Annotated in this window: 32 protein-coding genes (2 of these 32 cut by a window edge); 1 reads left to right on the top strand and 31 read right to left on the bottom strand. The window is 41.7% G+C overall.

The features are described 5' to 3' along the window. From H7U17_RS09980 to H7U17_RS09935, 10 genes are all read right to left on the bottom strand, one after another. Positions 1 to 4780, bottom strand: the 5' portion of a protein-coding gene (locus H7U17_RS09980) for an MBG domain-containing protein (protein ID WP_186756552.1). 4619 nt of this gene lie to the left of the window's left edge; 4780 of the gene's 9399 nt are visible here — the first part of the coding sequence; its start codon is at positions 4778 to 4780; its stop codon lies beyond the left edge, outside the window. 181 nt (positions 4781 to 4961) lie between these two features. Further along, complete coding sequence (locus H7U17_RS09975; protein WP_186756551.1) at positions 4962 to 5111, bottom strand: hypothetical protein; 150 nt, start codon at positions 5109 to 5111, stop codon at positions 4962 to 4964. A gap of 100 nt (positions 5112 to 5211) precedes the next feature. After that, the gene (locus tag H7U17_RS09970) at positions 5212 to 6939 is read right to left on the bottom strand and encodes a tetratricopeptide repeat protein (protein ID WP_186756550.1); all 1728 of its coding nucleotides are present in this window, start codon (positions 6937 to 6939) and stop codon (positions 5212 to 5214) included. 687 nt (positions 6940 to 7626) lie between these two features. Further along, complete coding sequence (locus tag H7U17_RS09965) at positions 7627 to 8082, bottom strand: hypothetical protein (RefSeq protein ID WP_186756549.1); 456 nt, start codon at positions 8080 to 8082, stop codon at positions 7627 to 7629. A 36-nt stretch (positions 8083 to 8118) separates the two neighbouring features. Beyond that, complete coding sequence (locus H7U17_RS09960) at positions 8119 to 8610, bottom strand: SRPBCC family protein (RefSeq protein ID WP_186756548.1); 492 nt, start codon at positions 8608 to 8610, stop codon at positions 8119 to 8121. A gap of 131 nt (positions 8611 to 8741) precedes the next feature. After that, positions 8742 to 9263, bottom strand: coding sequence for a DUF2199 domain-containing protein (locus H7U17_RS09955; protein WP_186756547.1), 522 nt, complete (start codon positions 9261 to 9263; stop codon positions 8742 to 8744). 719 nt (positions 9264 to 9982) lie between these two features. After that, entirely contained in the window at positions 9983 to 11971 is a 1989-nt protein-coding gene (locus H7U17_RS09950) for a sialate O-acetylesterase (protein ID WP_186756546.1), read from the bottom strand. A gap of 5 nt (positions 11972 to 11976) precedes the next feature. After that, positions 11977 to 14853, bottom strand: coding sequence for a glycosyl hydrolase 115 family protein (locus H7U17_RS09945; RefSeq protein ID WP_186756545.1), 2877 nt, complete (start codon positions 14851 to 14853; stop codon positions 11977 to 11979). Between the two features lie 329 nt (positions 14854 to 15182). Then, positions 15183 to 16286, bottom strand: coding sequence for a glycoside hydrolase family 43 protein (locus H7U17_RS09940; protein WP_186756544.1), 1104 nt, complete (start codon positions 16284 to 16286; stop codon positions 15183 to 15185). A gap of 61 nt (positions 16287 to 16347) precedes the next feature. Then, positions 16348 to 17490, bottom strand: a complete 1143-nt coding sequence (locus tag H7U17_RS09935) for an endo-1,4-beta-xylanase (RefSeq protein ID WP_186756543.1) — start codon at positions 17488 to 17490, stop codon at positions 16348 to 16350. A 477-nt stretch (positions 17491 to 17967) separates the two neighbouring features. Here H7U17_RS09935 and H7U17_RS09930 point away from each other — a divergent pair, with 477 nt between their 5' ends. After that, the gene (locus tag H7U17_RS09930; protein WP_186756542.1) at positions 17968 to 19875 is read left to right on the top strand and encodes a 7TM-DISM domain-containing protein; all 1908 of its coding nucleotides are present in this window, start codon (positions 17968 to 17970) and stop codon (positions 19873 to 19875) included. Positions 19876 to 20213: 338 nt separating this feature from the next. Here the strand turns inward: H7U17_RS09930 and H7U17_RS09925 are convergent, their stop codons facing one another. From H7U17_RS09925 to H7U17_RS09825, 21 genes are all read right to left on the bottom strand, one after another. Next, the gene (locus tag H7U17_RS09925; RefSeq protein ID WP_230981352.1) at positions 20214 to 22937 is read right to left on the bottom strand and encodes a glycoside hydrolase family 3 protein; all 2724 of its coding nucleotides are present in this window, start codon (positions 22935 to 22937) and stop codon (positions 20214 to 20216) included. Positions 22938 to 23087: 150 nt separating this feature from the next. After that, positions 23088 to 24236 (bottom strand): endo-1,4-beta-xylanase, encoded by a 1149-nt coding sequence (locus H7U17_RS09920; protein WP_186756541.1) that lies wholly within the window; start codon positions 24234 to 24236, stop codon positions 23088 to 23090. A 357-nt stretch (positions 24237 to 24593) separates the two neighbouring features. Continuing rightward, on the bottom strand, positions 24594 to 25520 hold the full coding sequence (locus H7U17_RS09915; protein WP_230981351.1) for an alpha/beta hydrolase: 927 nt from the start codon (positions 25518 to 25520) through the stop codon (positions 24594 to 24596). Between the two features lie 244 nt (positions 25521 to 25764). Next, the gene (locus H7U17_RS09910) at positions 25765 to 27507 is read right to left on the bottom strand and encodes a glycoside hydrolase family 43 protein (RefSeq protein WP_186756540.1); all 1743 of its coding nucleotides are present in this window, start codon (positions 27505 to 27507) and stop codon (positions 25765 to 25767) included. A 68-nt stretch (positions 27508 to 27575) separates the two neighbouring features. Continuing rightward, a complete protein-coding gene (locus H7U17_RS09905) occupies positions 27576 to 28946 on the bottom strand; it encodes a glycoside hydrolase family 43 protein (protein ID WP_186756539.1) in 1371 nt (456 codons plus the stop codon). Between the two features lie 197 nt (positions 28947 to 29143). Then, on the bottom strand, positions 29144 to 30505 hold the full coding sequence (locus H7U17_RS09900) for a glycoside hydrolase family 43 protein (RefSeq protein ID WP_186756538.1): 1362 nt from the start codon (positions 30503 to 30505) through the stop codon (positions 29144 to 29146). 11 nt (positions 30506 to 30516) lie between these two features. Next, on the bottom strand, positions 30517 to 32463 hold the full coding sequence (locus H7U17_RS09895) for a glycoside hydrolase family 97 protein (protein WP_186756537.1): 1947 nt from the start codon (positions 32461 to 32463) through the stop codon (positions 30517 to 30519). A 158-nt stretch (positions 32464 to 32621) separates the two neighbouring features. Beyond that, on the bottom strand, positions 32622 to 34541 hold the full coding sequence (locus tag H7U17_RS09890; RefSeq protein WP_186756536.1) for an alpha/beta hydrolase-fold protein: 1920 nt from the start codon (positions 34539 to 34541) through the stop codon (positions 32622 to 32624). Positions 34542 to 34554: 13 nt separating this feature from the next. After that, positions 34555 to 35391 carry a sialate O-acetylesterase gene (locus tag H7U17_RS09885; protein ID WP_230981350.1) on the bottom strand — a complete coding sequence of 279 codons (837 nt, stop codon included), beginning with the start codon at positions 35389 to 35391 and terminating at the stop codon, positions 34555 to 34557. 23 nt (positions 35392 to 35414) lie between these two features. Then, positions 35415 to 36380: a glycoside hydrolase family 43 protein gene (locus tag H7U17_RS09880; RefSeq protein WP_230981349.1), complete on the bottom strand. Its 966-nt coding sequence runs from the start codon at positions 36378 to 36380 to the stop codon at positions 35415 to 35417. A 43-nt stretch (positions 36381 to 36423) separates the two neighbouring features. Further along, the gene (locus H7U17_RS09875; RefSeq protein WP_186756534.1) at positions 36424 to 38907 is read right to left on the bottom strand and encodes a glycoside hydrolase family 95 protein; all 2484 of its coding nucleotides are present in this window, start codon (positions 38905 to 38907) and stop codon (positions 36424 to 36426) included. A gap of 373 nt (positions 38908 to 39280) precedes the next feature. Continuing rightward, on the bottom strand, positions 39281 to 40666 hold the full coding sequence (locus H7U17_RS09870) for a family 43 glycosylhydrolase (protein ID WP_186756533.1): 1386 nt from the start codon (positions 40664 to 40666) through the stop codon (positions 39281 to 39283). Positions 40667 to 40680: 14 nt separating this feature from the next. Continuing rightward, the gene (locus H7U17_RS09865) at positions 40681 to 42210 is read right to left on the bottom strand and encodes a glycoside hydrolase family 43 protein (protein ID WP_186756579.1); all 1530 of its coding nucleotides are present in this window, start codon (positions 42208 to 42210) and stop codon (positions 40681 to 40683) included. 321 nt (positions 42211 to 42531) lie between these two features. Then, a complete protein-coding gene (locus tag H7U17_RS09860) occupies positions 42532 to 43689 on the bottom strand; it encodes an endo-1,4-beta-xylanase (RefSeq protein WP_186756532.1) in 1158 nt (385 codons plus the stop codon). A 27-nt stretch (positions 43690 to 43716) separates the two neighbouring features. Continuing rightward, the gene (locus tag H7U17_RS09855; RefSeq protein WP_222439173.1) at positions 43717 to 44973 is read right to left on the bottom strand and encodes a glycoside hydrolase family 5 protein; all 1257 of its coding nucleotides are present in this window, start codon (positions 44971 to 44973) and stop codon (positions 43717 to 43719) included. A 77-nt stretch (positions 44974 to 45050) separates the two neighbouring features. Continuing rightward, positions 45051 to 47189, bottom strand: a complete 2139-nt coding sequence (locus H7U17_RS09850; RefSeq protein ID WP_186756531.1) for an endo-1,4-beta-xylanase — start codon at positions 47187 to 47189, stop codon at positions 45051 to 45053. A 28-nt stretch (positions 47190 to 47217) separates the two neighbouring features. After that, complete coding sequence (locus H7U17_RS09845) at positions 47218 to 48243, bottom strand: DUF5627 domain-containing protein (protein WP_186756530.1); 1026 nt, start codon at positions 48241 to 48243, stop codon at positions 47218 to 47220. Positions 48244 to 48295: 52 nt separating this feature from the next. Continuing rightward, positions 48296 to 50071: a RagB/SusD family nutrient uptake outer membrane protein gene (locus H7U17_RS09840; RefSeq protein ID WP_186756529.1), complete on the bottom strand. Its 1776-nt coding sequence runs from the start codon at positions 50069 to 50071 to the stop codon at positions 48296 to 48298. 17 nt (positions 50072 to 50088) lie between these two features. Beyond that, on the bottom strand, positions 50089 to 53109 hold the full coding sequence (locus H7U17_RS09835; protein ID WP_230981348.1) for a SusC/RagA family TonB-linked outer membrane protein: 3021 nt from the start codon (positions 53107 to 53109) through the stop codon (positions 50089 to 50091). 37 nt (positions 53110 to 53146) lie between these two features. Then, entirely contained in the window at positions 53147 to 55045 is a 1899-nt protein-coding gene (locus tag H7U17_RS09830; RefSeq protein ID WP_186756528.1) for a RagB/SusD family nutrient uptake outer membrane protein, read from the bottom strand. 13 nt (positions 55046 to 55058) lie between these two features. Further along, on the bottom strand, positions 55059 to 57671 hold the 3' portion of the coding sequence (locus H7U17_RS09825; RefSeq protein ID WP_230981347.1) for a SusC/RagA family TonB-linked outer membrane protein. Its footprint extends 639 nt past the window's final position; the window shows 2613 of its 3252 coding nt (coding positions 640–3252); the start codon falls outside the window, past its right edge — the gene reads right to left on this strand; its stop codon occupies positions 55059 to 55061.

Genomic DNA, 57671 nt, shown 5'->3' with positions numbered 1-57671 from the left:
TTCCAATACCTCCAATACTTAAGCTTACCATTGAACCTGGTTCTGAAGTACCACCAAATATCAGTGTATTATCGGAGGTGATATTGTCTGTATTACTGACTCCGGTATCATCTGTTATACCACCTTTGATTGGACTATCTGGAGACATGGTATCAATCGTTACACTCAAAGCAGAGGAAGCTATCCCTGTATTTCCAGCTAAATCAGTAACTATTGCAGTGATGTCATAAGTGCCATCGGCAATAGCACTTGCAGGGGTAAAAGTCCAGTGCCCCGCTCCGTCAGAGGTAGCTGAACCTAATTCTGTTGCATTGGCATAAAAAGTGACCGTAGCGTTTGGTTCTGTGAACCCGGTAAATGTCGGGGTATTGTCAGCGGTAATATTATCCGAATCGCTCAACCCAGTATCACTTGCTGGAGTCAAATCAGGAGCACTTGGTGCTGAAGGCGGGTTTTTATCCAAAACAGCAGAATTATCAGAGGTATTATTCCCATTATTTCCACCTGCATCCTGAAGATAAACTTCTACAGTCAAGAGTCCATCAACCAAAGAACTCACATCAACATTGACAACTTCGTTAAGATCAACTACTGCTTTACTACCGGTAACAGTGGCAGTATTGCCATCTCCACTACTGGAAATGGAATAAAATAAAGTGGTGCCTATTTCTGCATTAGAGACTGTAAAGAATGTATTTAAGGCCTCAGTAGAATTGATCAAATTATCATCCCAAGCCACTGTATATCCCGAAGGAGGGAAATCATCATTCAAAATCGTGACTGTAGCAATATCTGAAATATCCACAGCCAGACTGGTACCGGCTAAATTGGATTGAGAAACAGTTAAAGTTTCATCCACTTCCTGTACTAAATCAAGGGTTGGCGTCACAGTAAAGGTCTGGATTTCACCTGAGGTACCTGCAAAGGTTAAGGTTTGACCGGTCACGGCAGTGTAGTCATTGTCGGCAACAGTGGCCGTACCATCAGCAGTGCTTACATCTATTGTAAATCCACCTTGGACAGCATTGTCTAATGTGGCCGTTAAGGTTATTGCTCCATCATCTTCATTTCCGCTCACTTCTGCTATAGTAACTGCGGCTGCATCATCATTCAGAATTGTTCCTTCACCAGTAAAATCTCCAATTACTATTCCTGTCCCCGTCGGGTTAGACAGGGTAAGCGTAAGCGTCTCATCTAGCTCCACTGTTTCATCACCTGAAATACTTATATCTACAGTTTTACTCGTTTCTCCTTCTGCAAAACTTAGTGTGCCATTTGTTGCTGTATAATCAGATCCGGCTATCGCTGATCCATTGGATGTGGCATAATCAACTGTTGCGCCGCCTGCCGATGCAGGATTATCCAGACTTACAGTAAAGGTTAAGGTAGTATTCCCTGAATTTCCTTCTGCTATGCTTGCGTCGTCTACAGAGACAGAAACCTCAATTTCCTCGGTACTCAGTGCAATTCCATAAACGCCACCTGAGGAAGCATAAGGTATTATTTCCGCTTTACTAGTTCCGTCCAAATTTGCCATTCGGATTCCTGCTGCTCCATGATATACTTTACCTGCTTCCAAATCAAGATCCATTCCTAGCGAAGTTCCATAATTATATAGAATTTCAATGTTGGATCCATCCATATCGGCTCTTCCTAACTCATCATTATCCGTAAAATATAGTTTACCATTTAAAGCATCTGCCTGAACTGACCATGGAAAGCCTGTTTTCGAGACCACAACTTCTATATTCGTACCATCTAAATTTGATCTGAAAAATTTATCTGAATAATAACCACCCCAATATATTTTGTTGGTGTAATTGTCAACCCATACCCCAGTAGGAGCATCAGCTGATGCAACTACATCTTCCACATTGGAACCATCCAGGCTGGCTCTTGCAATTTTATGATTATTATATTGTGTCCAGTATATTTTGTTATTAACCAAATCTAATGCAATTCCAGTTGCTTCAGCTCCGGAAACGATGGTTTCTACATTGGATCCATCCAGATCCGCTTTCAAAATATCACCGCTGAGCTCATTGAAATATAGCTTCTGATTTTCGTGATCAATACGAATTCCAAAGTATGGACCTGTTGCAATTGTTTGTATATCCGAACCATCTAGCTTAGCAGATTGAATCTTTTCACGATTAGCCCAATAGATCCTGGTCGCTTTTTTGAAATCGTCATTGAAAATCAATCCTGTTCCTGTAGCATCTCCAAGCGCAATTCCTGTTCCGCTAGGATTGCTAAGAGTCAATGTAAATATTTCACTGGCCTCGACTTCAGCGTCTCCAGAAACAGGCACATCAATCGTCTTACTGGTTTCTCCAATTGCAAAATTCAAGGTTCCACTAACATCGGTATAATCCGATCCGGCTATCGCAGATCCATTGGAAGTGGCATAGTCAATTGTCGCACCTCCTGCTGGAGCCGGAGCATTTAAAGAAACTGTAAATTGAAGGTTGGTAGTGCCGGCATCACCTTCAGCCACCGAAACATCATCGACTGAAATTGAAATCTGCGGCTCTACATCTATGTTAATTGTACCAAGTGCCCCTCCTACTAGTCCATCAGACCCTGTTAAGTCAATACTTCCGGCATTATCTCCAATTACCCCTGGATTGCTGGTAAACTTAATAGAGGCTGGATCACTCAGGTAGGTATTTAAGTCTGAAATAGTACCTGATGTTTTCCATGATCCAGGAACAGTCTGGTTGACTGTGATACCAACTCCAGGATTAAATGAAAGGGTGCCTCCCAAAGCCAAATAGGAAATATCCAAAATATCATCAACTGCCGCATCTGGATCCCCAAAAGTAGTTCCTGACAGATCTATATTGCTTGCTACTCCCTCAACCACAGCAATATCCGTCGGAAGCCCTGTCATGAAAGGAGGATCACTAGCCAATTTACTTGCAGTAACCTCGACTGTAGCACCAGTATTATTGTAGATATCTGTCAGATCAACAGAAAGTGTAATTGTGCCATCGTTCATTCCACTCAGATCAATATTGGAAATGGTTTGATTGGCTGAAATTATCGTTCCTGATCCCGAAACACTACTTCCTCCAGCGGAGGACACAAATTGATAATTATAAGTCGTACCGATTTCGGCATTGGTGAAACTGAAACTGACATTGGATGAAGTGGATGGAGTAATCGGATCCTGATTAATTTCTACGGTATAATCCTTCGGTGCAGCCAAATCTTCATCCTTGATGGTCAAAGTCACCTGATCCGGGCTGCCTTTAATTCCATTGGTCGGAGCACCCATATCAATAATAATGGTCTCATCTCCTTCTTCTATTCCATCCAAAAGGGATTTCACCCGAATACTGTCCATGGTTTGTCCTGGAGATAGGGTAATCGTGGCACCAGTAGTTTCATAATCGGTTCCTTCAACCGCCGTTCCTGAAAAGCTTAAAGGGATAGTTATTGACGTTCCTACTACTGCATCAATTTTCCCCCTAACAAAAGCATAACCGCCACTTTCATCAGTAATAGGATTCCAATAATCCACTACTTCGAGCGAAACAGTTGGTGCGGTATCATCGTCAATAATTGTAAATGTTTGCTGTTGAACCCCATTTTCAACCCCATTCGTCACAGAATTAATATCAATGATGATGGTTTCATTCCCTTCATACACGGCATCTGGAAGATTGGTTAGATTTATGACGCCAGTAGTATTCCCGGGATTGATGGTAATTGAAGTTCCAGATACCGAATAATCCAACCCAGACCCAATTGCTGTACCGCTGAAACCTAAGTTCACCGTTACTGGAGCTCCAAAAATATTGGAAAGGGTGGCTTTGATTTCGGTTGTCGTGGTAATGGCTTCATTTTTTGACGTTGGAGTAAGGGAAAGTGTCACTGTTGGAACCGGATTGACATTTAGATTCGCAACATAATTCCCTGAACTATTAACCGTTCCATCATTCACCTCAAATTGAAATGAAGTATTGGTAGAGCCATTTTGAATGTATTGAAGATTCCCAGCATCCAGGTCGGCTTTACTGATTTGGTCATTGACACTGACTTCCTCTCCTGAATCATTTTTATTATTGTCATTAAGATCCAAAAACAAAATCCCTGAAGCAGGCAAAGATTCAATCAAAATATGACCAAGCGGATCACCGTCAAGGTCTGAATATCCAAACATTGATGTTGAAAAAGCATAAGTCAAATTCTCATAAGGGCCATTGGCAGCTGTAAAGCTGGAAGCAGTAGGCGGAGTATTTGTGATGATTTCTCCCCTAAATGCATCAATAAAAGTACCGAAGAAGTCATTCGAAGTAATACTAACTTCAGTGACTATAATGTTTGAAAAATTTAAGGTTGCAGATTCTGCCCAGCCTACAATTTGGGGAGAGCCAACCGCATTTGCTCCATGATATCCTTGGACTGTAACAGGATTACCTGTTTCATTATTTATAAAAATACTAGTGAAAATAAAAGGATTCCCATCTTGCCTTTTAATGATTACTCTTTCAGTCTTATCATCTACATTACTGGAATAAAGGTCAACCGATGGGGAATCCGCTTCTCCATTTCGGCCCGACCAATCGAAAACCCCTCCATCCCTATCCCCCCCAATAAAAATAAAATCAAACTGAACATCAGCTAGTTTTTTGGTGAAATTTGAAGAACGGACAATATTATTATCGTTAAAATTTTCTTCAAAAGACTGACCCAATAAAGATGGTATTGAAAACAGGAAAATTAATAAAGTGGAAATCCATTTTAAATGGTGATAAGAGTAAAATTTTTTCATGGAATTTAAATGTAAAATCAATAAGACGTCAGTTTTTTTGGACGCAGCCATATTCTGTGGAAGCCTATTTCAGCGCTTTTGGTAGTTTTACTGCAACACCATGGAAACCGCATGAAATAGCTTTTTGAAAGCTGAACCCAGCGTGGAATAACTCCATTTTTTTAACAAAAAATTGGAGAGCTTATTCGGAATTGAATCCATCAGTTTTTTCTAATTGTTGAATGTTTTCTTCTATCTCTCTTTCCTTTTTCTCAAAAAAACAGTAGACCAAAAATCCAACTACCACCAACAGTAAAATTGCCCACCAAAGGATTGATTTGCGTTTTGACATTTGAGAACAAGTTGAACTAAAGGGTTAAACATAGTTCCAAGCTTCCAAAAAATGACATTCTGGGGCGTTACAAAAGCGTTACAAACGAAAAAACAGGCCTTCAGGACTCAGAAACGAACTTTTCGAAAAATTGGGAAGCTGAAAAATCTTTGGGCAAATCCAGCTTTTTTCGGATTCTATACCAGGTCACACGAAGAGATGCCGGAGAAACCCCCAAGGCATTTGCGATTTGGCCTTTTGGAATTTCCAATTTGGTAAGAAGCAAAAAACGAAGTTCGGCTGGTGAAAGAGAAGGATATTTTTTTTGCATGTCTGCAATCAAACCAGGAAAAACTTTGGCAAATTGCTTCTGAAATGAGTCCCAGTCTACCTCTGTCAAAATAGTACTTTTCTTAAGCTCATCCAGTAATTTCTGCTGCACAGCTGTAGGCTGTGATTTTTCCAGCGACTGAATAATTCTAGAATTATCATTGATTTTATTGAGGTAGGTTTTCAGCTGGCTTCTGGCATTTTCCAATTGCAGATGCGTCTGCTCCAGCTCAACGGTCTTCAGCTTTCGTTCTGCTTTGTTTCGTCCATCCTGAATTTGATATACCACCAAAAAGACAACCAACAATAATATCAAGCCTCCAATAATAAAATTCCGGGTCATTTTATTTCTTTTCGCCTCGTCTTGTAGTTTTAGAATTTCCCTTTCCCTTTTGCTAGCCATTACTTCTTGATTTGCCCTCATTAGCTTGAGAGCACTGAATTTCTCACTAATTCTTTTTTGGAAAATAAGGGCAGAATCCAGGTAGGCAGTTGCCAGCTGGGGATGATTCATGGCTGCTTCCCATTTGCTCATGACAGGATATAGCTTTGCGAACCTATCCGTTTCTCCTGAGCGGTGGATATAATCTTCGGCCTTTGCAATATAACCCTTGGCTTTGGATAGATTTCCCTGCTGTACATAGAGGTCTGCCAAAGGAATACATGAGCCCACTGCCAAACCAAAATCTTTAAATTGTTCTGCTATCCGGATGTCGGTTTCTAAATAGGGAATTGCAGCATCAAATTCCCCTCTGATAAAATGGTTAAATCCCAAATTTCCGGAGGCTATCCCTACCCACTGTTCAGAAGTGGAATCTGCATGCACCAACAAGCGTTCAAAATAATAGTCTGAACTATCCAAATTGCCGATTTCACGGTAAGAAAGCCCCAGGTTATTGAATGAATGTCGATAAGCGTAGATATAAAATTCATCCAATGGTAGCTCCGCCACTCTTCGAAAATAGGAAATTGACTTATTATAATCTCCGAAAAAAAAGAAATCATTTCCGATTTGCTGGAGGAAGATGGCTTTGTCAGGAAATTCTTCAATGGTCATTTTACTGATCAGCTCATCTAGGAGAAGGTGCCAATGAATGGATTTTTGAAATTCCATATCCCCCCAATAAAATCCTGCGATGGCATTGGCAGCTCTACTGGCAATATATTGAAACCCTTTTGCTTTACTTTCCTTTTGAACCTGTATCAACAGATCCACCGTTCCCAATCCATTAGAGACTTTATAAAAAGCTTCCAACAGATCTGCTTCCATCAACAAGTTAGGATCCTTTTCTTTTATTGCTAGTTCACGCATCCCTGCTATTGTGTCAGCAAAAGCTTTGAAAGGAAGACCGCCGTCACTGGCACTAAGATATAAATCAGATAATATCTCCTTTTGCTCAATATGTGGTTTATGAAGCAACTTGGAATATTGGGCCTTGCCCTGAGTAGAAATCAGTACCAATAAAAGGGATACCAAAACAAAACCCTTCAATTGGGTTGATCGGATGAAAAACGCCAAAATTATTCTTTTAAAAATCCAACTCTTTATGAAAGGTGCAAGAAAATAAAAAATCCCGAATTTCCCTCACTTTTGCAATGGGTGCAATTGATTATTTTAATCCAAATTTCCGGCTCCACCTTTTCCACCCCCACTTCCCCCCTCAATGTTGTTAAGTTAGACACATATGGACACAGATAAACATGGATAATATTAGTAATAAAGATTTTCCTTATTACACCAGTAAACTCATTTCTCACAGCCTGTCCAGATTTATCGGGAGATTCCACAGATCTATCTGGCTGAAGACAGGTTTGCACGAAATAAAATATCGTTTCTTTGGATTTTCATGTTCTTACTGAAAGAATACCTTATTTACAATAAGCTACTGGTGTCTTTGCGGATATACAGATAAATCATTTATCTGCGGTTAATTTCTCTCTTAACTTAATAGCATTGCTGCCCCCCTTCTCCCTTACATCTTTCTACCATATACCTAGGGGATGTCTTGGGGATACGTTGCCTTCGGGTAAATTAATTCTTGGAAATGTTATATATTTCAACAATCTAACGACAACGATAAAATCCGTAAATGGGAATTGCAAATTCCCAGGATATTTAGGTGAAGTGATATACTTTGCCCAGTCGGAGGACTTCAATTTATGAGAGGTCCATACAATCATCAGTTATTCTCTTCCCATTAATAAATCATGGAACATAACTTTCTTTAGTTTTTCTTTCTGCGACTATCAACTTAATTCCATTTATAATTATAGTGTCCTTGGTTAAATCAAGATCCGTGTGTATTCCCCCTAATCCATAAATTTCATTTAGGTCATATACCACCTTCAAATTATGATTATCCACCCAATTAACAACTACCATTTCTGGTGGTACATTGAATGTCGTAAGTTCGTCATCATAATCCTCTTCTCTGAGGATAGATTTATACTGTCTGTAACCTCTAGCACCCACATCTAATGTATAATATACGACTGCAATTGAACTATCGGGTGAATACAATTTCTTGTTAATCTTTATCGCATTATTGTCTAGGTAATGAGGATTCCAATCAAAACGGCAACCTCTGGTTATTAAAACCCCTAAGATCATTAAAATCAAAGCCGTAAAGACAAAAGTCTTAATTTTAGCCTTTAAGTCCATATAATCCGTACCTAAAAAGGCCAATCTAAAAATTTGTTACCATATCTCTCTTTTCTTATTTAAAATCTCTTGCCATTTGTTTGATTCTGCGAATTCCCTAATTATGTTGTTTCGCCTTATTAAAAGGTCGGTCATGTACTTTTTTATTATAATTTTGTCTGCAAATACTCCTAAAATGCCTAGTGGAGATTTATAATCAAAACGGTCTGTCATTAAAGTTCCTTCATCTGTAGTTTTAAAAAAATGTTCATGTTTGAAGTATCTGAATATTCCATTTTCTTGCTCATCAATAAAGAAAGTTGGTCTTTCGAATTGCGATACTTTCGATGTAAGCGTTTGATAGATACCAAAATGTTTTGCTCTCCATGTTACCATTTCATTTAATTCAATTAACCCTGCAGTTCTTCCGGCAATTGCTTCCTCATTAGTATGTTCAGTCGATATTTTATGAAGATCAATACTTCTGGATAGATCAAAAACAATTTCAATGTCAGCTTTTATGTGGGTTTCAAGATTTATAACTGGCATGGAAATTTTATTTTTAATTTAAGATACGCTTAGGGCATTTTTTACCAATAGATAAACACATTACTGTCGGCAATAAACAAATCTAATGGACCATCCCTATCCTATCGCTTGGTCTTCAACCTATGTAATCCTTATCCCACACTTTTTATCAATTTTTCTATCCGCTGTCGAGCTTCCTGAATTGTCAGACCATGTTCCCATTCTTTGATTAGTTGGTGGTCAGCTTGATGAGGAATAATTTCAGGTCTGATTCCATTGCTTTTTGTTACAACATTAACATGAAGTCCAAGTGTACTTTCATTGTAATCCTCTATTTCATTGCTTATCATTCCAAAATATAATTTTCCCCCAATATTATCTTTAAATTCTGATTTGTAATCATTAAAACTCTTTTCGCTCAATGAAACCCAAATGCCATAATCTAAATCTTCACAAGCGTCATTGATTTGTATCCTTAGGTTTGTCCTAATAAACCGATCTACTTGTTCAGGGTGATTAATTATACAAAAGTCATCATTTATTTCTGCCAACTCTTGCTTGTCTTGCTCGCTTAGAATATTGTAATAATAGGGAAAGGGAAACCCAAAAGCAGGTAATTCCTGATGGACTATTCCGCAAATTGGACATTTAATATTTTTCTTTTTCCAGAGCATCTTAGATTACAATTGCGGATTATTAGTTTTATATGACCTTCATTTAGGAGAAAAAAGTTAATGTATTTGAATATAGCAATGACCTTAGGAATTCCGAGTAGACCTAAAGGTTGTCAAATTCGCTGTAATTCCGTTAACAAAAGTTGAGGGCGCATTATTTTTTAAATATACTTAATTGCTACTGCTGTGATACCATGCTCCTCAATGTTTTTTAGGTATAAAAAACAAAAAAGCCTTCAAAACACTCGTTTTAAAGACTTTTGGAGCGAATCACCTCCCTTTTTGTCGGAGTATTGCCCCTTTAACTTTGATAATTACTAATTGCCTAAAGACCTTAATAAATTTATTGAACCTCTATTATAAATTCATCTTTATAAACAGTCTACTTTTTGCTGACCTCAAGCAATTACAGTCCCATAAGCCTAAGCTCCTCTAAGAATTTCCCACCTACAATCCCAACACTAATTGTCTTTATAAAAAAAATTGGGTAAGTACTAGTAGTAAATGGGGAAGTGGTTTTGGGATCAAGAAAACATGAAAAGATATCACAATGCTGCAATCAAATTCAAGCAATTCTATAACATAAACACTAATCCTAAATAAGAGTAACATTAAGAATTTAAATTCCCTGAAACCTTAAAACCACTTACCCCATTATATTTGACATCAATTATTCTCGTTAAAATTAAATTTCTACAATGACTGATTTAATTTACTTTTCAATCCACATACAAGGATTGCCGAGGATCACCTATGACAACTTCAAAGGGAGAGGCAGGCAATCCCCTTTCATTGATCAAATTGGCCTCTGTTGGATTATTTGCCCAGGCATAACAAACCTTATTGGGTTGTATAATACCCGAGCAATCCAAAATAACTTTCTTACTTTCAATCTTAGCATTTACCCACTGGTATTTTTGTCCCTTTCCTGCTACTGCGAACCCTTTGAGTTGTTTACCATCTTTTGTATGTATTCCTTTCCCTATCTCATTGAATCTAAGAATTATTTTACTTCCCTTCACTTTTACCTGTTTTAAAGCAGGGCCCGAAAAGGGACCATCTTTTTCACCATAGGCTACTTTAAAAGCCTGTAAGGCCAATCTTTCCCCTACTGTCTTTTTATCCAATGGATGGATATCATTGGCTTCACCCACATCTATGGTCACTGCCATTCCCGTATGGGGAACCTTTAAGGTCTGTCTTTGGGCTTCCCTCAGCTCAGGCCAGTTTCCTGAATGTGGGTCATCCGTAGGAGCCATAAAATTAGGAAGTTGTACAAACAGAAAAGGTAAATCTGGTATCCCCCAGGATTTCCTCCAGCCTTCAATCAAAGAAACCATTTGATCCTCATATTTATGAGGCTGACCAGCATTGGATTCCCCTTGGTACCAAAGCACTCCCTTTGCTGTAAATTCTTGTAAAGGAGCTATCATAGCATTATAGAGTCCTAAAGGCTTAAATCTAATAAAAGTCTGTCCTGGCATAGGTGGCATAACTGCCCCTTGCTTGTAGCTCCAGTCATTTTTCAAGTCGATGATCTCCTCTCCCACTTCCAGTTGGTAGGGCTTATCCTTGACAAAGCCTCCTCTGCCCCGCTCATTGATCACTCGGACCACCAAAATATTCTTTCCAGGTTTCAAAACTCCTCTAGGAACCTTATATCTTCTGGGAGGGTACTGATAAGCAGTAGTCCCCACTAATTCGCCATTGATATATGTCGAATCACTGTCCACTATGGTTCCCAAAAGTAACTTTGCCTCTAAATCTCCTACATTTTCCGGCTCCAGAAAAAATTCCTTGCGGAACCAATACACCCCATTTTCGGGACGTTTCCCATTTTCTACCGGAAACATATCCAATCGCTTCATTTCGTTCCACTTTTCTGGATGGTATTTAGCATCAAGCCAAGTCAGGGCCTGATCCGCATACCCCTTATCTTTTTTCCTTACTTCAAGATGCCAATTCCGCATATTGTCCCGGTCCTGAGTTTCTATCTCTTTGATCAGATTTGGGTTTTGAAAACGAACGGCTTCCTCGTAATCCTCAGGAAAACGTTTAAGCTCATTCTCCCTGATCCATGATTGAATCGGTGAGCCTCCCACACTGGCATTGACCAAGCCTATTGGAATCCCATATTTCCGGTGAACTTTTTGTGCAAAAAAGTAAGCCACAGCAGAAAACTGTTTGATATTTTCCTGATCCGCAGCGACCCAATTCCCTCCCTTTAAATCGAGTTGGGGAGTAGAAAAATCATAGGCATCCGGCACATCAAAATAACGTATTTTAGGATTGTTCGCATTTTTTATTTCATCGGGAAACATCGGAGCTACCCTTGCCATGGTCTGCTCCATATTTGATTGCCCTGAGCAAATCCACACATCCCCCAGCCAGATATCCTTCAATGAAATAACACTAGCATTTCCGGAAATTTCCATCACATAGGGCCCTCCTGCCTTCATCGCCGGAAAAACCGCTTCCCATTTTCCATCACCACTAGACGTAACAGCCTTGCTTTTTCCTTCGAAATCCACTTTCACCACCTCTCCGGCATCTGCCCAACCCCAAATACGGATTTCTTGATCCCTTTGTAGGACCATTCCATCACTAATCAAATGTGGCAACTTCACCTCCGCAAATCCCCATTGAACTTTAAGGACCAATATTATAATTAGACAAACAACTGAACTTCTATTCAAACAGATTTTCATCTCCTTTATTGATTAGTTATTCTAAAAAAACTTTCCTCTGGTCCTAAATAACTATCTTTAAGCCCCCCAGTGTCCACCACTATTTTTTGGAACACTACGCCAGGGTCCACCAACCATATCTTTATTTGGTGCTTTCCAGGCTGATTGATATGGTGCTTACTGCTTTTGATATTGATACTCTCGCCGACCCATTTGTCCCAAGTTCCAGGTTTTTCATCCTGATGCATGGAGATGATCTGCGGTTCCTCCCCATCAATGGAAACTCCAAACCTTAGCCCCTCTACTGTATTTTTATAATTCAAGGTTGGCGACAGATAAGTGTGGATAGTAATTTCACCTGAAGATGTAAAATAAGCATCAAATGAAATATGGTGCTTGAGATCATTTGTATTCTGAGTTTCATAGGCCACTGGAAAAGCTGTAACCGCAGAACCGGTTTTACCCAAACCAGGAATAATCTGCCAACTCACCGGCGTGATCTCTTCTTTCGAAGTAAAATGATCTGCTTCCATCGATATATAACCGTTGCTCTCCACAAACCCCGTAAAGTCTTCAGGCACTTCAAAACGGTTAACAGGAACCTGTATTACCACTTTTTCTTTGCCAGACCTGATACTCAACTCTCCTTCCGTTGTTCCATAAGGAAGTTTTTCCCAATCTACCTTTATGGTCAACTTCTCTTGCTCATTAAGGCTACCATTGGCCTTATCCAGTATAAGCCAATTGGGCTTCTTTTGGACCTCAAATTGGATAGGTGATTTACCACGATTAAAAAGCACAATATGATTGTCATTAGTTTGGTAGGGACTCATATCTTCCAACACTAATTTCTTGTCTTGCGGATAAAACATCCTTCCTTCTGATAAAGCGACCCCTAAACCTCCCGATACAGGCAATTCTATGCGTTTTACTTCCGGCATGACATTGGCTTTTGGCTCTTGCCAATAAGTATAGCCAATATGGTTCTGGTCCATCATATGATTCCATTTACCATCCGAAAGTTCCTCGTTATAGTAGCGAGTTAATTCCGCATCGCGAGCAAACAGCTCTTCCACCTTTTTCGCCATATCATTGGTCAGGGCACGGCCCTGTTGAGCATAAAGCTGGTTTTTAGCCACTTCCAAATACATCTCATGTAAATTGGAACAGGCTAGAACTGGAAACAAAACCAATTGATAATAAGCAGGTTTGTATTGTGCTTCCAATTCCTCATAAATAGTGTGAGCTTTACTGACTAAAACCTTATAATCTGCTATTACCCTTTCGGCTTCTTGGTAATGGCTAAGGCTGTAGGTGTACTGATCAAGCATTTCTGGCGTCCTCCTGCCATTGTACTTTGTATATAGGTCCAGAATCCCGGCAATTTCTTTACTGTATTTCTCTCCAAACTGCTTTCTCGCCCATTCCTTGGTATATTCGGGTAGTCTTTCTGCCGGCCACAAGTTGGGATTCCAGGCATAATCCAAAAAGAAGCTAATGGGTAGTTCCATTGGTTTGATATCCCCCACATTGACAATCCATATTTTATCCACTCCATGTTTATAGGTCAGGTGCATTTGTTCCCAAATTCGCGGAATAGGATTGGTATTGAGCCACTTGTAATTCCTGGGGCCGCCTACGTAGTCAAAGTGATAATACATACCATAACCACCGGAATGCTGTTTTTCACCAATTTTCGGCAGCTTCCGGACATTACCCCAGTTATCATCGCAAAGTAACAAGGTCACATCATCTGGTACCCGCATACCCTTGTCATAATATTCCTGTACTTCTTTGTATAAGGCCCAAACCTGAGGTGTCTTATGTGCTGGCTTTCCGGTGACCTCTGCAATGATCTCACGCTGGTCCTCAACTATCTTTTCCAGTAAAGCCACATTACTTTCCTCACTCATCGCCTCGTCACCATCTCCACGCATCCCAATCGTCACCAAACTTTCGAGGCTTCCCATCCGCTCTATACCTTCTTTCCAAAACTGCCTTAATTTCTTATCATTCTTGGTATAATCCCATTCACCTTCTCCATGTTTGGCCCAATCCACATGGGCACGCATCAAAGGCTCATGGTGGGAAGTACCGATAACCACACCATATTTATCTGCGAGTACTGGATTAAGAGGATCATCTTCATATAAGGATCGCCCCCACATGGCCGGCCAAAGAAAATTGCCCTTCAACCTTAAAATCAATTCATAGACCTTTTCGTAGAACCTATGGTTAAATCCACCGAATTTCTCATGGGCCCATCCACTTAAAGCTGGTGCTTCATCGTTGATAAAAATACCTCTGTACTTTACCGCCGGACTTCCCAAACTATACCTTCCCTTTTTGATAAAAATAAACTTGTTTTGCTCTATGTGGACATCTGCCCACCAGTTCCAAGGACTGACACCTATTTGTTGTGACATCTCATAAACACCAAAAATTGTCCCCCGCTTATCACTCCCTGCAATCACCAAAGCTTCCTCTAAGCCCGGAAATGGATCTTGAATGGTCTGAATGACAAAGTTTTCCCATTTACCACCTACATCGCTAATGTCTAATTTATGGCTTTCAATCAATTCATTGATTAAACTACTTTCCCCAATGGTACCGATAATTACAATTCGGGACCGTTCTCCTTCTAATTTATCCAATAATTTTGGAGAGGCTCCGCTAACTGCTTGAATATCTTTTAAAAAATTATCAGTCGCTATTTTCACACCTTCATCAGCTTCACTATCCAACAAAATAGCAGAAGGACCATTTGTACCAACCAATTCAAAACCAAAATCATTTGATTCAAAACTAACTATCTCCTCCAATTGTCTTGCCTTCAAAGAAGGTATGGCAAGTAAAAGTCCAAACCAAATGAACAAAATTGACCTTTTATTAAATACAAGCATATATTTTTATTCAATCATCATTTAAAATCCTGGAAAATGACATGCTATTCATCTTTTCTTGAAGAAAAAATCAGGAGAGAAACTCTCCTGATTTTCTGTTATGTATAACCCTATTTTAACCCAAACCTTTCTATGGTTCAGTGTTAATGTTTTTAATCCAATGGATATTAATTCTTTTTAGTTGCTAATTAAATCACCTATTGCTTAGCTACTAATTCCTTTATTTTTTGTTTCTCTATTCACTGGCTGACCTCATATGGTTTGCAAGTGGCAAACCCCATGTAAAACCTCCCACAAACCATTATGAGGACCCAGTATTTTATGATCCATTATTTTTTAATAGGATCAATCATTTCTATACTACCATCTTCCAAATGACGAAGCGGGCTCATCTTGACATTCCTTAAATAATTCTTATTTGATAGTTCCGTGTCATGATAGAAAATATACCACTGTCCCTCATACTCAACAATGGAATGATGATTGGTCCATCCTTGTACTGGATTCAATATTACCCCTTGGTATGTAAAAGGACCGTATGGATTATTTCCCGTGGCATAAACGATCTTATGTGTATCGCCCGTTGAATAAGAGAAATAGTAAGTTCCTTTATATTTATGCATCCAAGAGGCTTCGAAAAATCTCCTTTCATGATCCCCAGCTGTTATAGGATTTCCTGACTTATCTAAAATGACAATATCTCTCGGAGCCTCATTAAATTGCAACATATCATCGCTTAGCATGGCCACTTTTGGTGCAATAGCAGGCTCATCATCTTCGGGTTCATCATCATATGGACTATCCCCTGTTGAAACATATTCACCAGTTCTCCATTTTTGCAATTGACCGCCCCAAATTCCTCCCCAATAGATATAATATTGACCATCATCATCCTGAAAAACAGACGGGTCCATACTAAAGCTACCCTTCATCGGAGCCTCCTCAGGCAGGAATGGACCTGCTGGATCATCTGAAACAGCAACTCCTAATCTGAATAAATCCTCATGGTCCTTAGCAGGAAAATAGAGGTAATATTTTCCGTCTTTTTCTGCTGCATCCGGTGCCCACATCTGCCTCTTAGCCCACTTCACATCACTGACATCCAAAACCTTACCGTGATTAACCACCTGACCATTCACACTATCCAAGGAAAAGACAAAATAATCCTTCATATTATATTGTGCCCCGGAATCATCTTCCTCCACTTTAGATTCCACATCATGAGAAGGATATATATAAATATCACCATCAAAAACATGAGCTGAAGGATCTGCAGTGTAAATTTCCTTGATCAAGGGCGGGTTTAGAAACTTAACACTTTCCTCAGTCTCTGAAATAAACTCCTTTTTTGTCTCAACTGAATTTCCACTTCCACATCCAGAAACAATGCCTCCTGCAATGACAACAAGCGTGATTAATATTGGATATCTCATGATTCCTTTAATTGGTTTATAGGTTTGATATAATAGTCCGTATTCGATATATTCAAATTGATCAAAGCATTGCTTCATCTTGATCTTTGAGAATTTTAATTTGTTTTATCACTTCCTCCTTTATGGAGTAATCGTTTTCAAATACTAAGGGATAAGCAGTCCTGCCTCTGATGGGCCAATTATTTAACCAGCTATCCTGGTCACGTATTCCCCAGAAGGTCACCCTGGATATTGCCCACCTGTATTTTTGGAACAATTGGAAAAGTTCTAAATAACGTTGGGCCAATTTTTCCTTGATTTCCTCAGGAATCCCATTTTTCAAGGGATCATATTGTGGTTCATAATCAAAATTATCATCGATATCAGCACCACGCCTATTGGTGGGATTAGGCAATACATCAATATCCAACTCAGTAATCATTACTTTTAAGCCCTGATCCGCTATCTTTTTTATGGATGCTTCAATTTGCTCTAATGTTGGGGTTTCAAGCCCATAATGCCCTTGCATTCCTACCCCGTCTATAGGCACACCTTCCGTCTTCATTTGTTTCACTAGGCCTATCACTGCATCTATCTTTCGAGGTTTCCAAAGATTATAATCATTATAGTATAGTTCAGCCTCCGCGTCTACTTCCTTGGTCTTTCTAAAAGCCATTTTGATAAAATCTTTACCAATTGTCTTATACCAATTAGACTTGCGGTATTCTCCATCATCTGTAAAAGCTTCATTCACGACATCCCAGCCATGTATTCTACCCTTATATCTTCCCACTACAGTTTCTATATGCCCTTCCATACGCTTGGCCAGGGCATTCCTGTCCAGCAATTCTCCATCAGAATTTCTAAATACCCATGAAGGCGTTTGATTATGCCAGACCAGTGTATGTCCTACAGTAAACATATTAAGCTGTTCTCCTAACTCAACATATCGATCTGCGGATTCAAAAAAATAATCATTAGGTCTTGGGTGAACTGATTGCCACTTCAATAAATTTTCGGGACTGATACTGTTAAAATGCTTAGACAGTACTTGCTTCACCTTATTATTATCGACATTAATGTTCCGTAAACTCAATGCCGATCCTATATAAAAATCATCTGTAAATACCTCCTTGAAGCCAAGTTGGTCATTTGTGCTAAAGCCACTCAATAAAATAAATATTAAACCGACTAAAGAACTTCTTTTCAATAAAGCACTCATCATATGTAATACACGATTATTATTGGGTTATCATTGATCTATCCAAACAAAACACTTTTTTATCATCTGGATACAAAACAAACTTAAACCAAACAAAATCAATTTAAAAGTATCACAAACACATACAACAAACTGTAAATCAACAGTTTAAATAAAATCACTCGCTTAAATATCAAACAGTTTAAAACTACTGCCCCTTATAAAAACTTAGCTCATATTACCTATAAATGAACTTTTGGTGAAAATTACTAAACAATATAGTTAAGAAGCATTGACATCAATTGCGCTTTAAACAAAACACTGATTATCAACATATTAAAAACAAAATTATACTAAAACCCCATTTATATTTCGCTTAAAGAAAATGATAAGCCTTTAATTACCGACATTAACTGCGCATATTTTTAAAAGCTATGGACCTTTATTTTTTATTTGTATATTCAACACTTTATTACTAACCCAAATAATCTTCATAGTAAAATGAGTCGCTTTTATTTTATTATTAGTCTACTTCTATATCAAATATTTTCTTTTCAAGATTTATATGGGAAGCAAACTGAAAAAGATGATAATATATTCTATATAGAAGAGGCTAAAGACTATGCAAATATCATTGAATACATGGATTATTACGTTGATCCTTCATCGCAACTTGGCATCCAGGATATTTCATCTCCAGAATACATTAATAAGTTTGAGCCAGTTTCTGATATTCATGTTGTTTATGAAGCGCTTGACCAAAACATTTGGTTAAGACTGAAAATCAAGAATTTAGAAAACATCCATAATCATTCATGGTATTTTGAATCTTGGGGTTTTGACATCAACCAATTCACTTATTATTTTCCCAATCCTGACGGTAGTTTTACTGCTAATACCTCAGGATATGATTTTCCATTTTACCAAAGGAATATCAAACACAAAAACTTTAATTACCTCCTTGACATTAGGCCTGGAGAGCAAAAGACATACTATTTTAAGGTAAAGAGAAGCTATCCGCTTGCCTTTAATCTGCATTTGCGTACCAATGAAAAATTCATTGCACACACCCTCAACGAATATTATTTCTTGGGTATATATTATGGTGTATTAACACTCATTTTGGTCTTCAATCTATATCTAGTATACAAGTTAAGAGACACTTTATACCTCTACTTTGCCGGTTTGATACTGGCCTGTATTTGGTTTTCTTTTGGTAGGGATGGCTTAGGCTTTCAATATTTATGGCCAAATCATCCTGAATTTAATTTTCTGACCCAAGGAAATATCACGCAGGTGGCAGTGGTCATAGCCACTTTACTATTTTCCAACAGGTTTGTACAAAAATACAATACAAGTAACTTGATGTTTCGTGCAACCATCATTGCAATTATTCTTAAATGCATCCTATTTTTTGTCCAGGACACACTATTTCATATAGAAGGTCGAACTTATATAGGCCTGACCATATCTATTATGCTGGTCCCCTTTTCTATTGGTCTTACACTTTTATTGAAATCTAAGATCTATTCTTGGTCCTATATTTTCGCCTATGCCTGCTTATTTTTGGTCATCATTAATAGTCATACCATCGCCTTTGCATTATTTGATGACCAAGTGATCAACTGGTATTTTGTACATCCGGTAATATTTCTGGAAGTGGTCCTATTTTCCCTTTCTATTTTCAACCAAATAAAATTTCTTCAGGAACAATACAAAACAGTCAGTGAGGAAAAGACAATGGCTTTGGAGGAGAAAAATCGCCTAGCGGATGAACTCAACAATAAACTCCAGCAAAAGGTAAAAGAAAGGACGGAAAAGATTGAAAATATGGCAAAGGATTTGGCAAGCAAAAATGTACAGCTTCAAACAACCAACCTAAAACTGCAAGAACTCAATACCCATGTCAACCAGATCAACGATTACCTTAGAAAAAACAATGAACAACTTCGGACCAATATGGAGGAAGTCACAAAAAACCTTGCACTGATGAAGGGCTTGGATTTTGAAAGTTTCAAAAATGTTTTTCCTGACAAGGATAGTTGCCTACAGTTTTTGTCTGAACTTAAATGGAAGGATAAATATATTTGTAAAAAATGTGGGTATAATAAATACGCCAAAGCGGCTAACCATGGCAGGAGATGTAAAAACTGCAATTATTTGGAATCACCAACGGTGGAAACCCTATTTCACAAATTAAAATTCCCAATAGAAAAAGCCTTCTATATATTATACCTATCCAACAGAAAGGATGTGGATCTTACCCTCAATGAACTTTCTGAGATCTTGGACCTGCGGAGAGAGACCTGCTGGGCATTCAAGAACAAAATAACCCAAGCTATGGAAAAAGTCGGGCACAATAAAGACCTGAGCGGATGGGAAAACTTAGTATTGGTCCATTTGGAATAAAAAATATTATGATTATCCGTTTTAACACCAGTAAACTTATTTCTCACAGCCTGTCCCGATTTATCGGGAGATTCCACGGATCTACACAGATTTAAATTAGTATTTCTTAGAGATATGTATTCTCTTAATAGGGAATGTTTTGAATGGTAAAACTTACTGGTGCAATTGCGGATATGCATAAAAAATGTTTCTCAAAAGCGCTTAATTTAAAGCCAACCTTTCTCAATTTGAATGAGAAAAACCATTGTCCCTCCTTATTAATGGGACAATGGTTTTTATTTTAACCATAAGGGATCATTCCTACATTGCCTACTGCTAATATCACAAACTTTAAACAATTAAAGATCAACTAGCTCCTGACTTCCCTTGACCTGAAATTCACCTTTTACCACCATGGTAGTTTCTGCATCCAAATCACCCTCAAATCCTGGCTGCTTTCCTCCCACATGCACCGTAAAACGCCCCTCTTCAATGGCCCTTTTAGATTGGGTATTGATCATGGAAAGCTGTCTGGGGGATAAGGTAAAACGCATTTCTTTACTTTCTCCCGGTTTCAGGTGTATCCGTTCAAAAGCTTCCAGTTGCCGAATTGGTCGCAAAGTAGAGGCTTCTTGGTCTGTTAGGTATAACTGGACTACCTCATCACCTGCGCTGTCCCCGGTATTGGTCACTTTCACACTTACGGATACAGTTTCTCCAGCTTTTACATGAGTAGGAATTGTCAGCTCGGTATATTCAAATTGGGTATAACTGAGCCCGTAGCCAAATGGATAAAGCGGAGTACCTTCAAAATAACGGTAGGTCCTGCCTTTCATATCATAATCTTCAAATGGTGGCAAATCCTCCACCGATTGGTAGTAGGTGATTGGCAGCCTGCCCGCAGGATTATAGTCTCCAAAGACCACATCTGCAAGCGCATTACCACCTTCTTCTCCTGGATAACCAGCACTGATAATGGCATCAACATTTTCCTTGGCCCAGTTGATGGCCATGGCACTTCCTGCATTCAGCACCAAAATGACTGGCTTGCCGATGGCTTTTACCGCCTTCAGCAAAGCTTCCTGCTGTGCCGGCAAAGTGATCGCGGTACGGTCTCCTCCATCAAATCCCGGAGTGACCACATCCATGCTTTCCCCTTCCAGCCTTTGGGACAATCCCAGCACCACCACGGCCAAGTCCGCACTTTTGGCCAGTGCAACCGCCTCATCTATCTTGCTTACATCTGGCCTTGCCCACAGCATTTGGGCGATAGCATTGGTCTCATCGCTGAAGAAAGTAACTTCCACCTTATACCTTTTCCCTGCTTCCATGGAAACAATATCGGTGGCATATCTTCCCCGGTGAATGGTACCCGACCCATTGGATATTTCTTTCCCGTCAATACGTATTTTCATACCTCTTTTTGAAAACACACCGAATTCATAACGTCCACTTGCCGGAGGAACCAGATAACCCTCCCATTTTACAGAGAAATTATCGATCAGCTCTTTGGAGATGGGCTGGTGCTCCCAGGAAAAATCAATTTGGTCATCTATCCGCTCCAAGACCGGCTCACCTTCCCAGTTTAGGTTATTATAATAAGATGCTTTAAGCCCCTGACGTCCATCTTCCGTTTCAAAATAAGCAGAAGGTACAGGCTTCAGGTTATAAAACCCTTCTGCAGGATGTACACCTTCTGAATACACTACTTCAGCCTTTGGGCCCACCTTGTGCTTTATTCCCTCCAGAAAAGTGACCGGCTTTTTGGGTATGCCATGATAGTTACCCAAAAGCGATTCTACATTATCTGCATTGGGACCAATTACAGCTATCTTTTTGATCTGATCTACCGAAAGGGGCAGTAAATCATCCTGATTTTTCAGCAGCACCATGCTTTTTTGGGCTGCCTGTCTTGCCAAAGTATTATGGGCCTCGGAGCAGACGATTCCGAAAGGAATTTGGGCAAAAGAAACCGCTTCCTCCGGATCAAACATTCCCAATTTGAACCTGGCCAAAAACAATCGCTTTACCGCAACATCAATCTCTTCCTCGCTTACCAAACCTTGCGCCACGGCATCAGTAAGGTGAACATAATAATTTCCACAATTCAAATCGCAACCACCAGAAACACCAATTGCCGCAGCTTCCGCTGCTGTCGAGGCAATCTTATGGCCTGTATGAATATCTTGGATAGCACCACAGTCCGAAACCACATAACCTTCAAAGCCCCACTGCTCCCTTAACACTTGATTTAATAAAAAGTCATGCCCACTACACGATTCACCCCTAAATCTATTGTACGCCCCCATGATTGAATATACCTTTGCCTCTTTGACCGTTTTGCGGAATGCTGGAAGATAGGTTTCATAGAGGTCCCTATCACTCACATCCACATCGAAAGAATGTCGAAGCGGCTCAGGACCGGAATGGACTGCAAAGTGTTTGGAAGTCGCAATGGTCTTCAAGTATTTCCCATCGTGATCTTGCAAGCCCTCTATAAATTGGGAAGCCAGCTCTCCGGTGAGATAAGGATCTTCGCCGTAAGTTTCATGGCCTCTTCCCCATCTTGGATCCCGAAATATATTGATATTTGGTGACCAAAAATCCAGTCCGGTATAAATCCCCCTTTTGCCATTTCTGATAAACTCGTGGTGCTTGGCCCTGGCCTCATCGGAAATCACTGTGCCTATTTCCTTCATAAGGCCTTTATCAAAAGAAGCCGCAACGGAAATGGACTGGGGGAATACGGTGGCATATCCTGCCCTAGCCACACCATGTAGACATTCATTCCACCAATTGTACTCAGGCACCTTTAGACGGGAAATGGCCGGAGAGGCATTCATCATTTGACTTACCTTCTCCTCCAAGGTCATCTGATCCACCAAAATATCTACCCGCTCTTCGAAGTTTTTATCCGTGTCCAAAAAGGAAAAATCAGGACCACTTTCTTGAGCATGGCTCCCCATATTTCCAGTCATTAAATATAACAGAAAGCCTAGTCCCCAATATTTTAACCCCATGGCACTAAAGCTAAATCCTAATTTGTGTATTGAAGGTATTTCTAAAGATTTTACTTTCATCATTAAGTTATTTTGGTGGTATCAATTATCCTTTTTTTCATCTAATGTAATGCTAAAGCTGAATTGACAATTTCCCTTGTCAAGTGATTTAGAACTATCTTTCTTTGCGCCTTATCGAGAACATTTAACCTGAACTCAGTAACAGGGGGAGCATCAGTAGTTTTGCACCAAGTCCTGCACTTCAAAATACACCGGTTTGGGTTGTAAGTTTTCGTCCAGCAAAAACGGAAAAGCCTTACGCCCCGGTTTGTCCAGCCAGGTCCCATCATCTCCAATTCCCCAAAACGTCACTCCTGAAATGATATCGCTGTAATCCAGCAAGACCTGAAAAATCATTCGGTACGCTTGCTTTTGTCTAATGGAAAATGCTTCCGTGTAGGTCTCAGAGCCAGTCTCGTCTCCTGACAAATATACCGATACGTCCAATTCCGTAATCTGAATTTCAACCCCCAACTGTTTGTACAAATCCAATGTGGTACGGATGTCTTCCTCAGAAGTTCCTACAAACCAGTGCCCTTGCATCCCAATACCATCGATAGGGATATCATTCTCTTTTAGCCTTTTAACCAATTCAAATATCTTGTCCCTTTTCCAGCCAAAAATAGAGTTGTAATCGTTGTAAAACAGTTTGGCATCTGGATCGGCCCTGTGGGCATATACAAAAGCTGAATCAATATACGACTCTCCTATCATTTGATACCAGGGAGAATCTTCCCGGTAAAAGATAAGCCCATCAGGATCCCAATCGTAAAGGGCTTCATTCACCACATCCCAGGCATATACATCTCCTTTGTACCTGGATACTACGGTATTGATATGTTCTTCGAGTTGGTCCAAGGCAATTTCCTTGGGTAAAAGTTCTCCATCTTCATCATAAAACATCCAGTCCGCAGTCTGAGAGTGCCAGGTCAGACAGTGTCCCCTAACCTTAATATTGTGCTCTTTGGCAAACTGCACTATTTTATCGGCATTGTTCCAAGTAAATTCTCCCTTATTTCGCTGCAATTGATCCGGCTTCATAACGTTCTCCGCTGTCACACTGGAAAAATGTTCCAGCAGTGCCTTCCCATGTAACGTATTGGGATCCGCATGCTGAGGTGTGATCGCTGCTCCAATAGGGAAATAGTCTTTGAACAACTCCTTTAGTGGAACAGCCTTTACTTCTTCATTTGGGGGCTCTTTACCGTCATTGGAATCCGGCTTACCGTCCAAGTCCGGTTGCATCTCATCAGAGGGGTTACAACTGAAAATAAATAGACTTAAAGCAATAAAAGCCCAAAAATTTAGTCCAAGTTTTTTCATTAAATAGGTTTGTTTTGAGTTTAGGGTAATAAATTGATATTAAAATGAACTAGAGAAATATGGAATGCTTTTTTTAACCTTTTGCGCAATTCAAAGCTCTTCTCTCTTTTCCAGTCAAAATTAAAATTGTACTCACAGTAAATCAGTTTGGCATCTGAATTAGCCATGAACACATATTTATCTTTCTTACTTTGACATTACTGGAGTTATTTGTTCTTCCAGTTGACCAAAACCAACTTTCTTGTACAATATCACTCCCTCTTCAGCATAAAGCATCCCATCCCGAGTCTAAACATGCCAAATGTCCAATATTAGGGAATTAGGAGTAGCCTTTCTTCCTTCTCCGCTCTCCAGTTCTTACCTGTCATCCCCCACCAGAAACTCATTCACATCTAACCAATGTATAAAAGCCTCAAACCATCGGTTACTGGTACGATCGGGATTGCCCAATCCGAAACCATGACCTCCATTTTGGTAAAGGTGAAACTCTACCGGTATACCAGCTTCGTACCAAGAGCGTATCACCCCAAATTGTCCATGAAAAAGAAAATCATCACTGGCAATTACGTTGAACATAGGAGGTGCATCCTTTGGTACCTCCACTTCTCCCATACCTCCATAAACCGGACCGATAAAGGCCAAATCCATGGTCTCTGAATTGAGTGTACAATGCATGGTAAGTCCAGCACCTGCCGAAAAGCCAATCATGCCTATCCTGTCTGTATCTACTCCCCACTCTTCGGCACGCTCAACAATCATGGCATAGGCGGCTTCTGCATCTTCGAGTTGATCGGACAGGTTCCTGCGAGGTCGTCTAGGGGCTTTTCCTTCTTGTGTCGCTTTGGATGCTTCGTCAAAGGTCCTGTTCATGGAATTGCTAAAATCTTCCAAAGATTCGGGGGTCGGATGCAGCCTGTATTTGAGTACAAATGCCGTGATTCCCTGCTCAGCTAGCGCTTCTGCAACTTCCCAACCCTCGTTACCCATTGAAAGCCATCTAAACCCTCCGCCAGGCGCTACGATCACTGTAGTACCGTTAGCCTTACCGGGTTCTGGGAAGAAAGGGGTCAGGGTAGCGGTACTGATATTTCTGGCCATTGGGTCGCCCCATTGACGAAACCAGGTCTCCGGAGAAGGTTGACCTTCCACACCTCCTGTACCCAGTGGGATGGCATTGGGTTCCTCGGGGTTGTCAATTGGATACATGGTCCCATCCTGTGCCATTGTAGCTTGGGCACAAAAGAATAATACACCTGCAAATGCGGTTTTAGCGAGGGTTTTCATTACATACAACATCATCAAGTTATTTAAATAGGTTAAAGTTAATCGATTGTCTCATTGGACGAGACCTCATATTAGCCACGGTCCTCCAAGTACCATTAGAGCAGAGCTACTTGACCTAATTCTTCGGTATTTTCAACTCAGGATATAGTCATTAAAGAAGTGAGGACATAAAGTCCCCACCTCTTAAGGTTGGTGGTTTAAAAAGGTATTTCATGGTTTGGAGTTAATGGATTTTTAAATCTGTCTACTCCGTTGGATATGCATCATTGGCTTTGGTAGCATAAAGACCAATCAAATTGCCTGTAAACCCACCAGCTACATTCGTGGAAAGGATATCGCCGGACACTGTACCTCCCAGATTTTGGAAATCAGTTCCGTTAGTGGAATAGCTGAACTGAAATTCATCTCCTTTAGCACTTATTCTTAGTGACACAGGATTCTTAAGGTCAATCTCCGTACTCGCCAAGATTTCAGACTTCACCTTACGGTCTCTTCCTCTGCCCTGTGCTTCAGTTCGCTGCAGTACCAGTACATTTTTCTTTCCGGATTTGGTAACTCCAAACACATAATTGAAGGCTTCACTTTGCACACTGGTCAAACCTGCCAAGTCTTTTTCCGACTCAGGTTGGTATTCCATGGTAGTAGTAAAAGAAAAGTTTTTGTGCTGCTGCCTGTGGAAGAGCGTGGAAGTGGGTTTGACCTCTTTGATATTGGTGTCAAAAGGATTGATCTTCAAACCGCCTTTAGTTTTGGAAATAAATGCTTCCCTTGGTCCCCTTAGGCCTATCCAACGATAATCCAATTTCTCGGATGTAAAATCCTCTGTAAAAGTAAAGTTACCATTTGGAAAGAACCCTTCCTGTCCTGTTTTGTTCTTCACGCCTTCGGGCATTTTCAGTTTGGGCTCCATCGGTACCAAACCATTTTCGAAAACCGGAAACTCACCTGACCAATCCACTGGTAGGATAAAGGTTTCCCTGCCTGTATTTACTCGGTTCTTTTCATTGGGTCGAATACCCAAGAAAACGCCATAATACTTATCATCCGGTCCCAATACCAAGTCAGCATGACCCGCCCAGTCTACTTTATTTTGTCTGTTCTGGGATAAATACCGTTGGCTAAGAATCGGATTACTTGGTGCTGGGATATAAGGTCCTTTTGGATTATCGCTCACAAAGACCACTTCACTGTGCCATCCTCCGGTACCACCTTCAGCACACATCAAATAATACTTGCCATCCTTCTTATAGATATGTGGAGCTTCAATCCAAATCGGTTTTTGGGACAGGTCCACTCCCCCATTGACAATCACTTTATCTGTTCCGGCAATAACCTGGTCCTTCTCAAGATCATATTCCCAAACCTTAATCACGCGGTGACCATTATACAATTCCTCTCCCTGCGCTGGTGCATCATTGTGCACCACATAGGCCTTCCCGTCCTCATCAAAGAATATGGCGGGGTCAATCCCCTGAAAGTTCAACTTATAGGGTTCACTCCAACCTTTCATGGGGTCTTTGGTTTTGACCACGAAATTCCCCAAACCTCCTGCAAATGCAGTGGTAATCATATAGAAAGTATCGTTGTGAGGATTATAACGGATATCCGGGGCGTACACTCCTGCACTTATTCCTGTATCATGCACATCTAGCTGAGAGGTTCTATCCAGCACATGACCGATCTGAGTCCAGTTCACCAAATCATTAGAATGGAAAATCGGCACCCCCGGGAACATGGCGAAAGAGGATACTACCATATAATAATCATTACCCTTTCTGGTAATGGCCGGATCAGGATAACATCCTTGAAGAATCGGGTTATAAAATTCATCCTTTTCAAGAGGATTTTCATTATAAACCTGATCATCTCCCTGATAAATGACCTTGGTAAACAGAGGGCTATTGTCTGCCTTTTGTCTTCCTAAAACTTGATTAAAAGCAAAGGTGGCCCATAAAAAAGCCAATAGAATAATAGGTTGTTTTTTCATTTTATTGTTTTTGAATTGATTCAATATATCGATGCTGATTTCAAAATTTAAATAGGAAAAAGACTTAGCTAATCGGAAAAACTCCAATAGTCAAAATACAGGATATTATTGGGTGCTTTTCCTTTGAAAACAAAATACAGGTCATGGACACCTTCCACCTGTTTTACTTCGGTGGACACCAATGACCACCTGTCATCTCCGCCTGTTAGCGGCACATTGACCGTACCCAATAGCACCCCGTCCAAACTGTCTATCCTGATCTCCATACTTACATTGCCATTGTGGACAGTCCCTACCCTTGCCGTAAATTCAGCAGGTCCCTTATCACGAAAATCCACCGCCTTTACCTGGGTATAGGCCTCGTTTTTGGTGGCAATTATAAAATTCCCCACTACCTCATTCTTTTTGGCTTTTACCCCTTCCGACCAAGCAATTGTCTCCGCTTCATTTTTAATATAGGGGTTGATTGTTCCAAAACTTTCTGTGATTCCTGCTGTCATTTTCATGGGGACAATGGTCCCGTCTCCTTTGAAATTCACCTCATCGACACATACTGATCGGGTAAATCCACCCCCTCCGGGCAAGGCACCATTATGGTAAAACAAAAAAGTTTTCCCCTTGAAGTCCACCATTCCCGGATGGTTGGTAAAGCTCCTGCCTTCGGTGGGCATCAATACGCCTTGGTATTTCCATGGGCCAGTTGGACTGGAACTGGTTGAATAGCCAATATGTTCAGGTAACGGACCCGCCGCAAAGAGCAGGTAATACAGGTCATTTCTTTTATACAACCAAGGGCCTTCCTCATAGGTCGTGGGACGACGTGGATCTGCCTTGCCTTCCCGTTTGCCAAAAGCTTCTACCGTATTGGGAAACTGTTCAATTTCTCCATCATAGGTGATCATATCCTCATTTAGTTTCACATAATAACATACCGGGTTTCCCCACATCAAGTAAGCCTGACCATCATCATCCACAAAAACAGTCGGGTCAATATCCGCCATACTATTGCTGATCAAAGGTTTGCCCAATGGATCAATGAAAGGGCCATAAGGGCTGTCAGCTACCGCTACACCAATGCCGTTTTTATTGTTTCTATCAGTTATCGGCACATACATATAGAATTTCCCATTCCGTTCTATACACTGAGGTGCCCAAGCATTCATCTTGCCCCAACTAAATTCCTTATAAGACAAAACTGCCCCATGATCTGTCCAGTTGACCATATCTTCGCTTGTGTACAGTCTCCAGTCATTCATGGTAAACCAGGTTGAATTATCCTCATCATGGGAGGTGTATAAATAGACCTTATCATTGTACACCATAGGCGCGGGATCCGCAGTATAGGAGGTCTGAATGATAGGGTTTTGTGCTTTTGTTTGTAGAATACCCGTGCCTGCAATAAGCACGGATATTGTTAGTATTTTGAAAGGAAATTTCATCTATCTATCTTTTTCTGTTCTACAAATGAGATACTTAGTTATTGTCACGAATTCGTTATCTCAGATGACCGATGCCTATTGGATGTCCGAGCGTTTCAGACCTGTCAGGTTTGTTTAACGGGCAAATACAAACCTGGCAGGTCTATGCCCTTATCCATTGGCGGATCATGCTAGATTTCATAATTTATCCAGGTCTTTTATTTAGTAAATTTCCACCAGTCAAAATTGAACAAGTCCTTTTCCCCTCTAAAAACAAAGAACAGGTCATGTACATCCTTAATATCCCTTACAGGGGAGGTCATGGTCTTCCATATGTCACCCTGACCTTTAGCATCTATGTTAACTGTTCCGATTAAAGGCCCATCAATATTATCGACACGAAGTTCAATTTTCCCTCCATACAATGAAGCAACACTTACCTCAATCGCCTTTGGGCCATCGGAAAAATCCACCCCTTGCACTTTGATATAATCTCCATTATGAATTGAGGTCGCAAACAATCTTTCCGTTATCTTTTTTCCTTTGTCCCAGGAAATGTTTCGTTCCCATTCTGTGGCAAATTCGGTTTTTACTCCTTCACTCCAGGCCATGGTTTCGGCTTCAACACGCTTGTAAGGGTTTAAAGTACTGACTTGTTCTACATTTCTGGACCAGAAAGGGTGTTTCTGAATGGTCCCATCAGCGTTATAGGTCAACTCTTCAACACAAATAGACCGCCTTTCATAATGCTTTGACATGGTTTGTTTCAAAATGTTATAATTGAAGCCAAACACATAGGACTTGCCTTTAAAGTCAATAATTCCTGGATGATTTCCGTTTGAACGTTTGTCCCCGTCCATGATCATCCCCTTGTACTCCCAAGGCCCTGTGGGAGAATTACTCATGGCATAACCGATGCCCTCAGGACAACAGGTTGAGGCATAAGACAGATAAAAATGTCCGTTTCTTTTCCAAACCCAAGGTCCTTCTTGGTAATTATCTGGAGTTGAAGGATCTTGAATGATCTCTCCCGAGTAAGATATCATGTCCTCATTCAGTTTCACATAGTACACCTTGGGATTTCCCCAATAAAGGTAAGCCTGTCCATCATCGTCAATAAACACCGCTGGATCAATGTCATGTTCACTTTTTTTAATTAAAGGTTTTCCAATGGGGTCTTTGAACGGCCCATAAGGACTGTCAGCAACTAAAACACCTATACCTACTCCACCAGGTACAGGACAGTAGAGATAGAATTTCCCATTACGTTCTATACTGTGGGCTGCCCAAGCTCCATTTTCATGCGGAACCCAATCAAAATCTTGTAGCGATGCCACCGCTCCATGCTCGGTCCAATTGACCATATCGGTCGATGTGTAGAGCAACCAGTTGTGCATTTTAAAGCCAAATGCATCATCCTCGTCATGACCGGTATAGAGAAAAACGGTGTCATTATGGACCATCGGAGCGGGATCAGCAGTAAATTTTGTTTGGATGATCGGATTTTGGGCCTTAGCTGACAGAAAAACTGCTCCTATCATAAATACTGATAATGCTAAACCCTTATAGATTCTCTTCATTTCACTGTTTGTTAATGAGTTAACACAAAGCCTCCCCTTGACTGAACCGTAACGGTCAGCTCCCCATTTTTCCCAACTTTCACAGTTTGGAGTGTGGGCTGTCTTTCTTTATCGTCATTGTATAATGAGACCTCCTGTCCTTTGAGCATAGGAAGATTGATTTTCAATGTCTTGGCAGCATTTTCAGCATTGACGCCTGCGATATACCATTTCTTCCCACTTCTTCGTGCCAAGACACTGTATTTGCCCGGATAACCATCAATAAAGACCGTTTCGTCCCAAGTAGTGGGCAGTTCCCTTAAAAACTCCAGTTCAAATTCGGGTACATCAGTTAAGTTATTAGGAGTCAAACCAAACATCTGAACAGGATTTTGGAAAAGTACCCCTGTCGCCAATTGGAAGCTATCCGTGGTCAAGCGCTCTTGACCTCGTTCATTTCCCCTGTTAAGGAATTTATTGAGCAAGACCCCTCCAAACTCCATACTTCCCACTGCATTTCTTATAAACGGATGCAATGAAGCATAAAACGCTTCATTCTCTCGAACACCTTGGGAAAATATGAGCATTTCCGAAGCCAAGACAGCTTCACTTCCCACAAAATTGGGATACATTTTCTCCCAGCCTCTAGGAAGTGTGGTTCCATGGAAAATCACCATTAATCCATGGTCATTGGCATCCACCAAGATATCTTCATAAAGCCGCATGGTCTCCTGCTTGTCCCCACCGAAAAAGTCTACTTTCAATCCTTTCACCCCTGCTTCCTTCAGCCATTTCATTTCCTTCTTTCTGGCAATGGAGGTGTTCATTTTGTTCAATGGAGTCTGGAAAGCATCATTGGCCGTACCGTTGGAATTGTACCAAAGAAATACATCCACATTTTTCGAATTGGCGTACTGGATCAGCTCTTCCATCTTTTTATAGCCAATCCTTTCATCCCACCAGGCATCGATCAGGATGTATTCAAAATCCATGGCTGCAGCCAAATCGATATACTTCACCTGATCTTCATAATTCATACTGTTGTCCTGCCATACGATCCAACTCCAGGTTCCTTTTCCATATTGGTAAGCTTGGGAGGCCTCATATAGCGGCTCCACCACATCAAAAGGAATGGTGGTTTCCACTATTGGCTTGAGCGTTTTCCCAACTGTAATGGTACGCCATGGTGTAAAACCAGGAAGGCCTATTTGCGCACCCGTGCTGCCAAAGCCATTATTTTGTTCCATTTGAGGATATTCCACAGTGTACATTCCATCTTGAAAGCTACTTAAGTGTGCTCCGTTATAATTACTTCCTACACCTGTTTCGGATAGCAGTACCCATCCATCTTCCCCCACTTTGAAAAGCCCCGGAAAAACATAGCCAAATCTCGCCGTAGTGCTTTCCAAAGCCGCATCTGTCACATAACCACTTTCATAACTGGGTGCGGTACGTGCAAAACCTGTCATGGGCTTCATCATCGAAGAGAGAAAAGCGGTAGTGGCTAATGGGAAGCGAAACCCTGTCAATTCCCGCTCCACTACTGTTGCCCTGGTATCCCCCCATTTGGGCAATTCATAGCGAAATGCGATATCATGATCGCTCACCTGAAAGTGAAAAGTAATTTGTTTTTCCTCTTGATTGCTGACGGTATAAGCCAAGGTATTGGCCATATACTGAACAGACGAAGCTTTGATCTTATCTTGACTATAATTTTTCTTGATTTCATCGGTGGAGGCATCTACAAAACTCATATTGGAGGTGAAGTCTCCCTCATTGGTCACCAGCCCCAAAGGAGAGTTCTCCAACATTACCACATCCTGATAATGAACCGCATATTGGGCCTTGCCATTGCTTACAGACACCCTGATTTCAAGGTTACCGTCAGGACTGGAAACGGACTTGGTATTTTGTGCATCAGCTTCCGCAGTAAACAGTATATAGAAGGCGCATAATAGTGTAAAAGAAATAATTTTCATTTTTGGGCTTTTGAATTATTTAGAAGTCAACATTCTTACTTTTTGTCTTTGAGAGCAAGGAAAAACCTTTCAGGTTCCTACCTCTCTTAGTCCCCATCAAGCTTTTCCGCTCGTTAAACCTGACAGGTTTTAATAGTACTCCATTATTGCTTAAGCACTTATTGAAATAACAAAGGAGCAAAACTGTGGAGATCATGCCTCCATACGGGCCAGGTATGCCCTCCAGAATACTCGCTATACTTATAGTCTATTCCCATCTTATCAAACTCCCCAAGCATTTTCTCACAATTATCATGGGCGATATCTTCCTCTCCTCCCATGGAAATCCAAAATAGGCTTAAGTCATTATTGATCTTTTCTGAATTTTCACTCATAAAGGCGTACTGCCCCTCGGCAACGCTGCCTTGACGCTGAGAGATCCATCCTGAACTGAATACACCTAAGTGGGAAAACAGGTCTGTATTATTGATTCCCGCATAAAGCGTCTGAATGCCTCCCATTGAAAGTCCTGCCAAGGCCCTGTTTTCCGGGCCATTTAGCGTTCTGTAATGCTTTTCCACATGAGGAATGATCTCATTCTTTAATTCGTTTTCGAACATTTGCAGTCCTCTTTCCTCAAAAGCTGCTATTGGCATATTTCCATCGGGCATCACCACTAGCATAGGTTGGGCCTTCCCTTCAGCAATAAGATTATCTAGGATCAAATCGGTCTTCCCCTGCTGTGCCCAGCCCCTTTCATCCTCACCTCCTCCGTGTAGGATATAGAGTACTGGGTACTCACGGTCCGTGTCCATATCATATCCTGGGGGCGTATAGAGAAAAAATCTCCTCCAGGATCTCAATTGTGATGAATAGTACCTGACCTGTCGGATCTCGCCGTGAGGAACATTTTTCACTGCGTAATAATCATCTCCATCGAAAGGCACTTCAATTCCGCTGGCCATTCTTCCCATACCAAAAAATGTCTCGCTTGCAGGGTCAGCCACAGCCTTTACATCAATCAACAGGGAATAATAATGGAACCCCTCTCCCAAAGGCTCTGTGGTCACCTCCCATTCACCTTCATTATTTTTGGTCATAGGATATTTCTTTCCTAGGTCAAGCTGAATATTATCGGCAGACGGAGCCCTTAACTTGAACTTAGCACTTCCATCAGGCATAATTTGTGGATATTTGGCTCCCCTGATATTTGTAGAAGCGGGAATTCCTAAGGGACTATATTGGTTAAATTTGGATGTGTCAACCGGCTTAAAAAGCATTTTGGAGAACATGTATAGTCCATTTTTCCATACCTTAAAATCATGGCCACCTTCCTCTAAATAATAAATATGGGGAACATCATTTTTGACCAAGTAATCATGGGTGCGCTGACTGAAACCCAAAAGGCCATCTTGATCTCCACAAGAGATCCAAAGCAACTTTAATTTATCCTTGGCATAGGCTGGATCAGGAACGAGCATTTCAGGACTTTTGGTGTTGGGTGCTGCTGAATAACTGCCGACCCAAGCGAATTGGTCTAAATTTCCCAAGCCGAAATTCAGTGTTTGGCCACCGCCCATGGACAAACCAGAAATGGCCCTGTGCTCCCTGTCCGCTAATACGGGATAATGGCTTTCCACAAATGGAATCAGGTCATTTAGCAAGTCTCTTTCAAAGGTGGCAAAGGCCTCCACTTTATCTTTGGCCATGATATTGCCAGTGGCACGGTCATCCTTCATCGCTCGGCCATTGGGCATGACGATGATCATAGGTTCCGCCTTACCTGCTGCATAGAGATTGTCCATGATCACTTGAGGCTGCCCACCACGCAACCACTCCGTTTCATCTCCTCCTATTCCATGTAGCAGGTACAATACTGGATATTTTTTATTCTTATCAAATTTGGGAGGGGTATAAACAACGGCTTTGCGCGCTGTCCCGACGGTCTTAGAGTCATACTCCACCGTGTCTAGTTTTCCGTGTTCAATACCACTTTTCACTTGATCAAAACCTTCTGGCGCTTCTTTTTCTATTTGCTGACCAAAGCTTGCAGCAAGGCTACCAATGAACAGTAACAATAAATAGCTTATTTTTCTCATGGTTATTTAAAAGTTAATTTCCTATAATCGAAAGCATTTGCGCTCCATATCGTCTCCCAAGTTTCCTGTATCCTGCTGCAGAAAAATGCAGCCCATCGGAAACGGCCTCACAATCTTCAGATGAAATCACATATGCATTAGGGATCACTTCTGGTAAGGTCGCAATGATGGCATTCATACTGGCACATTTTCCCCCTTGGGCAGCACTGACCATTTCCCCAGCCAATAAAGGAACTTCTTCTGAAGCCAAACCCAGATCAGAGAGCAGATTTTGATATACTCCTTTTACTTTTTGTGGCCACGCTTTATCACCTGTATTGGACTCCCCTTGATGCAATAGAATTCCCTTGATGACCCCTTCATTTTGCGCTGTTTTTGCCAGTTCTACCAAATGGTGGTAAGGGTTTCCGTCATATTCCTTGACCATGTTTTTAAGCCAATCCGGAGCTGTTTCCACATAGGATTGATAATTGTCCTTTTCAAAAAGCTCAATTCTACATCCACCCACAGACACATTGATCACCCCTATCCGAATACTGTCTGGGAGATTTTCCACCAAGGTCCTACCAAAATAATCTACAGGGGTAAGGCCTGTATGACATCTGGTCAAGGGTGGAACGGCAGGATACCAATTGCCTTTTTCCCTATCCAGACCAGAACAATCGATGGATTGCAGGACTTGAAATCTGGGATCTACATCCATATCCTGTTCCTCAAACTTTGCAGCTCCTTCCATATTTGACTGGCCAAAAGCCAGAAAAATGTAAAAATTCTTATCCTGCGCTTGAGCTGAAATTCCAAAGCACAAAATGACGAATGATAGAGAAATCCATTTCAATAAAAATTTCATATTCATAGTTTAGTGGTAAAGGATTATTTCACTGACAACACTCCTTTTTGGGTCTGATTGATTTTTTGGATGGTGCCATCTTCATTATAATGCATATAGTCGACACAGATCGACCGGCGATAACTTCCTCCCGTAGGTAGCTCCCCATTATGATAAAAGAAATAATCTTTTCCTTTATAAGTGACTATACCTGGATGAACAGTAAAGCAATTGGGAACATTTTCCATGATTATCCCTTGATAGGTCCAAGGCCCTTCAGGACTTGATGCTGTACAGTATTCTATCATTTCTGGTTGGGTACCTGCACTGGCATATACCAGGTAGTAAAGGTCCTGCCGTTTGTACACCCAAGGCCCCTCTATAAAATGCTTAGGCTTAAAGTGATGTATAGGACCGTCCAATTCAACCATATTATCTTTTAGCTTAGCCCATTTACAGCTGCCATTGCCCCAGTAGAGATATGCCTGGCCATCATCATCTATAAAAACAGCCGGGTCAATATCATCCCAACCATGCTCATTATCCGTGGTCATTTCATTAACAATCAAAGCCTTTCCTAAAGCATCCTTAAATGGCCCGGTAGGACTATCAGAAACTGCTACTCCAATGGCCGCACCACCATTGCTGTTTTCATCCTTTTTATGAAAAGTGGATACATACCAGTAAAACTTACCATCCCTTTCTATACAATGCGCTGCATAAGCATCCCCTGTAGCCCATGAAAATGATTTTGGGGAAAGCTGTGCTCCATGGTTGGTCCAGTTCACCATATCTGTAGAGGAAAAGACCAACCAATCTTTCATTTGGTAATTGGTAGCTTCTACACTAGCGGTATCATGACTCGTATAGAGATAAACTTTACCATCATGAACTATAGGTGCCGGATCTGCTGTAAATACATCAGTGATAATGGGATTTTGGGCAAAAAGCTCTTTGCTTCCAATAAAAGCGATAAATATTGCCAGCAATATTATTTTCTTAGTAATCATGGTTATTGGTTAATTGATCAATATGCTTTCGTTAAGAATTAATTCATTTTTCATCTTGGACTATTTCATATACTTCACCTGAAGATGTGGCCAGATCATATTCATATATCTTTTTCAGTGACAGCCCGTTTAGCTCAGCTCCTCCTGCGATCAAGGGTTTCTTGATATTCGGTTCTTGGTAAAATGGATTAGCATTCTCTCCCTCTGCTTCAGAGAGTCCATCTCCAGAAAGCGGATAATGAGAGCGAATTCTACAGTTCCCGCCTAGAGCAGATTTTATAACAATTTTCTTTGGCTGGTTTTTCTTCCATTCTATTGCCAATTCAAAGCCCCCTCTGGCTCTTAGCCCGCTGACTTTACCTTCCTGCCAGGCATCGGGCAAAGCAGGCAAAATATGGATAGCTCCATCATGGCTCTGCAGCAACATTTCCGCAATTCCGGACGAGCAGCCAAAGTTACCATCGATCTGGAAAGGGGGATGTGCATCAAACAAATTTGGATAGGTGCCTCCTTTGTGTTTTCCGTCCGGCAATATGGCCGGACTCAACTGGTCCGTGATCAGTTTAAGTGCTCGGTTGCCGTCCAGCAGCCTTGCCCAAAGGTTGACCTTCCAGCCCATGGACCAACCGGTGGATTCATCACCTCGGGCCACCAGAGAAGTCCTAGCTGCTTCGAACAATTCCGGATTTCTGTAAGGGGAAATCTGATTGGATGGAAAGAGTCCATACAAGTGGGAAACATGGCGGTGCTTGTCCTCGGGATTGTCCCAATCATACATCCACTCCTGAAGTTGCCCCCAGCTTCCTATTTGCATTGGAGGAAGTTGCTCCAGTTTTTCGTTAATCTTTTGCCTCATCTCAGCATCCACTCCCAGCACCTCTGCGGCACGTACAGTTTTGGTAAAAACATCAAAAACCAGTTGATTGTCCATGGTAGTTCCTGCGGAAACTGATGCCCCATGATCACTATAAGGTGCATTTTCTGGGGACACAGAAGGCGCTACCACCAACCAACCATTGTCAGGTTCCTCAACCAAAAAATCCAAATAAAATTCAGCAGCCCCCTTGAGAATGGGATAAACAGATTCCAGATAGGCTATGTCACCGGCATATTCATATTTGTCAAACAAATGTTGGGAAAGCCAAGCCCCCCCCATGGGCCATTGTCCCCAAAAAGCCCCGTCAACAGGCCCTGTAATCCGCCAAATGTCCGTATTGTGATGGGCGACCCAACCGTTCGAGCCATACATATCACGGGCAGTTTGTCTGCCAGTTTCCGCCAATTCGCTGACCATTTGGACCAATGGTTCATTCATCTCCGTTAGATTGGTGATCTCCGATGGCCAGTAATTCATCTCGGTATTGATATTGATGGTGTATTTACTGTCCCATGCTGGCTTGAGCTGATCTGCCCATATCCCCTGTAAATTGGCCGGTTGACCTCCTGGACGGGAGGAAGAAATCAACAAATAACGGCCAAACTGAAAATAAAGGGTCACTAATTGCGGATCATTTCCCTGTGAAAATTCAACAATTCTGTCATCTGTGGGCTTATCCACGGCATCAGTCTCTCCTAAATCAAGGCTCACCCGCTTAAAATATTGCTGATAATCAGCCACATGATCATTTAATATAGCGTCGAAGCCTTTATTGGTGGCCTTTTCCAAAAAAGCACTGGCTTTTTCAGTCTCATCCCCACTGATATCCTGGTAGTTCTCAAAATTTGTGGCCATGGAAATATACAAGGTGGCCTTATCTGCACCGGTTACTGCTAAATTGTCATCTGTAGCAGACATTTTCCCATTCTCTGTCACGATCCTTACCCGTGATTCAAATTCTACTCCTCCTTTGATGCCTTCATGATCACTTGAAATTCCTGTAAGGATCAATTCCTCATTGCCATTGGTGCGCAGATCAAATTGCCCAGGGCGGTCCATGGTGGCTGAAAATTCGAGGGCACCCGCTTTATCTGCTGTTATTTGTACCACAATCACCTGATCAGGAAAAGATGACAGCACTTTGGTTTCATAGTTTACACCTCCCTTTTCATACCGGGTAGTTACAATGGCCTTTTCTAAATCGAGTTCTCTCGAATATCCGGAAGTTGGTTCCTCTCCATAAAAATTCAATCTCAAATTCCCCAATGTTTGATAAGGCATACCATAGACACCGCTAAAAAACTTTTGGTTGATAAGTTCTTGGGCTTCGTCATACTTTCCTTCAAAAATCAACTTCCTAGCTTCTGACAAAGCTTCTTTGGCCTCGGGCTTGTCATTTCGATAGGGCCTTCCAGCATATAAAGTATTTTCATTGAGCTGAATGGTTTCCTTATTTGGATCTCCAAATACCATCGCTCCTAAACGGCCATTCCCAACAGGCAATGCTTCCACCCACTGTTCCGCAGGTTCATCGTACCAAAGCCGCAAATGATCATCCGAAACCTCAATGCTTTGGTCCACCTTTTCGGAAGTCCCACAAGACAAATAAAGCAGACTAAAAATTGATAAAAGGGTTATTTGTTTATTCATTGTTGAGTTTTATTATTATGCGTTTAAGTAATTTTGCAAAGTCGATATATTAAATAAGAATCACAGTTCCGGCCTTTTGGAGCATTCGGTTTTGGGACAATTATGGATGGCGTTAAGAAAATGAGTTAGCTCGCGAAGTGGACGAACCAGATCCACTCATTTTCAGCCCATAGTAATTGTTCCAAAATCAAATTGAGCCTATAGGGACTTCTTCGTAAACGAAATTGCCTCAATTTGAAGAATGTTCCTCTGGCCTAGATTTTTGGTCCTTTTCATCAATGGAAAAGGACAATAACCAGAATTAGAGCAAAATGAAAAGAACATCCTTCTACATACAAGCTTGTCAACATTCATACTCAGCTATATATCCACTTTACTCCGATAATTCCCCCTTTCGTTCTTTGGGCATTTCCCACCTTACCCAATCCACTTCTACTGCTTCACTTCCTTGCAAAACCAAATCCTGAATCCCCAAAGGCCTATAAGCCAGCGGAACCGTAATGGATTGCCATTCTTCATTCTTCACCAACTCTACCTCACTGATTAACTGTCCCTCTTTACTTACTTGCCTGATTTGAGCTTTTCCGCCTTGAGGAGCCCTAACCCTCCAGGTCATACTTAGGGCATTTACCTCTCCAAAATCCACCGCATCATATTTAATCCAACCTTTATCATTTTCCAATATGATTTTCCAGCCTAGAAATGGATTTTCTTCATCCATAAAGCCAATAGTCGCCCCGGTTTCACTGAGCTCACTATAACGATCCAGATGGACTTTCTCAAAAGCACTGCTCAATCCTATGCCCCGAAGGCTGGGCACTACCTTTCGAATACTTCCATCTGCTTCAAAAAACAAACTATCAGCCCTTATAGACCTATTTTTATCAAAATCAGGAGAATAATCATTATGGTGGTAGAACAGATAATGTTGTCCTTTAAAACTGATGATCGAATGATGGTTGGTCCAGCAGCCTGTAAGGGACTCATCCATAATCACCCCTTTAAATTCAAAAGGCCCCAAAGGATTCTCTCCTAATGCATATTCGAGCCTCTCAGTCCTATTTTCCACATGAGGATAGGTAAGGTAATAGTTACTATTTCTTTTGAACATATAAGGTCCCTCTTTAAGGCCTTTGCTCGGAAGCTCTTGTAAAATCACAGGCGAAGCAGCCAGCTCAAGCATATTTTCCTTGAGTTTTGCTCCATAAATATGGCCTTGAGACCAATAGAGATAAGCCTGGCCATCATCATCAATGAACACATTCGGATCTATTCCCTTTACTCCTTTTATCGGCTCTTCTTGGGGGACAAATGGACCTTCTGGATGGTCCGCCACAGCCACCCCAATGGTAAAACCTTCCCCATTCACACTGGATGCATTGCTATGATCAGGAAAATAGAAATAATATTTTCCATTTCTTTCAATACAGTCTGGTGCCCACATGCTGTTGGCGGTGGGATTTCCCCAAGGGACATTCTCTTGACGAAGGATAACTCCATGATCCGTCCAATCGGTGAGGTTCTCGGATGAAAACACATGATAATCTTGCATGCAGAACCAATTTTCCCTACCGTTATTTTCCTCCCAATAAACATCATGTGAAGGATAAACGTAAACCTTACCCCCTACTACCATGGCAGATGGATCTGCTGTGAATTGGTCCTTGACCAAAGGATTCTGGGCCTTGGAAATTCCTGTCCAAAGGACAAAAAGGGCTATTAGGATGGAGTAGTTTTTATTATAGGATATTTTAGGCATTTGAATAAATCTGGTTAGGGTTGGTCAGTAATATGAAAGTAATCGAAGTCTACATGGCCTCCCGGTGATTTGGTCGCATAATTGAACAAGGCAAAACGATAGCCCATAAAATGGGGCAACGTATACTTCATGTGAAGGGTCGACCCGATAGTCTTCCAATCTTTGCCATCAAGGCTGTAAAAGAAATTGGCTTCATCACGGCGATCGGTAAAATCACAAATAGCTTTCAGGTAAACAGACTTTGTGTTGAGTGGGACTCGTTCAATTTCTATAGCCTCTCCGGAACCTGCATTGATCATCACTAACACCTTTTGGCCATTCTCATCTTTCACTCCTAACTGTCCATAAAGTTTCTGGAGCAATGCAAGGCCAGCGAAGTCCCCATCCTTCATCCCTGATAAATCAATTTTGGTGACACCTGTACATTTTGGGCCTATGGTCCGCTGGGTCAGAGTATTTTTAGCTTCGATAAGAGAAGCATCCACCCTTGCAGTGGTTAAGCGCAGGTATCCTTTTCTTTCCCTAACTGACCAATAGGCCGGATCGGGGTTATGGTTCCACTGCCAGACCAAAGGCAAGTCCTCGTCTTTCCTTTTCCGGTCAAAATCGTCTGAAGCAACAATACCAGGAATCAGGCTTCCATTGATAGGAAGATCCAACTGATCTGGCACCTTCCCTTCCTCTCCCAGTACTGGCCAGCCATTTTTCCATTCCACTGGTACCAGATAGGGTATTCTTCCAACAGCTCCATTGTCACGGAAAAGATAAGCATACCACTCTCCACTTGGAGTATCGATCAAACCTCCTTGAGCCACCCCTTTATCCTGCAACATGACCTTTCCCTCATAGGGTCCAGTGATCTGATCAGCTCTATGGACAATGACCGTACGCATCCCCCCTTGGGGCCAAGAGATATTGAAGAGGTAATACTTTCCGTTTATCTTGAACAATTGTGATCCTTCTGCCGGGAGCATCACATTGGGCCCAGATGGAGCAGTGGCATTTTCTATCAACACCCTTTCCGTACCGGGCTTGACTCCTGATAAATCCGATTTTAACTCTACCATATGGAGCTTTCCTCCCCCCCATATCATATAAATTTTACCATCCTCATCAAAAAATAAAGTATGGTCATGATAGGAAGGAGAAAAAGAATGCGACTTCCATGTCCCCTTTTCTAAATCCTTAGTAGTAAAAATATAAGTCTTACCTGTGGTGGAAGAAAAAGTACTGAGGTAATAAGTCCCTTCATGAAACCTCAAACAGCTTGCCCAAGAGCCAGCCCCATATGCATCTTTCCCATTTTCCATGTTGAGGGCATCTACTTCTCCCAATTGATCATAAGCATAATTAATCAATTCCCAATTGGACAAATCCTTTGACTTCATGACCGGAACACCAGGATTCATGTGCATCGTGGTGCTACTCATATAATAAGTATCACCAACTCGAATCATGGACATATCCGGTACATCCGCATGAATGATAGGGTTTTTTGCGCCTTGATCCTGTGCTTGTACCACTTGGCCGTTCAATACGGCCATCAGTAAGGCCAAGGTCGTCAGTAAACTACTTACCCGAGTTCGATTTAAAAAGAAGAGAAATGGGGTTACTAACGTCATTGCGAACCCTTTTGCGCTTGGATAAGTGTAGGAAAAAGGGTGTGGCCATCTCCCTTTTATAAGATGCCCACGGCTTTCTTCCCGCAATCCCACACCAAGCTCTACCTTTGTCGGTAGACAGGCTTGGAATAACCTGTCCCGCATGACTATCGGGAGCCTGCCCCGATGGCTATCGTGGACATTTTGGTAGGTCGAGTTGAGTTTACTTCTTCGTTTCATTTGATAGTTGCTCCTGTTTAACATTTACTGCTTGGCTAGTTCTATAAGCTTTCCCACTATGGGTTTTGCTTTATTTTCCCGGTCAAAGAGTAAGGGATAATCTGTCCTCCCTCTTACCGGCCAATTGTTTTTCCAAGAATTACCATCATTTATCCCCCATAGGGTAACCCTGGAAACCTTATCCTGGTGTTTCAGGAAAAGCTCAAAAAATTCCAAGTATCGTTTATCAAAAGCCTGTGCCACACTATCCGGCATTCCGTCTGGATAGGGATTCATCTTGTCCTCATAATCCGCATTATCCGAAATATTGGCTCCCGCTTCCCTATTTCTCCATGGGGAAGGAAGCACAGAAAGATCCAATTCGGTAACCATGACCTGCACTCCTAAATCAGAAAAGGCGAGCATGCTCTTTTCGAACGCTTCAATTTCCGGATGTTCTAAGCTGATATGTCCCTGCATACCTATGCCATCTATTCGAATACCTTCCTCTTGAAGTTCTTTTACCATCTTGACCACACCTTCCCGTTTACCTGCTTGGGACATAGAAAAATCATTATAATACAGTTCTGCATCCGGATCAGCTTCATGAGCAAACTGAAAGGCCAGTTTGATAAAGTCCTTGCCTAAAATTTGATAAAACTTGCTCTTTCTATAGCTTCCATCATCCAATATGGCCTCATTGACCACATCCCAGGAATGCACCCGACCTTTATAACGCCCTACTACAGTATAGATGTGCTTGCGCATTCGCTCAGTCAGCAATTCTGGTGACACCTCATTCCCTTCTTCATCGGTAAAGAACCATCTGGGAGCCTGAGAATGCCAAATAAGCGTATGGCCATGGATCTGCATATTGTTTTCCTCCCCAAATTCCACAAACTGATCAGCCAGTTCAAAATTAAACTCTCCCTCACGCTGCTGTATCCGACCGCTTTTCATAATATTTTCAGCAACAATGCCGCTGAAATGTTCTTTTGCAATTTGAATAGAGGAGGTATCCCTACCGGTTATTTGCCATGCATTTAGTGCTGTACCCATTACAAACTTCTCTTGAAAAGCAGTTTTTAAAGCTGCAGGAGTGGTTTTTAGAGATTCTCCTGAAGTACTGCAGGAACAGACCGCCACTAACACTCCCCAAATAAGTATAAAGCCTAATCGCTTTTGAATAACTTGAATGCTCATTTTATGTAATTTAATATTATTAAGGTTTTATTCTCCTGCACATATTTTCATTTCATTAGCATATTCCCTAAACCACTCATTTACCGGTTTGGCGCAGGCATCCGGGTCAGCATCATAAGCAATACCTCCCTCCGGATCTCCCCTGTCGATCAGGTTTTCCGGGGATAGTAGGTTCCAACTGACATTGCCCGTTTCATCTGCCAACAACTTAAAATTGGCGCCAAAGCCCCAGCCATTGGCTACACCGGTAATGCCCCCTTTGCCCCATACACCATATTGCTCAGGAGCCCAATCGATTTCCGTTACCGCTATTGGCGCAAAATCAGCAACAGGTTTGAAATTTCTTTCCCACTGCTCTCGAAGAACTGTGGGATCATTGAGATCCTGGCCCCAATAGCCGGGATACAAGTGCACGGCATAGCCGATATTTTCTCCCTCAATGGGATAATCTCCATAACCCCGATAATGGGACTGATATCCTGAACCGGGTATCCAAAGAATGTTTTCCGCACCATTCTCCCTAATCTTATCCACTATAGGCTGAAAGAACTGATTTAAGGCTTCGTAATGGGCGGGCGTATCGCTGCCATATTCACCATTTGTACCCAATATATGTACTGGCTCATTGGCCAATTCAAACATCACATGTTCTGCATTTTTAAGGTTTGGATGTTGGGAAAGATGGTCCCAAATCGTCATCAGGTATTTATGATACTCGTCTCCCTTAGCAATTTGATGAGGGCAAACCCCTGGAGGCCTAAGAATGATATACATTCCTCTTGTTTTGGCATGATCAATCAAGGGCACAATGACCTCGTCCACAGCGGTGACAAAACGATCAAAATCAAATCGTGAAATATCATTTTCCGGAATAGGTTCCCCCGGTGTATTGGACCAATAAGGATCGATATGCAAACGAACATAATTCAGGTACCAGCCCTCCTCATCTCCAGAAGAGAACTTGTCCATCACAGACTTGTTATAAGACAGACAAGCGTCCACATCATAATTATTCCATCGCCATTCCCCTACATGTCCCCCGTTGAACCAGGGGCTTGGGGTCATGGCCACTCCATGAAGGTTCACAGAATTACCACAGGGATCCTTCAAAAACCTACCTTCTACATGTAATGGCTGTATCGGCTTGGGCCAAGAGATGGCTAAAACTTCATCCTCTTCTTCCTTTTCCTTCTGATCTGGAAAAGGGTCATCGGTCGTGCTACACCCAAAAAAAAGCCACAACATGATAATTCCGCCCACATAAGTGGCATTTTTTATATTCATAGGAAGCAAAGTCTAATTTATGACAGAAAAAAAAAGCCAGTGATAGCCAAGAGGCTTATCACCGGCTCAACCCCTATCTATAATGCTTGAAGTCCTTCTACAAAACCAACATAGGCTGGTTTTCGGTTAAAATTAAGATCCCAAAGTCCCTGACGCTCTCCTGGCAGCCATGAGGCATCATCAGGACTATCTGTAATGCCCCATACCGTAATGCCATAGCGCTGCGCTTTCGGAACATATTCATTATAAGTATCCACCACATATTTATACATCTCAGCTTGCTGTTCCAGCATTTCGGGTGTAGGATTAGGTGAATTTACCCTAACATCCAGCTCAGAAACTTTGATCAGCTTTCCAGTCGCAGCCAGCATTTCAAACATCATTGCGATATTTTGCTTGTTGGAATCAATACCAATATGCATCTGTGTGCCGATGCCATCCACCTGAGCCCCTTGGCTTTCCAAATAGGCAACATAATCAATGATTCCCTGACATTTATCCAGATTATATTCTAAGTTATAATCATTGATAAAATGAAGGTCATCAGGATTCCCATATTCCCTGGCCCACTTAAAGGCCTGAACAGCATAATCCTTACCCAAATAATCCTGCCAATAGAATTCATCGGCTGCCATATCAGTCTTGCCAATCCCTGTTTTCAGTTCGTAAGGGTTTCCATCATCCATTGGCTCATTGACCACATCCCAGGCCTTTACATGCTCAGCACTGTTGGTAACCATCTCTGATATCCATCTTTCCAATTCTCCAGAAATGATAGCTTCTTTTTCCTCAGGCGTTTTCTGTACTAAAGTGGTACTTCCCCCAGAAAGTGAGGCACTGCTCAAAACTACATTGTCAATGTACACCGTACCAGCATATTCTCCATAACTCACAATAAGTCGTTCTCTATCATCAGCAGTCGCCGTTGTAGTCAGCTCTACCTGCTGCCATTCCCTGGTAACCATCACCTGGCCAAAACCATTGGAAGAATAATTAGGGCTTTGTAATTCAGGACGGATAATTCCCTCGGCATCACCTTTAACCCAAAAACTCAATTTGTAGGTTTCTCCATTTTCAAGCGGCTCAGCAAATCCATAAACGGTCTGTACTTCCCAGAAGCCTCCGGTAACAGAAGGGTTGGTCACAAAAAAGGCTTTGCCTTCTCCTCCAAATCCCATTCCGTCTTCCGTTATACCTCGAGTAGAACCATTACCCCAGCCTCCCCAGCCGGTACCGGATTCAAAATCTCCGTCCGCCACAAGGTTATTGATCACAGGTTCTCCATTAGGATCAAAAACATACAGATTATTGATATCCAAATAATAGGTAACCCCTGGGCTATACCCCATATCAAACTTCAATTTGAAGGAATCTCCTTGAAAATCACTTAGGCTAAACCTGATTTCCTTCCAGGACATAGAAGTTTGGAAAGTAGCCGAAGCCGTTCCTGTCCCCATCCAATCTACCTCGGGCTCATTATTCTCCAATCCTTCAAAACTTATTCTGCCCTCACCTGGTATATCTGATTTGATATAGGCTACGATTTCATATTCCTTTCCTACTTCAGAAGGAATACCGGGGATAACGAACTGAAGGTCTCCTGGTGAAGACACACTGGCACCAGCAGTCAATTTAATGGCGGACGTTCCTTCTCCCATGCCTTCATTCTCGATGATGGATACATCACCATTAGTAGAAAAGCCAGCAAGATCTCCTGCCATAAGTCCGCTCAGGTCCAATTCATTGGAAAAAGCAGGTGAATTCACCACAAGCGGCTCCAACAGCCCATTCAAATAGCCCGCATTTTGGTTGGCATGCCAACAGAGGGTATGACCATAAATCGAAGTTCCGGCCTCTGCTGCCGCTTGGTACATGGCATTGACGGCATCCATGCTCAGACTTCCATCGGATTGTACCACTGCTCCATGCTTCATACCATATCCCGCAGTGATCTCTTGGAAATTACTATTGATCAGTCGGTACAAAACACCCTTATCGGCATATTCAGTTTGACTCACCGCACCTCCAAGAATAAAATCTGGATTAGCGATACTATCTATATATGTCTTAAGGGTATTATAGGAATTCAGCTCTTCTTGAAGGGCTATACTTTCCGGTTTTTCGACCTGGTATTCATCTGTGGACACATAATCCACACAGGATGCCGTTAATGACAAGGCTACTCCGCCTAGAATATTGATATATCTTTTTTTCATGTTAGTCTCGGATTAATTCATCAATAGATTATTTCAGCACAGGACTAAATACCTCCATTCCTACTCCTCGGTCTCTCAGCACCAAAGTATCCACTGAGGCCACCTGCATTTGGGGCAAATCAATCTCATACTCCAAGTAAACCGCATCTCTATCCTGATTTCCCCAACTGGATTTTTCACCATCCTTTACGAATTTTCCACTTCCAGATGCTGTATAGCCATCATTTGCGGCAGAAACTGTGCAGTTACCCTGATCATCAAAAGTCAACAATAGATCAGCTGTAATATTTTCTCCACCTTCCCCTGCTAGAGTTAATGGAAACACCACTTCAGAAAGAGACTGGGTAAGCAACTCATTGATTTCGTCATCCTCCACATTTTCTTCATGTCTAATAATGGTTTCATCGATGATCACACCGTCTTTTCCAGTGATTATATCTTTTCCTCTGCGCAGATAATTTCCGTGCCATTCATTTACGTATTTAACAGCATACAATGTAAAGTCCTTGGGTGCAGGGAACCAGTCTTCCGCAATGGCCCTCTTGGGGTCTTCTACCACCGGAACTCCAGACAAAACAGAGTCCGCATTGGCTACTCCAGTAATCTTTACAGGTAGTACAAAGGTCTTTTTTATGGCCCTAGGATCATTGAAAAAGGCCCCGGTCAGCTGTACCTCAACCCCTCCTGCAATCTCTCCACGTGGTATGGTCACCGTTTCAGAACTTAACTGATAATATTCTGAAGACAAGACTTCTATTTCATCTCCTCCCTCTTCAAATAACAGTCCCTCGGCCAATGATTCGTCCACCTCGATCTGCACAGACACATCATTTGGAGAAGAATATACTCCGCCGGTGGTCACCATCAATTTAAACTTCCCTTCATTGTCTAGGGAAGTGTCAAAAATATCCTCCCCCATAGTGATCGTACGGACAGGAAATTGGTAAGCGAAGTATACCGTTTGGTAATCAAAGTCCGGGAATTCCCAATCCTCATTCTCGCAAGATGAAAATATCAAGACAATCGCTATCAATATATATGGTATCTTTTTCATTGTTTTTGCTTTTAATTCTCTTACAACCAATTGTTCTTAGCTTTCATATCAATTACCAACCGGTATTCTGTTGAAGCGCACTGAATTTCAAACGCTCGCCATAAGGTACCGGACCATAAATCATATAATCCTGATAAACCCGATTTTCCACATTGATAACAGAAAATTGATCTTCATTTTCAATGCGCATGCCTCGAGCGGTCTCGGTCAAGTCCAATTTCCATCTACGCAAATCCCAAAAGCGGAATCCCTCAAAGGACAATTCCAAGCGACGTTCATTACGGATCAATTCTCTCATGGCTGCTTGGTCGCTTTTGATCGACTCTAAATAAGCATCTCCATTATCCATACCTATTCCTGCACGCTCCCGGATGGCCTTGATTACATCATAGGCCGAAAACCCAAAAGATCCACTGGCCATCGGCCCCCAAGCTTCATTGGCAGCCTCAGCATAAATCAGGAAGAATTCTGTATACCGCATTCTAGGTTGAAGGTGTCTTTGGCTTGTATTGGCTACAGGATCAAGGTTTACATCCTGACGTAGCAGTTTGCGCATATAATACCCCGTACGGGTAGATGATTCTACCTTGTTCAGCCCATCATTGGTGTCTGAGTCCAATGCAGTATTGATCGTAATCCCTGATGGTCCTGCTGTGCTTCCATTCAATAATATGAACTGGGCCAACCTTGGGTCCCTGTTGGCATAAGGTGTATCCTCCGTATATCCTGAGGCCGGATCTGATATAGGATAACCATTTGCCATAGGAAAGGCATCCACCAAATTTTGTGTTGGATTGACCAACCCTTCTCCATAAAGCGTTGGAGGGAAGTTCTGTGTTTCCAAGTTATTGGTAGGACCTCCTATAGATCCCCTCCAAAGAATTTCAGGGGGATTGTTTCCTGCTCCCAAAGCATCAATGACCCCTGTATTATTATACCAGGTCACGCCATTGGGATCCAGTCCGCTTACCCCTCCGATATCATTCAATAAACTTCCAGCATAGGTAGCGGCATCTTCCCATTTGGTCTGGTCATTGTCAAGGTTAAAAGATGGGCTGGCCGCCAACAAGGCTGCCTGTGCCCTGATGGCCATAACAATTCTTCCAGAAACCAATTGTTTCGCATCGTCTCCAAACACCCTATTATACTCACTGACCTGTGCTCCGAATTCCCTATACTTTGAAGGGATCATTCCCTCATTACTGATATTATAATAATCCGTAGGCAGTAACTCCAAGGCTTTATTAACATCTGCATAAAGCTGTTCCATACAGGCATCGAAAGTGGCCCTTGGAATATTAAAATCTGAATCTACAGATTGTGGTTCCAAGAAGATGGGCACTCCCAATAATTCACCACCTGAGATACCTCCATGGGCCTGTAAAAGGTAATACATAAAAAGGGCTCTCAAACCATAGGTTTCACCAGTCAAACGGTCCAAAAACATTTGGTTGACATTGGGATTGGAGGCATATTGTGTATTGCCTACCTCCAATAACATCTCATTGAGGTACTGTATAGCTGAATTGGCGGAAGACCACCGGTCCACTGGATTGTTATTCGATGCCCACTGACCAGTAGCCATATTCAAAAAACCACTGTTAAGGTCATTACTGACTGCATCATCAGTCGCCATTTCACTGAAATTATAACCATTGGTAGGAATCCTTAAATAGGCATTCAACAATAGCCCCTGTATCATACCCGGTCTTTCCCTTATCAGTTCCTTGCTTTGGATATTCTCCAATGCCGGATCAATTAAATCACTACAGCTTGTCAAAGCCACTAATCCTGTAATGATAGCTGCTATTTTAAGATTTATTCTCATGTTCATTTTGGGTCTTATTAAAATTTCGCTTTAACACCAATATTATAAAACCTGGTCTGCGGGGCACTGCCAATATTCATCTCCAAAATATCCCTGTTTGGGGCTATGGTCAGCAGATTTGCACCATTGGCATAGATGTCCAGCCCCTTCAAGAAGCGTTGACCAAACATACTGCTCGGGAATGAATAGGAAACTTGCACCCTTGTTAAATCAAAACGATTGGTGCTGTACATCCAAAAATCCGAATTACGGAAATTGTTGGCTCCATTTAATGTAGTCAGACGTGGGAAGGTAGCCGTATTCTTTGTAGCTTCTGTCCATCTACCACTCACCTCTTCAGAGTACTTGTCATCCCCATTGACCCAGAAGTAATTATTGGTCTTCATGGCATAGGCTCCAGTGCGGGCAGTTCCCAAAGCAAAAAAGGTGAAGTTTTTATATTTGGCTGATAGGTTAATGCCCATGGTCAATGGAGCACCAGACCAACCTCCTCTACCAAGATATACCTCGTCTTGGGCATTAATAATACCATCATTGTTTTGGTCTTTGTATTTGATATCTCCCGGTTTAACTTCACCAAAAGCTTGTTCTGGGGAGTTTTCTATATCATCTATCCCAGAGAAAAAGCCCAAGCTCTGTAGCCCCCAAATACCATCCAAGGGTTTTCCAACTCTAGTTTGGTAATCAAACTCAAAATTTTCTGACCTTCTGGAAGCTTTGGTATCATAATAAATGCCCGAGAAGCCTAAACTCCAATCCACCTGTCCAATCCGCTTGTTCAAGTTCAATTGAAAATCGAATCCTCTTCTTTCATCATTATTATAATTTACATAAGGTATCCATGAAGAGATCGGCCATCCGGTCACAAAATAGTTAGGGTAAATATTACTGTCCTGAAGGAACAACCCGGTCATTTTACTAACAAATACGGAACCATTCAAAGTCAAGAATCTATCAAACAGGGAAGCATCCAGTCCCACACTGATTTCCTCTCTTTTTGGGAATCCAAGATCATAATTTTGCCCTCTTCTAACATCAGTGGCTGTATTATTCAATCCATCTTTCCATTCGTACCAAGAACCTTCATCCGTGTATATACCCTCATATAGGTAATATTCATTAATGTCCAGATCGGTATGAAGTATTCCTCCTGACACAGATAATTTCAGGTCATCCACCACTGAAGAGGAAGCCAAAAAGTCCTCCTCGCTAAGTCTCCATCCCAGGGCCAAAGTAGGGGAAAAAGCTTTGCGGTTATCTGGGGCCAATTTGGCACTATGGATCATCGCCCCACTGAAATCCAGGTAATACTTTGATTTATAGTTATAACTACCGTGGATTCCAAGATTGGCATTACTCACCTTATGATAGATCCCGGACTCACCCGTCTGAAAACCATTGGCAACCAACATCGCAGAGATATGGTGTTTATTATCGATGCTTTTCTGGTAATTCAATTGACCAGAAAATGACAGGGTCTGTCTAAACCAGTTATTGCTGATATTTTGGGTTTTGGAGCTGGCATCCTGTCCATATCTGGTCAAGCCGGCAATTTCATCCATCCCGTTATAATTCGTCCAGCTAGGCTGGTAAACAGCATAGTCATTATTGAATGACAGGTTATAAGAAGTGGCATAGTCCAGTCCAAAAAGTGAACTGAAGGAAAGACCCTCTAATACATTTCTTAAATCGGCATTTAGGCCGGCATTAAACTGGAACTGCCTACTGGTATATTTTGAAGATCCACCTGCATAACTTCCGGCAATGGGATTGGTTTGATCCAGTTGGGTCCCTCCCAACAAATACTTCCCACCGATCAAATGTTGGCTGTTCTGAACATAATTCTGAGCAGTTTCATCATCGGGAGACAACATGTCAATAGGCACTAAGGGTGCAAAACGATAAGGTCTTAGTGTAGCGGATCCACCCCAGTAATCCGCATTGATTCCTTTTCCATTATAAAAGATGGCTGCCGCATCAACCTTGGCAGAAATATAGTCATTAAGGTTGAGGTCCACATTTCCACGTACATTGAACCTTTCATTGCCATTTTCTGCGGCCTGACCAAAATCTAGGACAGACCCTTCAGACCAAAAGCCTACATTGGTATAATACCTCGCACTTTCATTACCGCCCTGGATTTCCATGGTGGCATCATATCGGGTATAGGCTTTTTGTAAATAGTCCTCTGAAAAATAATCCACATTAGGATAACGATAAGGATTCTTTCCGGAAGCGTGATTATAGATTTCTTCCTCACTGTAAAGAGGACTTAAACCATCATTTGACCTGGCTTCATTATACAGGCTCATGTACTCAGCTGACCCTAAGTATTTAGGGTAACTTTTGGGCACGTTCACGCCAATATTAGTACGGACATCAATCGTCTGCTTAGTGGCTACACCACGTTTGGTTGTAATCAGTAAAACTCCTTTCGCACCCCTACTGCCATAAAGAGCTATTGCATTCACCCCTTTTAGAAATGTAATCTGTGCTATTTCAGTAGGCATCACACTACCAATATCACGGGGAACACCATCTACAAGTGTCAAATAACTGCTATTTCCCCATAAATTTCCATTAAATCCACCTACAAAAGCTTCCATACCATCCAATGGATAGGTGATGTAATTCTTATCCATGATCTCTGACATGTTTACAGATGATACTCCCCCCATCAAATCATTCTTATCCTTGGTTTGGAAAGCCACCAAAACTTCTTCTCCCTCCAGGTAAGGGAACAATACAATTTCTTCCAGTTCAGCATGCGCTTGAAGTATTTTAGTCTCATAACCTGGAGCCTCTACCCCTAAATAGGTATTTAGGGTTACTTCCAAATGGACTGTTCCCAAACTATCAGACACTGCTGAGTACCCATCCTGGTCACTTTTGACAATAGCACCGCGGACAGGTTCGCCTGAACTTGTTTTGATCGTCGGATCAATGCTGATTTTCATTGTTTCCTGCGCAATAAGGCACAGTGGAAACAGCACCATATATGCACAGCAGAGCAAAGCTATTTTTATATATTTCATCATGTTTGTTCATTTTTATAAAGGGACAAAAAAACTGATACTACCATCCCGGATTTTGATTGAATTCAGGATATAGGCTCACATCAGCTAGCTTGAGCGGCAACCAATAATGCTTGGAAGTAAAATTTCGCTCAATGATCACTTCCTCCCTCATGTTCACAATGCGGTTTTGGGTAGGGTCATCGGTATTGAATTCCCCTGACCTATCAAACTCAAATGAAGTTTTGGTGGTATAAGGCTCCTCAATAAGAAGCATCCATCTGCGAAGATCATTAAATCGATGTCTTTCAAAAGCCAATTCCACTGCTCTTTCCCTTCTTAATTCTTGTAAAAACACATCTATTGACCCTAAAAACTTATCATGGACACCAACCATATCGGCACGGTCACGAATTACATTTACTGCCTCCAATGGCGTTTTCCCAAAGGTCGAAGAAGTGGCAGCGATGCTGTTATACCCCATCAAAGTGGCCTCTGCATACATCAGGTAGATGTCAGCCAGCCTCATATAAGGCACATTGATATGTAAAGCAACTCCCCAATCATAGGCCCTATCATATTTATTGGCTGTCAGTGGAGAGAATTTACGATTGGCGTATCCTGAAAGGCTGCCTGTCACCACTTCTCTATAGCTACCTCCCGTATGGAGGTTGGCATATCGATTAACTTCCTGATTGGGATCTGGAATGGCCCCTTGAACCACTTTTACACCATCATAAACAATCGCCTTGTAAAAACGGGGATCACGACCTTTCCATGGATAGTTAGGATCATAGCCCGATTCAGCATCTACTTGGGTAATATCATCCGGCAAGGGCAAGCCATTGGACATCCCAAAATTATCATGAACATAATTGGCAGTAGGATAGAAATTTGTAGGATCACCTTCATCCATGAAGGTTGGTTTATACTGCTTTGAAATTCGCCAGTGGGTATCATTGGCAGAGTAGTACGTCGACCTAAATATAGCCTCAGTCCCCCCGGCTAAGGCCCAGTTTTGACTTGTGGTATAAAAATTATCATGATACTTATCAAAAGGCAATAAGGCGTATTGGGTTTCCCCACTTTCTACGAGTTGTAATAGCTCACCAAAAGTGTCAGCAGCCTTCTTACAATATTCTACATTATAAGTTTCGCTTCCCGTAGATACGGAGTTCATTAAGGGGCTTCCTGCCCAAAGGTAATTTTTACCCAAATAGCCCAGAGCCATGATCTTATTAATCCGAAGCTGATTTTTACCCAAAGTCCTTCTTCCTGTTGTGGTATCATCCCAATCAATCGGCAGTAATTCGGCAGCTCTTTCCAAGTCTTGTGCCACCCTATCGGCACATTCTTGATAACTTAAGCGTGGTAAGGTCAACTGCTCGTCACTGGGTAAGACTTGATCCACATAAGGTAGTCCCCCAAAATACTGGATCAAGGAGAAATGGAACCAAGCCCTGAAAAACAATAACTGTCCTTCAATCAACTGCCGCTCTTCTTCAGTGGCATCTGTCATCAGGGAAAGATTTTCCAATCCCATATTGGCTTTGCGTATACCATACCAGGCTAACGGCCAGAGTCCTTTATTTTTATGATTCCTATCAGTATTTGCTGAGGAGGCATCCAACCACCCATTATTTCCTGCACCATTTTCTATTTGCCAAGCCCAAAAATTCCCTCGGTCTGCGTTATAGGAAAAGGTAAAAGTACCAGCTGTAGACTCGATTTCATCCTCTCCCCAGTTCCAGGAACTTACCCAATTGGACAAAGTAAAATTGGGTACGCAATGGTACAATTCCTCCACATAGCCCTGAAAGTTAGTGAAATTTTGGAAGGCCTGCTCCTCTGAAATAATTGATTCCGGTGCTCTCTCCAGATAGTCTTCGCAAGAGGTAACGATCAAAAACATCGCTATCCAAATCGATCCCCTCATTAATGGTTTTATATATTTGTTCATTGGATTGGCTCGTTTAGAATGTAACATTTAGACCCAAGTTGATTCTTTTAACAGTAGGATAGGCACCTTGATAAGAAGGTCCTCCAAAATTGGACTCCCTGTCATCCGGCATATCCGTCCATAGCAAAAGATTATTGCCATTTATATATAAGCGCATATTGTTCATGCCCAGATTCCTCACCCAATCTGACTGGAAATTATAGGCGATTTCCGCATTCTTCAGTCTCAGGTAGGAGCCATCATAGAGGTACCTTGGACCATTATTATAGCTGGAAGGTTGTGACCGCCATCTAGGCAATGGTGAATCTGCACCGGTATTTTCTTTGGACCAATAGCTTCCTTCATCATAAACTATATTAAGACCTCCCGCCAAGCTGGTCAATGAAACATCCCTGGTCACATTGTTTACACCATAAAACTGTAGATATAAGCTCAGGCCTTTCCATTCCACTCCTACATTGGTACTGTAGGTATTTTGAGGTACGCCAGAAAAGCCATAAGGAGCAGAATCAAAGGAATCAACTACCCCATCTCCATTGAAATCAGCGATATAGTAGCTTCCTGGAAGTTTAGCCAGGTCATTGGTATTATGCTGAGGACTGCCATATAGTTCATCCCAAGTATTATAATAGCCCGCACTGATATGGCTGCGGTACTGACCAAGCTGATAGCCTGCGTTTTTCTGATAATCAGGACGCAATTCTGGATCATCTCTTTTAATCACCTGATCGATGGCATGGGTCATAGAGAAATCGCCCCAAAGTCTGATCCCGCTATCAAAGGTATGATTCAGGCCTATGGTAAATTCATAACCTTCTGTCTCTACCCTACCCAAATTGGCTGCAGGGGCATTGGCTCCATAGTAGCTGGGTACTGAACGACCACTGGACATTAGGATATCCACCCTATTATCGCGGAACCAGTCCACACTACCATTAATCAATCCATTAAAAAAGCCAAATTCCAATCCCATATTATATTTGTAAACCGTTTCCCAATGTACATTTGGATTTCCTATGGCATTTTGTCTATACCAGGTATAAGGGCTGTCTTCACCAGACTGACCAATCACTCCCATTTGGGATGTGCCCCCATAGGCCCATTGATCCATAAATAAAAATCTTCCACCGATATTATCATCACCTACTTCTCCATAAGAAGCCCTAAGCTTCAATCGGTCTACAAAGGATAGGTTTTTGATAAAATTCTCTTCGGAGATATTCCAACCCAATCCTCCTGAGGAAAAGAAGGCAAAACGATACTCGGGTGAAAACTTTTCGGAACCATTATAGGCTCCGTTATATTCGATCATATACTTATTTTTATAATCGTAGGTAGCCCTGAACACCCAGTCTTCACGATAACTAGGAATGACACTCCCAATGGCATCTTGCTGTCTGTTCATCAAGCCCATTAAGGTATAATTATGTGTATCGTTAAAATTGCCGGCATAATTCATCTGGAACTGATAAAACATTCTTCGCTGGGCTCCCTGTACGGTCCCTCCTTCATTTTGCCAGGTAACCGCCTCGACAAAATCAAATCGGGTATTACCATCCAAAAGATTCCTGTATTCAGGAACTCCTGTAAAAGGGTTAATCCATTTGGTAAATGGGCTGTTGTAGAGGTCATTTATCCCTCTGTCCACTTCCCGAAAAGAATTATCCACCGCCAAAGTACCTCTAAAATTCAAGCCTTTTAAGATCATATCAAGATCTTGTTCCAAGACAAAATTGGTTGACAGACGAGTATCTGTGATATACTCCGCCCCACTGGCAGCCAGATTTAGCAAAGAGTTTGTAACCGCATAATCGTCTGGGGTATATGTTCCATAAGCCCCATCCGAGTACCTAGGTAAAAAAACATCCGGCGGACTTTTGTAAGCAGAATTCCAATAACTTTCGGGGAAATCATAGGCCCAAGGAGCTTGACGAACACCATAGGTACCACCAAGATTTACACCCAACTTAGTCGAAGAAGTCAGTTGAAAATCAAGGTTACTTCTAAAATTGATCCTATTATAGTTAAAGCCTGCCTGATAGCCTCTTCCTGTATCAAATTTTCGGAACAAATCACCTTCATATTGGTAGTCTATACTGGCAAAATATTTGGTAAAATCAGTTCCCCCTCGGATTCCCACATTCGCATTATAGGCCATTGCCTGATCCTTGAAGACCACATCCTGCCAATCCACATTCGGATACCGCTCCATTTCTTCCAAATTGGCTGGAAAGCGGTACTTTAACCTCATATCTTGGGGAATCATCTCATCCCAGCTATTGGGACTCAAGGACAATTCACGTTCAATCGCCTGATTCCTCACTCCAATAGCATCATATGAATCCAGCTTACCGGGTAGTTTAGAAACAGATTTCATGGTGGTGCTTATGTTAGCAGTAATTTCTGCTTTGCCTGTACGACCTCTTTTGGTGGTTACGATAATTACACCGTTGGCACCTCTAGACCCAAATACAGCTGTAGCCGAAGCATCTTTCAAGACAGAAATTGACTCCACAGAATTGATATCCATATTGGCAAAAAACTCTGGACGTTCAACTCCATCCACCAAAATCAAAGGTGAGTTTCCATTCCAGCTGTTTTGCCCTCTGATGACGATCTGAGGCAT

Source organism: Echinicola salinicaeni (assembly GCF_014280965.1).
GTDB lineage: Bacteria > Bacteroidota > Bacteroidia > Cytophagales > Cyclobacteriaceae > Echinicola > Echinicola salinicaeni.
The sequence above is the reverse complement of the archived record's forward strand: the minus strand, read 5'-3'. Positions and strand labels throughout refer to the sequence as shown.

Excerpts from the sequence above, each read along its gene's own strand:
- H7U17_RS09975 (WP_186756551.1), bottom strand. The coding sequence starts at position 5,111 with ATGTCAAAACGCAAATCAATCCTTTGGTGGGCAATTTTACTGTTGGTG.
- H7U17_RS09965 (WP_186756549.1), bottom strand. The coding sequence starts at position 8,082 with ATGGACTTAAAGGCTAAAATTAAGACTTTTGTCTTTACGGCTTTGATT.
- H7U17_RS09960 (WP_186756548.1), bottom strand. The coding sequence starts at position 8,610 with ATGCCAGTTATAAATCTTGAAACCCACATAAAAGCTGACATTGAAATT.
- H7U17_RS09955 (WP_186756547.1), bottom strand. The coding sequence starts at position 9,263 with ATGCTCTGGAAAAAGAAAAATATTAAATGTCCAATTTGCGGAATAGTC.
- H7U17_RS09950 (WP_186756546.1), bottom strand. The coding sequence starts at position 11,971 with ATGAAAATCTGTTTGAATAGAAGTTCAGTTGTTTGTCTAATTATAATA.
- H7U17_RS09945 (WP_186756545.1), bottom strand. The coding sequence starts at position 14,853 with ATGCTTGTATTTAATAAAAGGTCAATTTTGTTCATTTGGTTTGGACTT.
- H7U17_RS09940 (WP_186756544.1), bottom strand. The coding sequence starts at position 16,286 with ATGAGATATCCAATATTAATCACGCTTGTTGTCATTGCAGGAGGCATT.
- H7U17_RS09935 (WP_186756543.1), bottom strand. The coding sequence starts at position 17,490 with ATGATGAGTGCTTTATTGAAAAGAAGTTCTTTAGTCGGTTTAATATTT.
- H7U17_RS09930 (WP_186756542.1), top strand. The coding sequence starts at position 17,968 with ATGAGTCGCTTTTATTTTATTATTAGTCTACTTCTATATCAAATATTT.
- H7U17_RS09925 (WP_230981352.1), bottom strand. The coding sequence starts at position 22,937 with ATGATGAAAGTAAAATCTTTAGAAATACCTTCAATACACAAATTAGGA.
- H7U17_RS09920 (WP_186756541.1), bottom strand. The coding sequence starts at position 24,236 with ATGAAAAAACTTGGACTAAATTTTTGGGCTTTTATTGCTTTAAGTCTA.
- H7U17_RS09915 (WP_230981351.1), bottom strand. The coding sequence starts at position 25,520 with ATGAAAACCCTCGCTAAAACCGCATTTGCAGGTGTATTATTCTTTTGT.
- H7U17_RS09910 (WP_186756540.1), bottom strand. The coding sequence starts at position 27,507 with ATGAAAAAACAACCTATTATTCTATTGGCTTTTTTATGGGCCACCTTT.
- H7U17_RS09905 (WP_186756539.1), bottom strand. The coding sequence starts at position 28,946 with ATGAAATTTCCTTTCAAAATACTAACAATATCCGTGCTTATTGCAGGC.
- H7U17_RS09900 (WP_186756538.1), bottom strand. The coding sequence starts at position 30,505 with ATGAAGAGAATCTATAAGGGTTTAGCATTATCAGTATTTATGATAGGA.
- H7U17_RS09895 (WP_186756537.1), bottom strand. The coding sequence starts at position 32,463 with ATGAAAATTATTTCTTTTACACTATTATGCGCCTTCTATATACTGTTT.
- H7U17_RS09890 (WP_186756536.1), bottom strand. The coding sequence starts at position 34,541 with ATGAGAAAAATAAGCTATTTATTGTTACTGTTCATTGGTAGCCTTGCT.
- H7U17_RS09885 (WP_230981350.1), bottom strand. The coding sequence starts at position 35,391 with ATGAAATTTTTATTGAAATGGATTTCTCTATCATTCGTCATTTTGTGC.
- H7U17_RS09880 (WP_230981349.1), bottom strand. The coding sequence starts at position 36,380 with ATGATTACTAAGAAAATAATATTGCTGGCAATATTTATCGCTTTTATT.
- H7U17_RS09875 (WP_186756534.1), bottom strand. The coding sequence starts at position 38,907 with ATGAATAAACAAATAACCCTTTTATCAATTTTTAGTCTGCTTTATTTG.
- H7U17_RS09870 (WP_186756533.1), bottom strand. The coding sequence starts at position 40,666 with ATGCCTAAAATATCCTATAATAAAAACTACTCCATCCTAATAGCCCTT.
- H7U17_RS09865 (WP_186756579.1), bottom strand. The coding sequence starts at position 42,210 with ATGGCCGTATTGAACGGCCAAGTGGTACAAGCACAGGATCAAGGCGCA.
- H7U17_RS09860 (WP_186756532.1), bottom strand. The coding sequence starts at position 43,689 with ATGAGCATTCAAGTTATTCAAAAGCGATTAGGCTTTATACTTATTTGG.
- H7U17_RS09855 (WP_222439173.1), bottom strand. The coding sequence starts at position 44,973 with ATGAATATAAAAAATGCCACTTATGTGGGCGGAATTATCATGTTGTGG.
- H7U17_RS09850 (WP_186756531.1), bottom strand. The coding sequence starts at position 47,189 with ATGAAAAAAAGATATATCAATATTCTAGGCGGAGTAGCCTTGTCATTA.
- H7U17_RS09845 (WP_186756530.1), bottom strand. The coding sequence starts at position 48,243 with ATGAAAAAGATACCATATATATTGATAGCGATTGTCTTGATATTTTCA.
- H7U17_RS09840 (WP_186756529.1), bottom strand. The coding sequence starts at position 50,071 with ATGAGAATAAATCTTAAAATAGCAGCTATCATTACAGGATTAGTGGCT.
- H7U17_RS09835 (WP_230981348.1), bottom strand. The coding sequence starts at position 53,109 with ATGATGAAATATATAAAAATAGCTTTGCTCTGCTGTGCATATATGGTG.
- H7U17_RS09830 (WP_186756528.1), bottom strand. The coding sequence starts at position 55,045 with ATGAACAAATATATAAAACCATTAATGAGGGGATCGATTTGGATAGCG.